The 50968-nt window shown below is 69.8% G+C and carries 43 protein-coding genes and 4 pseudogenes; 16 read left to right on the top strand and 31 right to left on the bottom strand.

The features are described from left to right. Positions 1-174 precede the first annotated feature (174 nt). Positions 175-597 carry a twin-arginine translocase TatA/TatE family subunit gene (locus ABD172_RS04425; RefSeq protein ID WP_344307315.1) on the bottom strand — a complete coding sequence of 141 codons (423 nt, stop codon included), beginning with the start codon at positions 595-597 and terminating at the stop codon, positions 175-177. Between the two features lie 86 nt (positions 598-683). Here ABD172_RS04425 and ABD172_RS04420 point away from each other — a divergent pair, with 86 nt between their 5' ends. Both ABD172_RS04420 and ABD172_RS04415 read left to right on the top strand, forming a co-directional pair. After that, positions 684-1067, top strand: coding sequence for an MGMT family protein (locus tag ABD172_RS04420; RefSeq protein WP_344307313.1), 384 nt, complete (start codon positions 684-686; stop codon positions 1065-1067). After that, positions 1064-1696 (top strand): O-methyltransferase, encoded by a 633-nt coding sequence (locus ABD172_RS04415; protein ID WP_344307311.1) that lies wholly within the window; start codon positions 1064-1066, stop codon positions 1694-1696. The genes ABD172_RS04420 and ABD172_RS04415 overlap by 4 nt, the downstream gene beginning before the upstream one ends. A 298-nt stretch (positions 1697-1994) precedes the next feature. On the opposite strand, the gene ABD172_RS04410 is transcribed toward ABD172_RS04415, so the two are convergent. From ABD172_RS04410 to dapE, 6 genes are all read right to left on the bottom strand, one after another. Next, the gene (locus ABD172_RS04410) at positions 1995-2165 is read right to left on the bottom strand and encodes a DUF3117 domain-containing protein (protein WP_344307309.1); all 171 of its coding nucleotides are present in this window, start codon (positions 2163-2165) and stop codon (positions 1995-1997) included. Positions 2166-2300: 135 nt separating this feature from the next. Beyond that, positions 2301-3536, bottom strand: coding sequence for a hypothetical protein (locus tag ABD172_RS04405; RefSeq protein ID WP_344307307.1), 1236 nt, complete (start codon positions 3534-3536; stop codon positions 2301-2303). After that, positions 3533-3904, bottom strand: coding sequence for a DivIVA domain-containing protein (locus tag ABD172_RS04400; RefSeq protein ID WP_344307305.1), 372 nt, complete (start codon positions 3902-3904; stop codon positions 3533-3535). The genes ABD172_RS04405 and ABD172_RS04400 overlap by 4 nt, the downstream gene beginning before the upstream one ends. Before the next feature lie 64 nt (positions 3905-3968). After that, positions 3969-4844, bottom strand: a complete 876-nt coding sequence (gene folP, locus ABD172_RS04395) for a dihydropteroate synthase (RefSeq protein ID WP_344307303.1) — start codon at positions 4842-4844, stop codon at positions 3969-3971. Next, positions 4841-5692: an LOG family protein gene (locus ABD172_RS04390; RefSeq protein ID WP_344307301.1), complete on the bottom strand. Its 852-nt coding sequence runs from the start codon at positions 5690-5692 to the stop codon at positions 4841-4843. Before ABD172_RS04390 ends, folP begins: the two co-directional genes overlap by 4 nt. Next, positions 5689-6906 (bottom strand): succinyl-diaminopimelate desuccinylase, encoded by a 1218-nt coding sequence (dapE, locus tag ABD172_RS04385; RefSeq protein ID WP_344307299.1) that lies wholly within the window; start codon positions 6904-6906, stop codon positions 5689-5691. Before dapE ends, ABD172_RS04390 begins: the two co-directional genes overlap by 4 nt. A gap of 91 nt (positions 6907-6997) precedes the next feature. Here dapE and dapD point away from each other — a divergent pair, with 91 nt between their 5' ends. Continuing rightward, positions 6998-7942: a 2,3,4,5-tetrahydropyridine-2,6-dicarboxylate N-succinyltransferase gene (dapD, locus tag ABD172_RS04380; RefSeq protein WP_344307297.1), complete on the top strand. Its 945-nt coding sequence runs from the start codon at positions 6998-7000 to the stop codon at positions 7940-7942. A gap of 404 nt (positions 7943-8346) precedes the next feature. Here the strand turns inward: dapD and ABD172_RS04375 are convergent, their stop codons facing one another. The 3 genes from ABD172_RS04375 to fdxA form a co-directional block, all read right to left on the bottom strand. Beyond that, positions 8347-9633 (bottom strand): citrate synthase, encoded by a 1287-nt coding sequence (locus ABD172_RS04375; RefSeq protein ID WP_344307295.1) that lies wholly within the window; start codon positions 9631-9633, stop codon positions 8347-8349. Positions 9634-9821: 188 nt separating this feature from the next. Then, the gene (gene dapC, locus ABD172_RS04370) at positions 9822-10934 is read right to left on the bottom strand and encodes a succinyldiaminopimelate transaminase (protein ID WP_344307293.1); all 1113 of its coding nucleotides are present in this window, start codon (positions 10932-10934) and stop codon (positions 9822-9824) included. 20 nt (positions 10935-10954) lie between these two features. After that, on the bottom strand, positions 10955-11275 hold the full coding sequence (gene fdxA / locus ABD172_RS04365) for a ferredoxin (protein ID WP_344307291.1): 321 nt from the start codon (positions 11273-11275) through the stop codon (positions 10955-10957). A 103-nt stretch (positions 11276-11378) separates the two neighbouring features. Between fdxA and ABD172_RS04360 the strand changes: the two genes are divergently transcribed. Next, positions 11379-12476 (top strand): GNAT family N-acetyltransferase, encoded by a 1098-nt coding sequence (locus ABD172_RS04360; protein WP_344307289.1) that lies wholly within the window; start codon positions 11379-11381, stop codon positions 12474-12476. 36 nt (positions 12477-12512) lie between these two features. Here ABD172_RS04360 and ABD172_RS04355 read toward each other — a convergent pair whose 3' ends face one another. From ABD172_RS04355 to ABD172_RS04325, 7 genes are all read right to left on the bottom strand, one after another. Beyond that, positions 12513-14339: a VanW family protein gene (locus ABD172_RS04355; RefSeq protein ID WP_344307287.1), complete on the bottom strand. Its 1827-nt coding sequence runs from the start codon at positions 14337-14339 to the stop codon at positions 12513-12515. Continuing rightward, on the bottom strand, positions 14314-15876 hold the full coding sequence (locus tag ABD172_RS04350) for a PIG-L family deacetylase (RefSeq protein WP_344307285.1): 1563 nt from the start codon (positions 15874-15876) through the stop codon (positions 14314-14316). The genes ABD172_RS04355 and ABD172_RS04350 overlap by 26 nt, the downstream gene beginning before the upstream one ends. Continuing rightward, positions 15873-17786 carry a translational GTPase TypA gene (gene typA / locus ABD172_RS04345; RefSeq protein WP_344307283.1) on the bottom strand — a complete coding sequence of 638 codons (1914 nt, stop codon included), beginning with the start codon at positions 17784-17786 and terminating at the stop codon, positions 15873-15875. Before typA ends, ABD172_RS04350 begins: the two co-directional genes overlap by 4 nt. A gap of 488 nt (positions 17787-18274) precedes the next feature. Then, positions 18275-20065: an ABC transporter ATP-binding protein gene (locus ABD172_RS04340; protein WP_344307282.1), complete on the bottom strand. Its 1791-nt coding sequence runs from the start codon at positions 20063-20065 to the stop codon at positions 18275-18277. Further along, positions 20062-21123 carry an ABC transporter permease gene (locus ABD172_RS04335; protein ID WP_344307280.1) on the bottom strand — a complete coding sequence of 354 codons (1062 nt, stop codon included), beginning with the start codon at positions 21121-21123 and terminating at the stop codon, positions 20062-20064. Before ABD172_RS04335 ends, ABD172_RS04340 begins: the two co-directional genes overlap by 4 nt. Then, a complete protein-coding gene (locus tag ABD172_RS04330) occupies positions 21123-22670 on the bottom strand; it encodes an ABC transporter permease subunit (RefSeq protein WP_344307278.1) in 1548 nt (515 codons plus the stop codon). The genes ABD172_RS04335 and ABD172_RS04330 overlap by 1 nt, the downstream gene beginning before the upstream one ends. A gap of 160 nt (positions 22671-22830) precedes the next feature. Further along, on the bottom strand, positions 22831-24654 hold the full coding sequence (locus tag ABD172_RS04325; protein ID WP_344307276.1) for an ABC transporter family substrate-binding protein: 1824 nt from the start codon (positions 24652-24654) through the stop codon (positions 22831-22833). Between the two features lie 294 nt (positions 24655-24948). Here ABD172_RS04325 and ABD172_RS04320 point away from each other — a divergent pair, with 294 nt between their 5' ends. Then, the gene (locus ABD172_RS04320; RefSeq protein ID WP_344307273.1) at positions 24949-25683 is read left to right on the top strand and encodes a PH domain-containing protein; all 735 of its coding nucleotides are present in this window, start codon (positions 24949-24951) and stop codon (positions 25681-25683) included. A gap of 52 nt (positions 25684-25735) precedes the next feature. Beyond that, on the top strand, positions 25736-26458 hold the full coding sequence (locus tag ABD172_RS04315; protein WP_344307271.1) for a hypothetical protein: 723 nt from the start codon (positions 25736-25738) through the stop codon (positions 26456-26458). A 10-nt stretch (positions 26459-26468) separates the two neighbouring features. Here the strand turns inward: ABD172_RS04315 and ABD172_RS04310 are convergent, their stop codons facing one another. The 3 genes from ABD172_RS04310 to ABD172_RS04300 all read right to left on the bottom strand — a co-directional run bounded on the left by ABD172_RS04310 (position 26469) and on the right by ABD172_RS04300 (position 29952). Then, positions 26469-27140 carry an MBL fold metallo-hydrolase gene (locus tag ABD172_RS04310; RefSeq protein WP_344307553.1) on the bottom strand — a complete coding sequence of 224 codons (672 nt, stop codon included), beginning with the start codon at positions 27138-27140 and terminating at the stop codon, positions 26469-26471. Positions 27141-27142: 2 nt separating this feature from the next. Then, complete coding sequence (locus ABD172_RS04305; RefSeq protein ID WP_344307269.1) at positions 27143-28222, bottom strand: NADH:flavin oxidoreductase/NADH oxidase; 1080 nt, start codon at positions 28220-28222, stop codon at positions 27143-27145. 74 nt (positions 28223-28296) lie between these two features. Then, entirely contained in the window at positions 28297-29952 is a 1656-nt protein-coding gene (locus ABD172_RS04300) for an SLC13 family permease (protein ID WP_344307267.1), read from the bottom strand. A gap of 259 nt (positions 29953-30211) precedes the next feature. Between ABD172_RS04300 and ABD172_RS04295 the strand changes: the two are divergent. From ABD172_RS04295 to catA, 5 genes and pseudogenes are all read left to right on the top strand, one after another. After that, positions 30212-30703 (top strand): annotated as a pseudogene (locus ABD172_RS04295) (LysR family transcriptional regulator); the annotation flags it as partial. Between the two features lie 121 nt (positions 30704-30824). Then, positions 30825-31184 (top strand): annotated as a pseudogene (locus ABD172_RS04290) (LysR substrate-binding domain-containing protein); the annotation flags it as partial. A 31-nt stretch (positions 31185-31215) separates the two neighbouring features. Continuing rightward, positions 31216-31683, top strand: a pseudogene (locus ABD172_RS04285) (enolase C-terminal domain-like protein); the annotation flags it as partial. Positions 31684-31823: 140 nt separating this feature from the next. After that, positions 31824-32021 (top strand): muconolactone Delta-isomerase family protein, encoded by a 198-nt coding sequence (locus ABD172_RS04280; protein ID WP_344307266.1) that lies wholly within the window; start codon positions 31824-31826, stop codon positions 32019-32021. A 50-nt stretch (positions 32022-32071) separates the two neighbouring features. Then, positions 32072-32914, top strand: a pseudogene (catA, locus tag ABD172_RS04275) (catechol 1,2-dioxygenase); the annotation flags it as partial. Positions 32915-33036: 122 nt separating this feature from the next. On the opposite strand, the gene ABD172_RS04270 reads toward catA, so the two are convergent. From ABD172_RS04270 to pdxS, 4 genes are all read right to left on the bottom strand, one after another. Then, a complete protein-coding gene (locus ABD172_RS04270; protein WP_344307264.1) occupies positions 33037-33816 on the bottom strand; it encodes an alpha/beta fold hydrolase in 780 nt (259 codons plus the stop codon). 133 nt (positions 33817-33949) lie between these two features. Further along, positions 33950-34807, bottom strand: coding sequence for a zinc transporter ZupT (gene zupT / locus ABD172_RS04265; protein WP_344307262.1), 858 nt, complete (start codon positions 34805-34807; stop codon positions 33950-33952). Between the two features lie 83 nt (positions 34808-34890). After that, positions 34891-35532, bottom strand: a complete 642-nt coding sequence (pdxT, locus tag ABD172_RS04260; protein ID WP_344307260.1) for a pyridoxal 5'-phosphate synthase glutaminase subunit PdxT — start codon at positions 35530-35532, stop codon at positions 34891-34893. Between the two features lie 8 nt (positions 35533-35540). Next, complete coding sequence (pdxS, locus tag ABD172_RS04255; protein WP_344307551.1) at positions 35541-36380, bottom strand: pyridoxal 5'-phosphate synthase lyase subunit PdxS; 840 nt, start codon at positions 36378-36380, stop codon at positions 35541-35543. A gap of 251 nt (positions 36381-36631) precedes the next feature. Between pdxS and pdxR the strand changes: the two genes are divergently transcribed. Next, complete coding sequence (gene pdxR / locus ABD172_RS04250; RefSeq protein ID WP_344307258.1) at positions 36632-38011, top strand: MocR-like pyridoxine biosynthesis transcription factor PdxR; 1380 nt, start codon at positions 36632-36634, stop codon at positions 38009-38011. Between the two features lie 28 nt (positions 38012-38039). Here pdxR and ABD172_RS04245 read toward each other — a convergent pair whose 3' ends face one another. The 4 genes from ABD172_RS04245 to ABD172_RS04230 form a co-directional block, all read right to left on the bottom strand. Next, on the bottom strand, positions 38040-38405 hold the full coding sequence (locus tag ABD172_RS04245) for an SdpI family protein (RefSeq protein WP_344307256.1): 366 nt from the start codon (positions 38403-38405) through the stop codon (positions 38040-38042). Continuing rightward, positions 38402-38725, bottom strand: a complete 324-nt coding sequence (locus tag ABD172_RS04240) for a putative quinol monooxygenase (protein ID WP_344307254.1) — start codon at positions 38723-38725, stop codon at positions 38402-38404. Before ABD172_RS04240 ends, ABD172_RS04245 begins: the two co-directional genes overlap by 4 nt. Positions 38726-38762: 37 nt before the next feature. Then, complete coding sequence (locus tag ABD172_RS04235; RefSeq protein WP_344307252.1) at positions 38763-39224, bottom strand: LapA family protein; 462 nt, start codon at positions 39222-39224, stop codon at positions 38763-38765. A 137-nt stretch (positions 39225-39361) separates the two neighbouring features. Continuing rightward, the gene (locus ABD172_RS04230; RefSeq protein ID WP_344307250.1) at positions 39362-41572 is read right to left on the bottom strand and encodes an NADP-dependent isocitrate dehydrogenase; all 2211 of its coding nucleotides are present in this window, start codon (positions 41570-41572) and stop codon (positions 39362-39364) included. 177 nt (positions 41573-41749) lie between these two features. Here ABD172_RS04230 and ABD172_RS04225 point away from each other — a divergent pair, with 177 nt between their 5' ends. From ABD172_RS04225 to ABD172_RS04210, 4 genes are all read left to right on the top strand, one after another. After that, entirely contained in the window at positions 41750-42379 is a 630-nt protein-coding gene (locus ABD172_RS04225; RefSeq protein ID WP_344307248.1) for a thymidine kinase, read from the top strand. A gap of 66 nt (positions 42380-42445) precedes the next feature. Beyond that, complete coding sequence (locus ABD172_RS04220; RefSeq protein WP_344307246.1) at positions 42446-44044, top strand: cation:proton antiporter domain-containing protein; 1599 nt, start codon at positions 42446-42448, stop codon at positions 44042-44044. A gap of 110 nt (positions 44045-44154) precedes the next feature. Next, positions 44155-44634 carry a hypothetical protein gene (locus ABD172_RS04215; RefSeq protein WP_344307245.1) on the top strand — a complete coding sequence of 160 codons (480 nt, stop codon included), beginning with the start codon at positions 44155-44157 and terminating at the stop codon, positions 44632-44634. A gap of 109 nt (positions 44635-44743) precedes the next feature. After that, on the top strand, positions 44744-46345 hold the full coding sequence (locus ABD172_RS04210) for a helicase HerA-like domain-containing protein (RefSeq protein ID WP_344307243.1): 1602 nt from the start codon (positions 44744-44746) through the stop codon (positions 46343-46345). A 76-nt stretch (positions 46346-46421) separates the two neighbouring features. Here ABD172_RS04210 and ABD172_RS04205 read toward each other — a convergent pair whose 3' ends face one another. From ABD172_RS04205 to ABD172_RS04195, 3 genes are read right to left on the bottom strand one after another with little or no spacing between them, the layout of a single operon-like run. Beyond that, the gene (locus ABD172_RS04205) at positions 46422-47588 is read right to left on the bottom strand and encodes an aminoglycoside phosphotransferase family protein (RefSeq protein ID WP_344307241.1); all 1167 of its coding nucleotides are present in this window, start codon (positions 47586-47588) and stop codon (positions 46422-46424) included. A 9-nt stretch (positions 47589-47597) separates the two neighbouring features. After that, entirely contained in the window at positions 47598-48788 is a 1191-nt protein-coding gene (locus ABD172_RS04200) for a phosphotransferase family protein (RefSeq protein WP_344307239.1), read from the bottom strand. After that, on the bottom strand, positions 48785-50854 hold the full coding sequence (locus ABD172_RS04195) for an ABC transporter ATP-binding protein (RefSeq protein WP_344307237.1): 2070 nt from the start codon (positions 50852-50854) through the stop codon (positions 48785-48787). The genes ABD172_RS04200 and ABD172_RS04195 overlap by 4 nt, the downstream gene beginning before the upstream one ends. Between the last annotated feature and the right edge of the window lie 114 nt (positions 50855-50968).

The following is a 50968-nucleotide window of genomic DNA, read 5'->3' as shown; positions in this document are numbered from 1 at the left end:
CTCCTCACCCCCGCGGCGCCTCGGGCGTCGTCGTGACGGGGTTCGTCGTCCCACGCGGCGGACGGGCACGCGCGGCGGGACGGCAGCCGGGCCGTCCACGAGAGGCTGCCGGTGCAGCGGGGCCGGGGGTGCCTCGGCGGTGGGTCCTGAGGTCCGGATCCGGTGTGCCGGGCGTCAGGTCGCCTCGGGGTCGAAGGGGGCCGGAGCCGAGGTGTTGCGCAGCGCGGCCTGGGCCTTGTGGCGCTGGACCGGGGAGATTCGCGTCGCGGTGGCGGTGGCCGCGCCGGAGCCGGTAGCGGCATCGCCGCCGGGCCTGCCGGACGTGGTGCGCGGCCTGACCGAGTCCTCCTCCTGGAGGGCCTCCCGCACGATCCGGCGGGGGTCGTACTGACGGGGATCGAGCTTCTGCCAGTCGACGTCCTTGAAGTCGTCCCCGAAATCGCGTTTGACGTTCTCCCGCGCGTCGTCGGCCTTGCGCTTCATCGCCTTGACGAAGTCCTTGAACTGCTGTGCGTACTCGGGGAGACGCTGCGGACCGATGACGATGAGTGCGACAACGACGAGGATGATCATCTCGCTGCCGTTGATGCCGAACATGAGGTGGATTCTACCAGCGGGCCCCGGCCCGATTCCCGGTTCGCCCCGGGCCGGGGGCCCGCTTCGCGTGTGCCAGAATTCCCCGCATGGACGAATTGCGTGCCGAACTGGTGCTCCGCGCTGCGGAGTCCGTCCCGGCCGGGCGGATCGCCCCGTACGGGATGCTCGGCAGGATCACGGGGACCGGGGCCCGGTTCGTCGGCCGCGTGATGGCCGTCTACGGACGCGAGGTCCCCTGGTGGCGGGTGACGAACGCCAAGGGAGAACTCCCGCCCGAACTCCTCACCCGGGCGCGCGAGAAATGGCACCTCGAGGGAATCCCACTCGACCCTCCCTCGGCGCGGATCCGCCGGTGCCTCGCGGACGAGGACGAGCTGCGCTGCAGGTGGGAACCCCGGATCACCGATATCGTGGGGGCAACGGACCCGGTCGACGCCGGGGACCGCACGACCACCGAAGGAGGACCGTGAGCCGGGACTACGCTTCCGACGCGCACTTCGCCGGGCGCTTCAACGCGTCCGACGCCGTCATGGACGCAGCGCGGACGCTCGCCGCCGAGTACCACACGGCGCCGATCTCCCGCACGAGCGCCGCCGCGCTCACCCTCCTCACCTCCCTCACCTCTCCGGCCGCCGCGATCGAGGTGGGCACCGGGACCGGCACCTCGACCCTCGCGATCATGAAGGGCATGCCCCGCATGGGAGTCCTCACGAGCATCGACACGGACGCCGACCGACAGTCGGTGGCACGGGATCTGCTCGACGTCGCGGAGATCGGGCGGCACCGGGTCCGGATGATCGCCGGGCGTGGGGAGGACGTCCTCGCGCGGCTCGCACTCGGCGGGTACGAGCTCGTCTTCATCGACGCCGACCCGCTCACCTACTCCCGCGTCGTCCCGCTCGCGATCGACCGCCTCGCCGCCGGGGGTCTGCTCGTCGTGAACCGGACGCTTCTCGGGGGTGAGATCGCGAATCCGGCGATGCGCACACCGCGGGCGAACGCGTTGCGCGCGATGTTCTCCTCGCTCGAGGACTCTCCTCTCGAACGGCTCCTGCTGCCGATCGACGACGGGCTCCTCGTCCTCCGCAAACCCCGCTGAGGTTCCGCCCCCAGTCGTCCTGGTCGGCTCGAGGGACCGGGACTGATCCCAGAGACCGGCTCCGGACATGCCGATTCCCGGTGCCTCTGCCGAACGACGGTCTCCCGGCCGAGGACAGGAACCAGCAGGGGGATGTCGGAGGAGGGGTGGTTGCTCGAAACAGGTGACACGCCCGGGCTGTACACACACGTCGGATGGCAACCCGCGGGGTCCGTCGGGCGGACACGGAAACACCGCAGGGCCCGGACGATCGTGATCGTCCGGGCCCTGCGGTGTTTCCGGTGGTGTGGGAGCGGGTTCAGCCCTCGAGTGCTGCTGCGAGGATGTCCCGGAGTTCTCCCGCCTCATCGGGGCTCACCTCGATGACCAGGCGGCCGCCGCCCTCGACGGGAAGTCGGAGGACCATGCCGCGGCCTTCCTTGGTGACTTCCATCGGTCCGTCGCCGGTGCGCGGTTTCTGTGCAGCCATGAAGTTTCCCTTCCGATACGAGGCGTATGCTCCCCTCGATTATCCACTATTTTCGGCCCGGAGTGTAAACCAGGACACACCCGGTCCGAAAGCGGCCCGCGGGATCGACACCGCGCGGACCGGGGCGAACACCGATCACGGCGGGAAATCCGACGGCGGTGTGAAGTGCCAGAGGTACCCGACCCACACGATCTGGAACATCGTGAACGCCGCGAGGACGAACCCCCGATAGGCCCACGACCGGCTGTACGCGAGGGTGAGTGCCACCGGGAACAGCGGCAGGAGCAACCGGAGCGTCGAGGTCTGCGGATTGAAGAAGAGCAGGATGTAGATCCCGTAGGCGAGGCAGAAGTGCTGGAGCGTCCTGCCCATCCGTCCCCCGGCCGGGGAGTACACGAGCGCGAGCATGCCGGCGACGGCGGCGAAGAGAAGGACCGGACCCCACCCGCCCACGAGGTCGTTGCCCCGGGCGAACCACTGCACGAGAATCCGGGAATGGCCACCGCTCCACGCCGCCTCGGTGTCGGTGTAGGCGGTGATCGAACCGGTGCGCAGCGCGGCGAGGGCGGGGTGGACGAGCGCGGCGACGCACGAGAGCACACCGAGGGTCCACGAGGTCACGACCTCCCGCGCCGGGTACGGATCCACCTTCCGCCGCAGGAACCGGTCGATGAGGTGGATGAGCATGAAGAAGGAGAATGCGACCCCGATCGGGCGGGAGAGGTCCATGAGGAACACGACCGGGATCGCCCACAGATAGCGCCGGTCGAGCACGAGCAGGAGCGCGAGTGCCTGCAGCAGCAGGGTGAGGGACTCCGCGTACCCGGTGCTGAGGATGGCCGAGGCCGGGAAGAAGAGGACGACCGCGAGCCCCATGAGTGCCCGCCCGGGGGTCGTCCGGCGCCGGAACAGGACGAGGACCAGGATCGCGGCACCTGCGGTGCACACGAAGGAGAACCACGGCGCGAGCGTGTGGTAGTCGAGACGGAGGACCCATCCGAGGTCCCGCACGAGCCACGGATACAGGGGGTAGAACGCCCACGGGTTCTCGCCGACGGTACCGGCGTCGGTGAGGGGAAGGACGGCCGGATACCCGTCGTGCGCGATCTGCGCATACCACGCGGCGTCCCAGAACATGAGGAAGTCGCCGAGAGTCGTCGTCGTCCCGTCGCTCGTCCACGGTGCCACCGGTTGCTTGCGGAGCACCGCGGCGAAGATCGCGAGACTCACGGTGCGGGAGACGACGAAGACCGCGAGGGCCTGCGCCCAGGCCGGGAGTGCGAGAACGGCGTCGGCTCCACGCCGCAGGAGCGAGGAGTCGAACACCCGGGGAGCGAGCCGGACCGGGGCGTCGTGGTCGGACGCGTTCATGCGTGGGTGGAGTCCGCGCCGGCTGCGGGTGCGCCCGTGCCGTCGGACGGGGCTGCGGCGGAAGAGGAGTCCGTCGCGGAACCGCCGGAATCCTCCCGACGGGCGGCCTCCGCCTCGAGTTCCCGGATCCGTGCGGCGAGGACGCGGAGGACCTCGTCGACCTCGTCCATCCGGTATCCACGGACCGCCGGAGTGAAGCCGAGGCGCTCGACGTCGGAGGCGCCGAAGCCCTCCGGGAGCCGGTGCCCGGGAGCGCGTTCCTCCCCGTCGTCCGGCATCCCGCCGTCGAACAGGCCCCACGCCCCGGCGACGACGATCGCCATGACGAAGACCGCGCCGCACACTCCCAGAATGATCCACATCGGCATGCTCGCCATGATGCCACACGGCCCGTCCGGGAGTCGGCCCGGACCGGCGCCCCGGACCGCTGCCTCAGACCAGTCCGCGCACGCTGCGACGCGGAGGCGCCCAGCCCCGGACCGCCCGCACCATGTCGATCGCCTGGACGGTCGCGGCGACGTCGTGCGCGCGGATGAGCGACACACCCGCGTCGACCGCGAGGGCGGTGGCCGCGATCGTGCCCGGCAGCCGTGCCGCCGGGTCCGCGGTGCCCGTGGCCTCTCCGACGAAGTCCTTCCGGGAGATCGCGAGGAGCACCGGGTGGTCCCCCGCCGTGAGCGTGCCGAGTTCCCGCATGAGAAGGAGAGACTGCCGGGTGTTCTTCCCGAAGTCCGGGGTGGGGTCGACGATGATCCGCTCGTCCGGCACACCCGCGGCGCGCGCTCGGTCGACGAGGACCTGCAACCCCCGCCGGACGTCCGCGAGGACATCCGTCGACACGCTCCCGTAGGAGTTCCGATGCGCGTCGGTCCGCGGGGGCAACCCACCCGTGTGCGAACACACGAGCCCCACCCCGCTGCGTCCCGCGACGGTCGTGAGTGCGGGATCGACCCCGGCCCAAGTGTCGTTGAGGATCCGGGCACCCGCATGGACGACGGCCTCCCCGACCTCGGCCCGCCAGGTGTCGACGCTCACGACGAGCTCCGGCAATCGGGTGTGCAGTGCTTCGACGACGGGGCACACGAGGTCGATCTCCTCGCCGAAGGTGACCTCGGGGCCGCGACCGGCCCGGACTCCCCCGATGTCGACGACCCGGGCGCCCTGCTCCCAGGCACGCACCGCCTCGGCGACGGCGGCGTCCGTGGAGTCGTGGGAGACGTAGAAGGAATCCGTCGAGCGGTTGACGACGGCCATGACGGCCGGGTTCCGGGGAGATGCGGTGAAGGATCCGATGCGCAGGACGCTCACGCGCCGGTCACCTCGCCGATCCCCTTCCGGATGTACGCGACCGCGTCCTCGACGGAGTCGGTGACGTGGAACAGGTCGACGTCGTGCTCGGAGATCGTGCCGGCGGTGAGGAGCGTCGAGGTGATCCACTCGACGAGCCCGCCCCAGAACGCCGTACCGACGAGGACGATGGGGAACCGGGTGATCTTCTTTGTCTGCACCATCGTGAGGGCCTCGAAGAGTTCGTCGAGGGTGCCGAAACCACCGGGCAGGACGACGAATCCCTGGCTGTACTTGAGGAACATCGTCTTCCGGACGAAGAAGTACCGGAAGTTGATGCCGAGGTCGACGTACTCGTTCATCCCCTGTTCGTGCGGGAGCTCGATCCCAAGGCCGACGGAGACCCCGCCGCCCTCGACCGCACCCCGGTTACCGGCCTCCATGATCCCCGGTCCACCACCGGTGATGACACCGTACCCGGCCTCGACGAGCCCGTGGGCGACCTGTCGGGCCTGCTCGAACTCCGGGGTATGGGGTTTCAGACGGGCCGAACCGAAGATCGCGACCGCCGGCCCGAGTTCGGCAAGGGACCCGAACCCCTCGACGAACTCCGCCTGGATCCGCAGCACCCGCCACGGGTCCTCGTGCACCCAGTCGGCGGGGCCGCACTGGTCGAGGAGTCGCTGATCGGTCGTCGTCGTCGGGACGAGGGACCGTCGCAGGGTCACCGGCCCCTTGCGGTAGGACTCGTGCCCGGAGCGGAACTCCTCCTGCTCGGCCGGGTCGACGCCCTGCGGGGTGGCGTCCGCCCCGGTCACGCCGGATGCGGGATCGGGGGTGAGGTCGGGGGTGGACTCGATCTCGGTCATGCCTGGCCCTTCGGCTCGGAGGACGTGGACTGCCCGGGTACGGCGGAGGCGGACGGTTCGAGGAAGGCGAGGAGCGCCTCGGTCGCGGCGACGACCTCGGACCGCCGGACGTGTTCGTCCGCCTTGTGCGCGAACAACGCGTTCCCGGGGCCGAAGTTGACCGCGGGCATCCCGAGTGCGGAGAACCGGGCGACGTCGGTCCACCCGAGCTTGGGCGCCGGGGCCGAGCCGATCGCCCGGACGAACTCCTGCGCCGCCGGGAGGTCGAGACCGGGGCGGGCACCGTCCGCCGCATCCGTGACGTTCAGGTCGTACCCGGCGAAGAACTCCCGGAGCCAGGCCTCGGCGTCGGCGGCGGAGGTGTTCGGGGCGAAGCGGTAGTTCACGACGACGGTGCACTCGTCGGGCACGACATTGCCGGCGACTCCCCCGGAGATCCCGACCGCGGAGAGCGATTCGCGGTAGTCGAGCCCGTCGACGGTGACCGTCGGTGCCTCGAAAGCGGCGAGCTTCACGAGGATGTCGCCGGCGGCGTGGATCGCGTTCTCGCCCATGAAGGCCCGGGCGGAATGTGCACGCACGCCGTGGGTGCGGACCTCGACGCGGATGGTCCCGTTGCACCCGCCCTCGATCCCCGCATTGCTCGGTTCCCCGAGGATCGCGAGATCGGCGTGCAGCCAGTCCGGGTGATTGCGCGACACCCGTCCGAGCCCGTTGAGGTCCGAGTCGACCTCCTCGTGGTCGTAGAAGACCCAGGTGAGATCACGGCGTGGGGAACGCAGTCGGTGGGCGACACTCAACGCCATCGCGACCCCGGCCTTCATGTCGCAGGCGCCGCGGGCCCAGATGACGTCCTCCCCGTCGAGGACCCGGTCCTCGCTCGGCACGTTTCCCTCGATCGGGACGGTGTCGAGGTGCCCGGCGACGAGGATGCGCTCGTCCCGCCCGAGCGACGTCGACGCGACGAGTGTGTCCCCGTCACGGCGGATGTCGAGCGGGGTGCCGTGCGCGGAGATGTGCTCGAGGACGAGGTGGACCGCGTCCGTGAGGAGACGCTCGTCGCCGGAGACCGAGGGGATGTCGCAGAGGCGGGCGGTGAGGGCGGCCGGGTCGTCGAGGACGGCGATGAGACCGGCGGCGAGGTCGGACGCCCCCGCTAGGGGGAAGTCGGACGGGTACGCGGGCGGAGCTGGGTTCAGGGATGCGTCGCTCATGGTCACCAGCCTAACGAGCGTGACGGACACAGCGTCGCCCGGTGACGGTTCGCGCCGACCCGTGTCCGGCCTCCCCGGTAGGCTGGGGACCATGACTCAACGATTCGTCTCCGCCCTCGGTCTGGCCACTCTCCACGGCGACACGACACTGTGCGTCTGGTACCCCGCGCCGGTCCTCGAGGACTCCGCCGAAGCCGCCGCCTCCACCGCTGCGGCCGCATTCGACCGCTCCGCCCTCGAGGCCCTCGTCGCCACCGACGAAGCCCGTGGCACCCGCACCGAGGTCGTCTCCACGACCATCGACCTCGACGCCGCTCCCGCCTCCCCCGCGGACGTCTACCTGCGTCTCCATGCCCTCTCCTACCGGCTCGCGAAGCCGAACGATCTCAACCTCGACGGCATCTTCGCGCACCTGGCGAACGTGGTGTGGACCTCCGCCGGACCGTGCGCCGTCGAGGGCTTCGAGGCGACCCGCGCGAAGCTCATGGCCCGCGGGCAGGTGTCCGTGTTCGGGCTCGACAAGTTCCCCCGCATGACCGACTTCGTCACTCCGAGCGAAGTCCGGATCGGCGACGCCGACCGTGTGCGCCTCGGCGCGTACCTCGCTCCGGGCACCGTCGTCATGCACGAGGGCTTCGTGAACTTCAACGCCGGCACGCTCGGCACCGCGATGGTCGAGGGCCGCATCTCCCAGGGTGTCGTCGTCGGGAACGGTTCGGACATCGGTGGCGGCGCCTCGATCATGGGGACTCTCTCCGGTGGCAACTCGCACCGCATCACGATCGGCACCGGCACCCTCCTCGGTGCGAACTCCGGCGTCGGCATCTCGATCGGCAACGGCTGCATCGTCGAGGCCGGCCTCTACGTCACCGCCGGCACGCCGGTGTCGCTCGTGGACGAGGACGGACGCATCGTCAAGGCCAAGGAACTCGACGGCGCGGACAACGTGCTCTTCCGCCGCAACGGGGCCACCGGCAAGGTCGAGGCCGTCGCGCGCACCGGTGCGGGCATCGCGCTGAACTCCGCGCTCCACTGACACATCGCGCTGCACTGAGCACTACGTCCCACTGACCGCGGCACTCCCCGTCGGTCGGGGCCGGCAGGCCCCACCCCACCACGCCCGAGGCGCGGGTCCGGACTCCCCGGACCCGCGCCTCGGGCGTTCTGGTTGTAGGTGCGGGCACTCCGGCTCCGCGCCGAGGTCGGGAGCACAGTCGCGAAAGTCGGGAGCGCATTCGCGTCGGTGAGAACGCACTGTGGCACGTTTCCGGGCCCGCACACCGTCCCGAACTGCTCTCCTGACACCGGGATCGAGTTGCTGACGGCAGCACCGAATTCCCGACAGCACCGGGATCGTATTCCCGGCAGACGCCGAGGCGCCCCGGAGTCGAGGAATTCTCCTCACCTCCGGGGCGCCTCGGGTGTGCGACGTGGGGCGGCTCAGCGCTCCGCGATCGGCACGTAGGAACGCAGCGATGCGCCGGTGTAGATCTGGCGCGGGCGGCCGATTTTCGTCGCCGGGTCGTTGATCATCTCGCGCCACTGGGCGATCCAGCCGGGCAGACGACCCACCGCGAAGAGCACGGTGAACATGTTCGTCGGGAAGCCCATGGCCTTGTAGATGAGACCGGTGTAGAAGTCGACGTTCGGGTAGAGCTTGCGCTCGACGAAGTAGTCGTCCGCGAGAGCGATCTCCTCGAGGCGACGTGCGAGGTCGAGGCGGGCGTCCGCCTTGCCCATCTTGTCGAGGATCTCGTGGGCGGTCTTCTTGATGATGGCCGCACGCGGGTCGTAGTTCTTGTAGACACGGTGCCCGAAGCCCATGAGGCGGACACCCTTCTCCTTGTTCTTCACCCGCTCCATGAACTGCTCGGGCGTCTGACCGGACTCGAGGAGGTCGTCGAGCATGTCGAGGACGGCCGAGTTCGCACCACCGTGCAGCGGGCCGGACAGTGCGTTCACACCGGCGGCGATCGACTGGTAGATGTTCGCCTGCGAGGAACCGACGAGGCGCACCGTCGAGGTCGAGCAGTTCTGCTCGTGGTCGGCGTGGAGGATGAGGAGCTGGTCCATGGCCTTCACCATGAGCGGATCGAGCTCGTACTCCTCGGCCGGGAAACCGAAGTTGAGGCGGAGGAAGTTCTCGACGAGACCGAGCTTGTTGTCCGGGTACACGACGGGCATTCCGGTGACCTTGCGGTGTGCGAGCGCGGCGAGGGCCGGCATCTTCGCGAGCATGCGGATGCTCGAGAGGTCGATCGCCTCGTCGTCGTCCACCGACAGGCTGTCCTGGTAGAAGGTCGACATCGCGTTGATGGCCGCGGAGATCATCGGCATCGGGTGGGCGTCGTAGGGGAACGCGTCGAAGAAGCGACGCATGTCCTCCTTGAGGATGGTGTGCACGCGGAGGCGGTCCTCGAACGCGGTGAGCTGCTCCGCCGTCGGGAGCTCGCCGTACATGAGGAGGTACGCGACCTCGGTGAAGGTCGACTTCTCGGTGAGTTCCTCGATCGAGTACCCGCGGTACCGGAGAATTCCTTCGTCGCCGTCGATGAAGGTGATGGCCGAGGTCGTGTTCGCGGTGTTCGCGAAGCCCGGGTCGAAGGTCACCTTGCCGGTGTCCTTGAGCAGGGTCTTGATCTCGAGACCCTCGGTCCCCTCGACCGCGGGGACCGGTGCCAGCCGGAGCTCCTGGTCGGCTACGCGCAGAACTGCATCCTCTGCCATGTCTTCTCCTCTGTTTCGTTCCCCAGGTACAAAAAGTCTGAGTGCTGATTGACAGTCGGGTCCGAGGTTACCGGTAGGAAGCCGATGATCCGAAATCGGTCCCGTTCACCGGGATACCCTGCCAGGGCCCCTTTTCGGCCCGCGCACGCCCTCCTCGAGAACGCCCGTGGGCTCGGTTCGACCGCTGCTCAGGCACCCCGCAGGCGGGCTGCGGCCGCGGCGATCCGCTCGTCGCTCGCCGTCAGGGCGATGCGCACATGAGTGCCCGCAGCCGCCCCGTAGAACGCCCCGGGACCGGCGATGATGCCGAGGCCGGCGAGGGCGTCGATCGTGTGCCAACAGTCCTCGTCGCGGGTGCCCCACAGGTACAGGCCCGCACGGGAACCGTCGATCCGCAGACCGAAGGACTCGGCCGCGGGTTTCAGGAGGTCCCGGCGCCGCCGGTAGATCTCCTTCTGGGCCCGCACGTGCGACGTGTCGTTCAGGCCCGCGACCATCGCGGTCTGCACGGGTCCGGGCACGATCATCCCTGCGTGCTTGCGGGAGTTCGTGAGATTCCCGATGAGCGCGGGGTCACCCGCGACGAACGCTGCGCGGTAGCCCGCGAGGTTCGACTGTTTCGACATCGAGTACACCGAGAGCACCCCGTGGTGGTCGTCTCCGACGACGGCGGGATCGAGCACAGACGGGACCGCGTCCTCGCCCTCCCAGTTGAGGAGGGTGTAGCACTCGTCCGAGGCGACGACGGTACCGGCGGCACGCGCCCTCTCGACGACGAGGCGCAGGTCCTCGGTGGAGAGGACCTCTCCGGTCGGGTTGCCCGGGGAGTTGAGCCACAGGAGGCCCACTCCCTCGAGCGAGGCACCGGCGATGACGTCGGCGGCGTCGATCCGGACGCTCTCGACCCCGGCGAGCGTCGCGCCCATCTCGTAGGTCGGGTAGGCGGCGGAGGGGCCGGCGACCTTCGCCCCGGCCTGCCTGAGCCCGAGGAGGGTGGGCAGCCAGGCGACGAGTTCCTTCGATCCGATCGTCGGGAGCACCTGGGTCTCCGGATCGAGTGCGATCCCGTGCCAGGTGCGGTACCACCCGACGATCGCCTCGCGCACCTCGCGTGTTCCGGCGGTCGTCGGATATCCGTGGGAGTCACTGCCTGCGGCGAGGGCCCGGGTGATGACCTCCGGCGTGGGGTCGACGGGAGTGCCGATCGACAGATCGCACACCCCGTCCGGGTGCTCCGCGGCCTTCGCGCGGTAGGGGGCGAGGGTGTCCCAGGGGTAATCGGGGAGTGCGAGTCCGTACATGTGTGTGCGACCGTCCCCGCTCAGTTGTTCTGCGGGGGCAGCCCGGCGATGAACGGGTGGTCCTTGCCGGTGTTGCCGAGCTTCGCGGCTCCACCGGGCGAACCGATCTCGTCGAAGAACTCGACGTTCGCGTTGTAGTACTGGCTCCACTCCTCCGGGAGGTCGTCCTCGTAGTAGATCGCCTCGACCGGGCACGCGGGCTCGCAGGCGCCGCAGTCCACGCACTCGTCCGGGTGGATGTAGAGCGAGCGTTCCCCCTCGTAGATGCAGTCGACCGGGCATTCGTCGATGCACGCCTTGTCCTTGAGGTCCACACAGGGCTGGGCGATGACGTAGGTCACGTGGGGTTCTCCTCGTATCCGTGGAACGTGTGCTGTGGCAGCCCCTCCAGCCTACTCCTCATAGAGTAGAGGTCGAGTTCCGCCCCCACGTCGAAGAGGTCACATGTCCGTTCCCACTCCCGGTCAGCGCGTCGTCATCCGGTATTCGGAGGCCGGGCAGCTCTCGGACGCACTCGGCACCGTCGTCGAGGCCTCGCCCGAGGCGGTCGTCGTCACGACGAAACGCGGCCCGGTGACGATCCCGGTGGCGGCGATCGAACTCGTCCACGAGATGCCCCCGGCACCCACCCGCGCCGGGAAGCTCCACGAGATCGTGAGTGCGGAGGACCTCCGGCGGATCTCCGCGAACGTGTGGTTGCCGGCGGACACGACGTGGTTCCACGCGGACAACCTCCGGGGCGATCTGCAGGAGGACCACACGCTCGTCCAGACCGGGTGGTTGCTCCGGGCGAACGGCGGCACGACCCAACGGGCGAACTCCGCGATGCCCCTGTCGTCCCCGGGTGTACCGGTGGCAGAGGCCCTCGAACTCGTCGAGCGGTGGTTCGCCGATCGCGAACAGCAGGCCGGGTTCCTCATCTACTCGGCCGGCGCCTCGAACACACTCGCCGCGCCCTGCACCGAGCTCGCGGCCGTGTTCCGGTCCCACGGTTATGCACCGGGTGCACCGAATCTCGCACTCACCGCGGCGACCCGGGAGGTGGCGGGGAATGCCTCGCGTCCGAGCGAGGCCGCGCTGCCGGGGCTCGAGATCGTCGAGCACGAGGAACCGCACGCGCTCCACTGGGCCGCCTGGGGGTACCCGGAGGACCACCCCGAACACGCGGCGTTCGCCCGGCTCGTCACGGGCGCGGACGTCCGTCGGTTCTTCTCCGCGATCGCCGTCCACCCCGACGGTTCGCGGTCGCTCGTCGGCTGTGTGCGCCTCGCCGTGTCCCAGAAGTGGGCGGTGATCTCGAACCTCGTCGTCTCCCCCGCCCTCCGCCGCCGGGGCGCCGGTACCGCTCTCGTGCGGGCCGCCGCCGCTGCGGCCGCCTCCCGGGGATTCCGGTCGGTCCTCGTCGAGGTCGACAGCCGCAACGAGGCCTCCCTCGCTCTCATGCGCAGTCTGGGCTTCACCGAACACCATCGCTACTGGCACGTCCGGAAATCGGCCGAGGTGCCGCAGGGTGTCGCCACTGCGTCACCCGCGCAGGCCTAGCGCCGGCACCGGCCTCTGTCCCGGCCCGGCCCGGGCCTAGTCCTCGCAGATCACCTCGTCGACGGGCCGGTACGTCGTCGTGAAGTCGTCCCGTGAGAGCTCCCGGCCCGTCGCGGCATCGCGGATCGTGCGGTACACCGTCACCGACCAGCCCTCCTTCGGCGACTGCGGTGCGCATTCGGACCCGGACTCACGAATGGTTCCGGGGCTCGTGAAAGCGAACCGGTCGGAGAGACCGGCCTCGACCTCGACCGTCTTCTCGCCCATGATCCGGGCGTGCACCTGCCCGCCGGACAGGTACATGTGGAGCACGACGGGCGTGTCCTGGGTGTTCGTGAACTTGAGGTCGATCGACGTCCAGTCGAGCGTCGTCTCCCGGCCCTCCGGGTAGCGCGAGATCCACCGGGAGTGTGCGCGGTGTTCGTCGAGGTCGAACCCGGCGAAGAACGCGGCATTGAAGAGAGTCGTCGACACCTGGGAGACCCCGCCGCCGTAGTCCTCCTTCATCTGCCCCTCGGAGATCACTCCGGCCGGCCGGTATCCGGCGGCCGCGGTGCGCTGCCCGAGGGTCTCGTTGAGGCTGAAGGTCTCCCCCGGCATGACGACGGTGCCGGACACCTGCTCCGAGGCGACCCGGAGGTTCGTGTCGCGGTTCGGTTCCGAGTGGTAGTCCGTCGCGAAGGCGGACACGGTCTGCCTGAGGTCGACCGCCTCGGCCTCCTCCGTCGTGAGTTCGGGTTCGGCGGCGACGAGCGGGAGGGAACCGGTGCGTTCCTCACCGCTCCGCGTCATCGCCTCGGTGACGACGGAGGCGAGGGTCTTCGAATCGATCGTCGTCCCGTTCCGGGCGGGAACGACCTGTGGTGCGTCCCCGGACAGGTCGAACCGCGCATTCTCCGGTTCGGAGACGGCATCCGGATTATCGCCGAGGACCGCGGTCTTGAGATCGAGGGCGTCGAACACGGGCCGGAGGGTGCCGTCGACCGCCTCGAACCGGAGCGTGTCGGCGATCGCCGCGGGACTCACGGTGATGTCGGCGTCGTCCTCCCCGATGTCGCCCCCGGTCGCGGTCACGCCGATATCGCCCGACAGAGCGGGCTCGGCGACACCACTGAGCGCTTCCTGCGCCTCGGCGGTCGTGATCGCGGGCTCGGTGACCTCCGCTTCGACGGACAGCGGATCGGTGGGGAGCAGCCAGTTCTCCTGCACCGTGGTGACGACGGCCTCCGGGTCCACGGTCTGTCCGTCGACGCCCTCGGTGAAGGCGGGTTCCCCCTCCTCGATGGCGAGGGCCGCGTCCTCGGGCGTGGCGGAGAGCGCCTCGGCCGCGGGACCGGCGGCGTTCTCGAGCGCGGAGTCGTCGACGGTGGTCACGGGTGCGAAGGAGTGGTCCCCCACGACGTGGAGCCACAGGGCACGGGGGTCGAGCGTGAATCCGACCATGTCCGCGGCCGTGGCGTCGACGTCGAGGGCCAGCCCCGCCTCGGCCGGGTCGAGTTCGGCGGTCCGCTCCCCCGCCGTGAGCGCGACCGGTGCGTCGGCTCGCGGGGCCAGTTCGCGCGAGAGGGTCTCCCGAAGCTCGGTCTCGGTGAGTCCGCCGACGTCGATCCCGGCGACGGTGGCGTCCGCCGGGGTCGAGCTGCCGACCGCCGCGGCTGCCCAGAGGTAGCCGCCGGCGAGGAGCACACCGGCACCGACACCGATGCCGATCCCGACGTTCCGGCGGCGCTTCTTCTCCGCACGGGCCCTGTCCGCCCGGGACACCCGGGAGGTGCGCTGCTGCGCCTTCGCCTGCGGCGCGGCAGCCGTCCGGGCTGTGCCGGAACGGGAACCGGAACTACGGCCGGTCGGCTTTCGGGTCATCGGTGGTCTCTCGGTGGGGTGGTTTGAGGGAGGGAAGGGTGAAGGCGAAGACGCCTGCCAGGACCATGGGTCCGAACAACCAGACGATACTCCGCAGCCCCCCGGTCACCACAAGGTCGTGCCCCGGCAGCAGCGAGGGCTGACCGAGGACGAAGGAGAGGATCGAGACGAGCGCGCCGACGCCGACGACGAGGACCGTCGAACGGTAGAGGGTCGCCACGTGCCACAGTGCGAGGCCCGCGAGCAGCAGCGAGATCCCCAGGCCCCACGGCAGGACGACCGGAGTTCCGCCCGGGTGCACGACGGTCGCCCCGAGGTGCTGGAGCGAGCCGAGAACGGCGATGAGCACCGACACGATCACGGCGTGCAGCCACGCGGCGGGTCCCACCTTCGGCAGGGGCTCCGTCGTGGATGCGGAATCCGTCCGCGCGCCGCGCACGGCGGCAGGAAGGTCGGTTCCCGGGGCGACCGCGCGTGCGGTGGTCGTCGGCGCCTCGGTGCCGGCCGCCGCAGGCGCTGCCGCTCCGGCCGCGATCGCAGGGCCGGCAGTGGCGGGCCGCTCCCGCTCCACCTCGATCGCCACCGGGTCGATCGCCGCGAGCACGGAGTCGACGGGCGCCCAGGGGGCGGGTGCGGGTCCGGGGTGGTCGGCATCGGTGAAGTACTCGGTGTCGAGGATCTTCTGGCCGATCCCGTTCGAGAGCGCGAAGAAGTGCCCGGAGACGGAGATCTGGGTGGCGTGCGCGGCCATCGCGAGGGCCTTGCGGCCGAGCACCGGGTCGACGTCCTGCGCGACGGCGAGGGGTGCCTCGGCGGGGATCGTCGGGATGTCGGTGACGGCGTCGAAGCCGGTGAGGTCGAACCCGGGTGCCTGCGGGTCGAAGGCGTCGCGGGCGACCTCGGCGGGGGTGTCGACGAAGAGGAGTCGTGCGTGCGCGGCGGCCGGGCCCTTCGCGCGGTGGACGCGGAACGCCTCGACCGTCGCCTCGTGGACGCGCCGGTGGTCGGGGTGGCCGTAGCCACCACCGGAGGCGTAGGTGATGACGAGGTGGGGCCGGACCTCGTCCATGACCGCGCGGATGTAGGCGGCGACCTCGGTCACGGTGGCGGCGCACAGGGCGTCTGCGGACATGTCGTCCGGGGCGTGGGCGTGACCGTCCTCGCCCCACACCATGCCGGAGTCCTCGAACCGGCGGGACGGGCGCCCGTCCCCGGCACCTCCGGCCGGGCCGTCGCCGAGGAACCGGTGGTCGGTGACGCCGAGGACGCGCATCGCGGCTGCGAGTTCGGTCTCCCGGTGCGCCGCGAGCGCGGGGCGGTCGCCGAAGAGGTGGGCGAGGTCCTCACCGATGACCTCACCGCCCTCACCACGGGTGGCGGTGAGGAGGACGACCTCGGCCCCGGCATCGACGAGGGTCGCGAGGGTGCCGCCGGTGGTGATCGTCTCGTCGTCCGGGTGGGCGTGCACGAAGAGCACCCGTGGCACCGGCGCATAGCCGGTGCCGGGGGTGCCCTGCGAGGTGACGGCGTCCGTCATCCGTTCTGACGGCGCTTGGCGTTGGACGACTTCGCCCGTTCCTTCTGATCGAGGATGAGCTTGCGGATGCGCACGGTCGACGGGGTCACCTCGACGCACTCGTCCTCGTTCGCGAACTCCATGCTCTCCTCGAGGGTGAGCTTGCGCGGCGGGGTGAGATTCTCGAAGCTGTCGGCGGACGCGGACCGCATGTTCGTGAGCTTCTTCTCCTTCGTGATGTTCACGTCCATGTCGTCGGCGCGGGAGTTCTCGCCGACGACCTGGCCCTCGTACACCTCGGAGGTGGGTTCGACGAAGAACGAGCCGCGTTCCTGGAGGTTGATCATCGCGTAGGGGGTGACGACTCCTGCGCGGTCGGCCACCATCGAACCGTTGGTGCGGAACTCGATCTCACCGGCCCACGGGGTGTAGCCGGCGGCGAGGGAGTTCGCGATACCGGTGCCACGGGTCTCCGTGAGGAACTTCGTGCGGAATCCGATGAGGCCACGCGACGGCACGGTGAACTCCATGCGGACCCAGCCGGTGCCGTGGTTCGACATGGTCGTCATCTGGCCCTTGCGGGCGGCCATGAGCTGCGTGACGGCGCCGAGGAACTCCTCGGGGACGTCGATCGTCATGTGTTCGAGCGGTTCGTGGAGCTTGCCGTCGATCATCTTGGTGACGACCTGCGGTTTGCCCACGGTGAGCTCGAAGCCCTCACGGCGCATCTGCTCGACGAGGATCGCGAGGGCGAGTTCGCCTCGGCCCTGCACCTCCCAGGCGTCGGGGCGTTCGGTCGGGAGGACCTTGAGCGAGACGTTGCCGACGAGCTCCTGGTCGAGGCGGTCCTTCACCATGCGGGCGGTGACCTTCGTACCCTTCTCGCGGCCGGCGAGCGGCGAGGTGTTGATACCGAGGGTCATCGAGATCGCGGGGTCGTCGATGGTGATGGCCGGCAGCGGGCGCGGGTCGTCGGGGTCGGTGATGGTGTCGCCGATCATGATGTCGGGGATCCCGGCGATCGCGACGATGTCACCTGCGGAGGCGCTCTCGGCGGGGACTCGCTTGAGGCCCTGGGTCTCGAGGAGTTCGGTGATCTTGAGGGTCTTGGGTTCGCCGCCCTGGGAGATCCACGCGACCTGCTGACCCTTGTTGAGGGTGCCGCCGAAGATGCGCAGGAGCGCGAGGCGCCCGAGGAACGGCGAGGAGTCGAGGTTGGTGACGTGGGCCTGGAGGACACCGTCGGCGATGATCTCGGGGGCCGGGATGGTCTCGAGGATCGTCTTGAAGAGGGGCTCGAGGTCCTCGTTGTCCGGGATGTCGCCGTCGGCGGGCTGTTCGAGGGAGGCACGGCCGACCTTGGCGGCGGCGTACACGGTGGGCACGTCGAGGACGGCGTCGACGTCGAGGTCGGGCACTTCCTCGGACAGGTCGGAGGCGAGCCCGAGGAGGAGGTCCTGGGTCTCCTCGACGACTCCGTCGATGCGGGCGTCGGGGCGGTCGGTCTTGTTGACGACGACGATGACCGGGAGCTTCGCGGCGAGGGCCTTGCGGAGCACGAAGCGGGTCTGCGGGAGGGGTCCCTCGGAGGCGTCGACGAGGAGGACGACACCGTCGACCATGGAGAGGCCGCGCTCGACCTCGCCGGAGAAGTCGGCGTGTCCGGGGGTGTCGATGACGTTGATGGTGATGGGCGAACCGTTCGCGGAGGGTCCGTTGTAGAGCACGGAGGTGTTCTTCGCGAGGATCGTGATGCCCTTCTCGCGTTCGAGGTCGCCGGAGTCCATGACGCGGTCCTGCACCTCGCCGTGCTCACCGAACACGCCCGTCTGCTTGAGCATGGCGTCGACCAGGGTGGTCTTGCCGTGGTCGACGTGCGCGACGATCGCGACGTTCCGGCGATCGGCACGGCGCTGCGTTGTTTCAGTCATCGAGTCCCTTAATAAGAGCGAAAGAAGTGGTCGGGCGAGCGAAGCACACAGCGCCCCGACGTCCCAGTATAGATCCCCACCCCAATCACCCCGTCCCCCGCATCGCACGAGCCGAAAGCAACCACCCCATCCCGCACCGCCCGAGGGTGAGCCCGGCCTCCCCTCCCCCGCATCGCGCGAAGGCAGGCCCGACCGCCCCCGCCCCCAGCAGAAAGAAAGGTGAGTGCCCCCGACGGCGGCACGACCTCCCAGCCCCGGGTCGCCCACGTGAGCCGAAGGCGACACGGTAGGACGAGGTGGGGTCGGCGGCGGCGCCCGATGGGAGTGGCTTCGGGCGCACACGACGAGGGGCTTCCGGCGAATGCCGGAAGCCCCTCGTCGTGTGGGCGGGAGGGCGCCGCCGCCGATCCCACCGGACCCACCCCGATCGGACCAGCACGACACCTCGGCGATCAGCCGAACGCCCTACCGCACTGATTCAGAAGCACTCACACATGAATGTCCTCGGAGGTCGCCGCCAGCAACGAATCGCGCGCTTCGCGGCGCTTCTGCTGCTCCCCCGGGTCCGGCACGGGCACGGCGGCGAGGAGCCGCCGGGTGTACGGGTGCACGGGTTTCCGCACGACGTCGGACGAGGGTCCGACCTCGACGAGGTAGCCGTGTCGCATGACGGCGATGCGGCTCGAGAGCATCTCGACGACGGCGAGGTCGTGGGAGATGAAGAGGCATGCGAACCCGAGTTCCTGCTGGAGCTGCTGGAAGAGTTCGAGGACGCGGGCCTGCACGGACACATCGAGTGCGGACGTGGGTTCGTCGGCGATGAGGAGTTTGGGCTTGAGCGCGAGGGCCCGGGCGATCCCGATGCGTTGGCGCTGACCGCCGGAGAGTTCGTGCGGGTACCGGTTGCGCATGGCGCGCGGCAGTTCGACGTCGTCGAGGAGCTGTTCGACCCGGGTGGAGAGCGCTGCGCCCTTGAGTCCTTCGTGGAGCACGAGCGGTTCGGCGATGGATTCGCCGACCGGGAAGCGCGGATTGAGGGACGAACCGGGGTCCTGGAAGACGATGCCGACCTGTTTGCGGTGTTCGCGCAGTTGTTTGCGGTTCATCTTCGAGATGTCGTGTCCGACGATCTCCATGCTGCCCTCGACGACGGGGAGGAGTCCGATGGCGGCGCGACCGATGGTGGTCTTGCCGGAGCCGGATTCGCCGACGAGTCCGACGACTTCGCCCTCGCCGATGGTGAGGTCGATGTGGTGGGCGGCGCGGAACGGCTTTTTGGTGCCCTGGCCGGGGTACTCGATCGCGGCGTCCGTGAGGCGGAGCGCGACGGGGGTGCCGGCCTCGGGTTCGCTTCCGGGGTGCACGATGGTGTCGGTCGAGTCGAGGGACACGGCCTGCGCGCCCTCTCCTCCGGTGACCGCGGAGGTGGCCTCGTCGAGGTCGACGCCGGAGAGTGCTCCGCCCTCGATGTCGGCGCCGAGGTGCGGCACTGCGTTGAGGAGAGCCTTCGTGTACTCGTGCTGGGGCCGGTGGAAGATCTCCTCGGCGGTGCCGGTCTCGACGACCTGGCCCTTGCGCATGACGATGATGTAGTCGGCCATGTCGGCGACGACACCCATGTCGTGGGTGATGAGGATGATGCCGGTCCGCGTGTTCTCCTGCAGGCTGCGCATGAGCTTGAGGATCTCCGCCTGCACCGTGACGTCGAGCGCGGTGGTGGGCTCGTCGGCGATGAGCAGGCTGGGGTTGCAGGCGACTGCCTGGGCGATCATGATGCGCTGTCGCTGTCCACCGGAGAGTTGGTGCGGGAAGGAGTCGAAGCGGACCTCGGGTTCGGGGATCTCGACGATCCGCATGAGCTCGAGGGCCTTCTCCTTCGCCTCGTTCGGCCCCATGTCGAAGTGTGTGCGGAGGGTCTCGACGATCTGGAAGCCGACGGTGTAGACCGGGTTGAGGGCGGTCATCGGTTCCTGGAAGATCACGGAGATGTCGCCACCGCGGATCGCCATGAGGTCGGCCTGTGAGGCACCGATGAGTTCCTTGCCGCGGATCTTCGCGGAGCCGGTCGCCCGGCCGTTGCGCGGGAGCAGACCCATGAGGGACATGGAGGACTGCGACTTCCCGGACCCGGATTCGCCGACGATCGCGAGGGTCTGCCCGGGGTACACGGTGTAGTTCAGGTGTTCGGCGGCGGTGAACCACTCGCCGTTGACCCAGAACGAGACTCCGAGGTCATTCACCTCGAGGAGCGGTTCGGTGGTGGTGGTCGTGGTGGTCACTTCCGACCCTCCTTCGTGGTGGTGCTGGTCGTGCCGAGTGCGGCCTTCTTCGCGGCGCGTTCCATCTGGCGCGTGCTCGGGATCTTCTTCTGGCGGGGGTCGAACGCGTCGCGCAGGCCGTCGCCGATGAAGTTCACGCACAGGGCGATGACGATGATGAAGAGACCGGGCCACCAGAACAGCCACGGACGGGTCGAGAAGGAGCTCTGGTACTCGCTGATGAGCGAGCCGAGGGACACGTCCGGCGGGGTGATGCCGAACCCGAGGAACGACAGCGCGGTCTCGAGGACGATCGCCTGGCTCATGAGGAGCGTCGTGTTGACGATGATGACGCCGACCGCGTTCGGGACCATGTGCTTGAACATGATGCGGAAGTCCGAGGAGCCGGCCACGCGGGCGGCGTCGACGAACTCGCGCTCGCGGAGGGCGAGGAACTCACCGCGGACGAGGCGGGCGAGACCGGTCCAGAGGATCGCACCGAGCGCGACGCCGAGGACGAGTCCACCGACGCCGCCGACCAGCTTGCCGAGGATCGCACCGACGACGATGGTCGGGAGGATGATGAATCCGTCCGTCACGCGCATGAGGATCGTGTCGAGCCAGCCCCGGTAGTAGCCGGCGAGGGCACCGACGAGCGTGCCGATGACGAGGGACACGGCGCCGATCACCACCATGATCATGAGGGAGATCTGGACACCCTTCATCACGCGGGCGAAGTTGTCACGTCCGATGTCGTCCTGGCCGAACGGGTGGGTGCCCGGGCTGAACGGCTCTGCGAGGGTCCACGTCGGAGCACCCCCGTTGAGGACCTCGCCCGAGGCACGATAGTCGTGGAGCCACCAGCCGGGGATGGGTCCGATGCCCTGAGAAGTCAGGGCGAGCAGCGCGATGAGTGCGAGGACTCCGAGGCCGCCCATGGCTCCGGCATGGCGGATGAACTTCCGCCACACGATCTTCGCCTGGGACAGACCCTCGACGTCCTTGTTCTCGATCGTGCCTTCGGTCTCCGCATCGTGGATCCCGTGGGGATCTGCGGGGGGATTCAGTGGAAGAGTCATCAGTCGGTCACCCGGATTCGCGGATCGAGGACGGCGTACAGGAAGTCGGCGACGAGGTTCGCCAGGATGGCGAGGATGCCGGTGATCATGATGTACGCCATGACGGGGTCGAGTTCGTTCTGGCTCATCGCGTCGATGAACATCTTGCCCATGCCGTTCCAGCCGAAGATCGTCTCCGTGATCACGGCGCCACCGATCATCGTGATGATGTCGACGGGAATGATCGAGGCGAGCGGCAACAGGGCATTGCGCAGTGCGTGACGCATGATCACCGTGCGCTCATTCAGGCCCTTGGCCCGAGCGGTGCGAATGTAGTCCGCATTCATCACCTCGAGCATCGAACCGCGGGTGTACCGCGTGTACGAGGCGAAGGAGATGAGGATGAGCGCGATCGACGGCAGCAGCAGGTGCGTGAAGGTGTCGAGGTTGAGGAACCAGAAGTTCCCCTCGATGTTCGGCAACGAGGCGCCGATCGTCGCGATCGGACGGCCGTTGATGCCGGGGTAGTTCTCGTAGTTCGTCCATTCCTGGAACACCCGGTCGACGAAGACCATGAAGCCGGAGACGACGGCGACGATCGCGGCGGTCCGGGCGGACGTCCACTTGTCGGGGCCGCCGAAGGCGAGCCCGATGCCTATGCCCATCGCAATCGCTACGACGAGGAAGAGCAGGATCCACGCGAAGTTCATGAGGTTCTGCATGTACCAGAACACCCACTGCATGACGAACCACATGACGATGCCGAGGACGGCGGTCGTGATCGCCGAGTACAGAGCCCGGCGGTTCTTCAGGCCGGTCGAGAGGTACGTGACGACGACGGCGGCCGCGAGGCTCACGATCGCGACACCGGCGATCCCCACACGCGGGGTCTCGATCCACCCGGTGGCGAGCACGTAGTAGATGACCGCGAAGGTGACGACGAAGGCGGTTCCGAAGGTGATGCCCATCTTCTTCCAGCCGCCACCGAAGGCGAGCATCCAGAAGACGGCGCTGATGATCGTCACCGCGAAGATCGCACCCCACCCGACCGTCGGGTCGGCGAGGAAGTTGTTGAACTCGATCGCGCCGTACTGCTTGAGGAGCACGGCCACCCAGAAGACGGGCAGCGAGTACATGAGGAACGAGAAGAAGGTGATGACGTAGTCGAATCCGCTGTACTGGCGGATCGCGGACACCATGCCGACGGCGATACCGAGGATGATCGCGACGATCGTGGCGGCGGTGACGAGCTTGACGGTGTTCGCGATGCGTCCGGGGATCATCGCGGTCACTTCTTCACCGCTCACCCAGGCCGTGCCGAGGTCGCACTGCCCGATGAGGCAGCCGGCTGTCCCTCCGAGCCACCCGAAGTACCGGAGAATGACCGGTGTGTCCAGGTTCAGGAGCTTGATGCGGGCCTCGTAGAGCGCCTCGATGTTCGGTGACGTCGAGGATCGCAGGTCGTAGAAGTAATCCATCGCGTTGTCGAGCAGCAGATAGATGACGAACGACACGACGAGGAGAACGAGGGCCGACGACAACAGCCGTCGGAGGAGGAATCTGATCATCGGATATCCAGACTTCTCGTAGAGGGATGGCGACATGCCGAGGCGGGGTGCCCGCGTGGGACACCCCGCCGTTGGCGTGTCAGGAATGGGGATGGGTCACTCGATTATGGACCCGCCACCCGCAAGGGCCGTCATCGGCCCGCGGGAAGCGGATTCAGGATCAGGAGACCGTCCACTCCCAGTAGTTCCAGAACATGGTCGGCGACACCGAGGTGGAGGACTCACCGTCGACGCGCTCGCGCGAGATGAGGACCTCGGGGTGCTGGTAGATCGGGAGGCTGAAGGCCTCGTCGATGAGGATCTTCTCGATCTCGATCTCGAGCTTCTCCTGCTCTGCGACCTCGGTCGTGTTCATGAGCTGGTTGAGCAGCTCGTCGACCTGCGGGTTGTTGAGACCGCCGTAGTTGTTCTGGCCGGTGGAGCGCCAGTTCGCGTCCGAACCGGTGACGCCGGTGGACTCGGACTGCCAACCGAACAGCGAGGCGTCGTAGGTGCCGGTGCCGAGGATCGTGCCCCAGTTGTCGTCACCCTGCTCGACGAACTCGAAGCCGGCCTCGGTCGCAGCCTCGTTCACGAGGGCCGCGGTCTGGGCGCGGCGCTGGTTCGAGGCACCGTAGAGGAAGCGGACAGGCTTGATCTCGTGACCGGCGGCCTTGACCTCCTCGAGGAGGGCCTTCGCACCCTCGATGTCCTGCTCACCGTAGCCGCCCGTACCCTCGACGATCGGCTGGTACGACGGCGAGGTCGGCACCTGGTAGAGCGAGTCGCGGACGACGGCCTCGGGGTTGATCGGCTTGATGATCGTGTCGACGATCTGCGTACGCGGGACGACCATGAAGAAGGCCTGGCGGACCTTCTTCGCGGCCTCGGCGTCGCCGCCGTAGGAGGCCGGGTCGAAGGGGCCGTTGTTGTCGAAGGTGAGGTCGATGTGCTCGTAGGTCGCACCGTCACCGGTGGAGACCTCGACACCCGCGATCGCCTCGGCGGCCTCGCGGACGTCCGCGGTCGCCTGCGGCTGCGTGATGTCGACCTCGCCGTTCTCGACGGCCTGGACCATCGCCATCGGGTCCTCGTTGTACCGGAACGTGACGTTCTGGACGGAGGGCTCGGTGGGGCCGGTGTAGTTCTCGTCGAGGGTGAGGGTGAGGTCCTGACCCTCGTTGAACGAGGTCATCGCGTAGGGACCGTTGTGGACGAGGACGTCCGGGTCGTCCGGGAACGAGGTGAAGTCGAAGCCGGTGTTGTACACGTTCGAGAGCTTGGACAACGCAGCGGTGTCCTTGTTCTGGATCGCATCGACGATCGCCTGCTTCGCCTCCTCCGCGTCCTCGGTACCGAGAGCCTTCTTCGCGACGATGTGCGCCGGCACGCCCACACCGTCGGCACCGAAGCCGAAGGCGTCGCGCCAGTCGGCGAAGGGCTCGGAGTAGGTGAAGGTGAGTTCCTTGCGGTCCTCGGAGATCTCCGGGAAGTCCTTGATGAGCGAGCCACCGAGGTTCGAGGAGTCGAAGTACACGGTCGACTCGTCGTTCTCCTTCACCGTGCCGTCGTCATTGGTGTTCGACTCGACGGTGTTGAAGTTCTGCGAGGTCGAGGCCCACTGGAACAGGAGGTCTACGGCATCGACCGGGGTGCCGTCCGACCAGGTCGCGGTGTCCGCGAAGGTGTACTTCACCTGGAGCGGGTCCTCGGAGACGAGCTCGACCGTGCCGAGGTTGCCCTCCTGAATCTCGAGGTTCTCGTCGTAGTACCCGAAGTTGTCGTTCATCAGGTACGTGATGTTCGAGTTCGCGACGGCGTTGCCGTTCGCGGTCTGGGTGTTCATCGACCGGAACGGTTCGTTCCAGCCGGCGAAGATGGTCGAGGTCTCGCCGCCGCCCTCACCCGCGTCGCCGGAGTCACCGGAGCCGGGGGGAGTGCACGCGGACAGGACCAGCGCAGCAGCGGCGATTCCCGCGCCCGCGGCCAGATAGGTCTTCTTCACAGTGTCTCCTGTTGTGTCGTTCGGCCCGCCCCGATAAGGGGAAGGGCGGATCCGAATCCGTTCGCTTCCGCTTCACCCGGAATCCGTCCCCGACGTGTGTCAGGTCACCTCCGGCCGAAGGGAATGACGAAACTTTACGCGTCAAAATGTGGTGGTCATCTCGTCCAGTGGACTGTGCCACAGCATTGTTACGTTTTCGATACAAGACCCAGACCCTCTGCGAGCCGGGCCACTCCGGGTCCGCGAGTGCCCGACGACCGCCGGAAATCCACGGTAGGTCCCTAGAATGGTGGGATGACGCACAGCGAACACCCAGGTCAAGCCTCCCACTCCCCCACGGGCGAGGCAATGGGTTCCCATGAGGGAGATCACACCCGGGGTGAGCCGCTCCCGTCATCGAGCGACACGAATGCCCCGTTCCAGGACCCGGATCCGGCCCCGATCCAGGCCGGGGCATCGGAGGTCCGGACCGGGCTGCGTGCCGGGGGCTCGCGGATCATCGGCGGCGCTGTGGTTCTCGCCTGCCTCGTCGGGGTCGGCAGCCTCCTCGTCGAGGGCACCGTGTCCACCGCTCTCGCATGGTCCGGCCTGCTTCTCGCGATCGCCGCATGCGCGTGGGTCCTCTACCTCCACCCGCGGGTGGACCTGCTGCCCGGCGGCATCCGCCTCGTGAATCCGCTGCGCACCCTCGTGCTCCCATGGAGCGCGGTCACGGCACTCGACATGCGCCTCGGCGTCACCCTCGTCGACACCGACGGCGGGAAGGCCACCGCGTGGGCACTGCCGTCCTCGGGTCGGCGCACGCGCCGCACCTCGGCGACGACGGGGAAGGTCACTCCGGAACACCCCGAGGCGGTCAGCGCGGTCCTCGAGGCGTTCCGCGCCTCCCGCAGCGCCGGTGCGCCCGGGGACACCCCCGAGGCGCCCCGCGCCGAGGGCCCCTCACGCACCTCTGCCTGGAACGTCCGGGAGGTCGCGCTCCTCGCGCTCACCGTCCTCTGGGCGGTCCTCGGCTTCGTGCTCCGCTGACGGCGGCCGCGTCTCATCCTCGTCTCACCGAACGGGCATAAGGTCCACCCCCATGAACGTTCGCTTCCTCCGCCGCCGTCTCCGCGCGCTCCCCCGCGGGTGGTTCCTCATGGCGTGGCTCTCCCTGCTCGCCGTCGCCGTCGTGGGAGTCGTCGATATGGGGAACCACCTGAACGGGACCCGCGGGTGGTTCCCGGCACTCGCCTCCCCGATCTTCGACGGAGGCCGCGACCGGGGCGTCGGGGCGGTCGTCGGCTATGTGTTCCTCCTCGTCGCGGCCGGCGCCCTCACGTGGATCGCGGCCGCCCGCCGAGGGACGGCGACGCACGTGGTCCTCGCCTGCGGCCTGCTCGTCCTCGTCGCCGACGACAGCCTCGGAATCCACGAGTACCTCGGAGGCCGGCTCGCGGAGGCACTCGGACTGCAGTCCGCGCTCGCCCTGCGCGGGCAGGATTTCGGGGAGCTCCTCGTCTGGGCGCTCCTCGGAATTCCCCTCGCCGTCGGCTACCTCCTCGCCCTGCCGCACACCACGAGGGCCTCCCGGCGGGAAGCCCTCGTGGTGTGCGGCGTCGTGGCCGTCATGGCGGTCGTCACCGCCGGCCTCGACATGCTCGGCCCTGCGGGTGGTTATTTCGGGTGGCCCGAACGGCTCCGCTCCCTCGTCTCCCTTGCGGAAACGGTCGGCAAACTCGCCACGATGGCACTCATCATGCTCACCGCCCTCGCGTTCGCTGCGCGCGCCGCCCGCCGCGCGGGCGGTCCGGTCGAGGAGTAAGTAGGAGACCTCACCACCCGCGGGCCAGCCACTCGGGGATCTGCGGGCGCTCGGTCCCGATCGTCGTCGCGCTCCCGTGACCGGGGAACACATGGACGTCGTCCTCGAGAACTCCGAACACGCGCTCCTGGAGGTCGTCCATGAGCGAGGCGAACTCCTCCGGGGAGTTCGTCTTCCCCGGCCCGCCGGGGAACAGGCTGTCGCCGGAGAAGAGCACGGTCGTCCCGTCCGGATCCGTGTACACGTATCCGATGGAACCCGGGGTGTGCCCGCGCAGTTCGATGCAGCGCAATGCGATACCGCCCTGCGAGAGGACGTCCTGGTGGGAGACCGTGAGCTCGATCGGTGCGCCACCGGGCTGCTCGGCGATCGCCTCGGCGTCGTTCACCCCGGCAACGGTCGTCGCCCCGTAGCGTTCGGCGATCTCCCCGAGCGCACGCACGTGGTCCCAGTGCCGGTGCGTCGTGAGGACGGTGACGACGCTCGGCTCCTCCCCCGGTCCGTCGGCGACGCCGGATTCGACGAGTTCCGCGATCGCCGCGGGATCGTCCGCCGCGTCGATGAGCACCTGGTGCCCGGTCTCCTTCGAGGTGAGGAGGTAGACGTTGTTCTCCATCTCCGAGACGGAGATGGACCGGATGACGACGTCCTGCAGATGGAGGGTGTCGACGACCTGGTGCATGTTCACCACTTCCCGCGTGTGTACTGCGGCGGGTACGGCACGTCCCGCCACTCGAGGCCGAGTTCGTGGGCGGCCCGCTGCGGCCACGAGGGCTCGCGCAGGGCCACACGTGCCAAGAGGACCACATCCGCGTCCCCGGACACAAGGATGCTCTCGGCCTGTGCGGGCTCCGTGATGAGTCCGACCGCACCGGTGGTGACGCCGGCGCCGGCGATCTCCGCGGCGAGCGGCACCTGGTAGGACGGTCCCACCGGGATGTCCGCGAGGACGTTGCCGCCGGAGGACACGTCGATGAGGTCCGCACCGAGTTCCTGGAGCTTCGCGGACACCTCGGTGGCCTCGTCGATGTCGAAACCTCCCTCGGTCCACTCGCTCGCGGACAGGCGGACGAGCACCGGCTTGTCCTCGGGGAAGTTCGCACGGACGGCCTCGTACACCTCGAAGAGGAGGCGGGAGCGGCCCTCGAGGTCACCGCCGTACTCGTCGGTGCGCACGTTCGAGAGCGGGGAGAGGAATTCGTGGATGAGGTAGCCGTGGGCGCCGTGGATCTCGACGGTGTCGAATCCGACCTCGGCGGCCCGCCGGGCGGCGGCACCGAAGGCCTCGACGACCTGTGCGATGTCGTCCTGCGTCATCTCGGTGGGGACGGCGAGGCCGGGGAACGCCTTCGGGGAGGGACCGAGGGGCTGCCAGCCGCCGTGTTCGGGACCGGCGACACCGGTCGGTTCGCCCTCGAAGGGGCGGTGGGTGCTCGCCTTGCGACCGGCGTGGGCGAGCTGCGGGCCGATCGCGGCGCCCTGGGAGTGGACGAAGTCGACGATCGGTTTCCAGGCCGCGGCCTGTTCGTCGTTCCAGAGCCCGACGTCCTGCGGGGAGATGCGTCCCTCCGGCAGCACCGCGGCCGCCTCGGTGATGATGAGACCGAATCCGCCCTGCGCACGGGCGCCGAGGTGCACCATGTGCCACGGGGTCGGCACGCCGTCCTGCGCCTCACACGAGTACTGGCACATCGCCGCGAGCCAGGCCCGGTTGCGGACCGTGAGCGAACGCAGGGTGATGGGTTCGAAGAGCTTCGGGGTCACGAGGTTCTCTCCTGGGGTCGGGGATCGGTCCGACCGTCCGGCCGGACCGATCCCAGCCTAGTGCCCCGTCCGGATCAGAGCTGGATGCCGAGGACCCACACCCCGAGCGTGAGCGTCACGAGCGTGATGAGCACGACCCCGATGATGTTGAGCCACAGACCGCCGCGGATCATCTGCCCGATCGTCACGTATCCGGTGCCGTACGCCACTGCGTTCGGCGGGGTCGCGACCGGGAGCATGAACGCGCACGTCGCGGCGATCGCCACCGGCACCGTGAGCAGCAGTGGGTCCGCCCCGATGCCCATCGCGACGCCGCCGATCACCGGGAGGAAGGTCGCCGCGGTCGCGGTGTTCGAGGTGATCTCGGTGAGGAAGATGATGCCGGCGGTGACGATGACGACGAGGAGGACGACGGGGAGGGCCCCGAGGCCCTGCGACACCTCGCCGATCCAGTCGGTGAGCCCGGACTTCGTGAACATCGACGAGAGCGCGAGGCCACCACCGAAGAGGAGGAGCACGCCCCAGGGCAGGCGGACCGCGGACTCCCAGTCGAGGAGGCGCACACCGCGGGCGGCGCCGGCAGGCAGGAGGAAGAGGAGGAGACCGGCGACGAGGCCGATCCCGGCATCGGAGATCGGCGGTTCCTCGAACACGGTGGGGACGATGACCCACGCGAGTGCCGCGAGGACGAAGACCGCGAGCACGAGGCGCTCACCCGTGGACACCGGGCCGAGAGCGGCGAGTTCCTTCCGGATGAGGTCACGCCCACCGGGGACGTGCGTGACCTCCGGCTTGAAGAGCACCTTCACGAGGAGGAACCACGTGATCACGAGCATGACCGCCGCGAGCGGCACGCCCACGAGCATCCACTGGCCGAAGCCGATGGTGATGTCGTGCGTCTCCTGGAGGTAGCCGACGAGGAGGGTGTTCGGCGGGGTGCCGATGATGGTGCCGAGCGAACCGACGGACGCCGCGTACGCGATGCCAAGCATGAGTGCGGTGCCGAAACGGGACTTGAGAACCGCTGCTTTCACGTCCTCCGCCGAAGCGGACCCGGTGGTCCCGGCCGCGGCCGCTCCGTCCGTCCCGGCCTTCTCCATCGCCTCGTTCACGAGGAGGAGGACGGAGAGGCCGATCGGGAGCATGAGGACGGCGGTGGCGGTGTTCGACACCCACATCGAGAGGAAACCGGTCGCGAGCATGAAGCCCGCGATCATGAAGTCGGTGCGGTCACCCATGAGCGAGAGCACGACGAGGGCGATCCGACGGTGGAGGTTCCAGCGCTGCATCGCGAGTGCGATGAGGAAGCCGCCCATGAAGAGGAAGATCGTGTCCTGCCCGTACGAGGCCCCGATCGAGGTCACCGTGACCTCGACGTCCTCCTCCTCACCGGGGATGAGCGGCACGAGGACGGGGAAGGCGACGAGCGGGACGAGCGCGGTTGCCGGGATCGGCACCGCCTCGGTCATCCACCACACGGCCATGAGTCCGGCGACGGCCGCGGTGACCCGGGCCGCCTGCGGGACCTCGGCGGGCATGACGAGGTAGAGCAGGGCCGCGAGCACGAGACCGGCGGCGAAACCGGTCCAGCGGATCCGCACGGCACGGGCGGGGAACGCCGGTTCGCTCTCACCGGGCGAACGCCCGCCGACCTCTCCGGGCTCCGGAGGGACCGGGCGACCCGCCTCCGGTTCGGGAGTGGGTGCGGTCGTGGGGTCATTCAGGGACACGTCATTGTTCCTCTCGGTCTCGTGGCGTCCCGCGGACCGCCGGGCTGCACGGCATGTGCTGCCCGCGTGCGCGACGACGCGCACGGACTCACGGGGCGGAACGGAATCCCGGGAATCGTAACAACGGCCCCGGGTCGTGGCGGACACCGCCCCTGGCCGACGGCGATTCATAGGCTGCACATATCGGTTCCGCGAGAATCCGTATTTCCACCCATCCTCGCGCACCTCTAGCGTGTGGGGAAGAAGGAGCGTGAGAGCGATGGAGCTACGTCATCTGCGGTACTTCGTCGCCGTGGCGGAGGAACGCCACTTCAGTCGCGCCGCCGCCCGTCTGCACATGGCGCAACCTCCCCTGTCGCAGCAGATCAAGCAGCTCGAGGACGAACTCGACACCCAGCTGCTCGCGCGCACCACCCGCCGGGTCGATCTCACCGAGGCCGGCCGCCTCTTCCTCGACCGGGCCCGGGCCATCCTCGCCGAGGTGGACCGCCTCGAGGACGACACCCGCCTCGTCGGTCGCGGGGCCCGCGGTGTCCTCCGGCTCGGCGTCGTCGGTTCGGCCACGTACGGACTCGTGCCCGCGTTGCTGCGCGCCGCCCGCACCGCGCTGCCGGGAGTCCGTCTCCACGTCACGGGCGAGCTCCTCACCCGCTCCGCCACGCGACTCCTCGCCGAGGGGCGCCTCGACGCCGCGCTGCTGCGTCCACCCGCCGGCGGGTTGCCTCCGGAGGAACCGCCCGGCCGAGGCGCCCTCGCCACCCGGCTCGTCTCCCGCGACCCCCTGCGCGTGGCGTTGCCGGCCGACCACCCTCGCCGCCCGTGCGCGGCTCACCCTCGCGGACCTCGCAGCCGAGGACTTCGTCTCCTACCCGGCGGAGTCCGTCGTCCGGGACATCACCGCCGAGGCCGCCCGCCGGGCCGGCTTCACCCCGCACGTCGCGCAGGAGGCCCGGGAGACCGCCACCCTCCTCGCCCTCGTCGCCGCAGGACTGGGCATCGCACTCGTCCCGATCGCGGAGAAGGAGTTCTCCCTCCAGGGGGTCGTGTTCCGCCCGGTCGAGGACGCTCCGGACATCGACCTCGTCCTCGCTCATCGCACCGGTGACGGGCCGACCCCGCTCCTCGACGCGTTCCTCACCGAGGTCGCAGGGCCGCTCGCAGGACTCCGTACCGCTCCGCTGCGCACCGCAGCCCCCGACGCACCCATCGTTCCCCGACCGGAGGAAGCATGACGATCACCCGGATCGACGCGATCCCCTATGCGGCCTCACCCTCCTCGAGGAGCCGTGCGATGCGAAGGAGGCGATGAGCCGCCGGCGTCTCGTCGAGCGCTCCCCCATCCCCGTCGTCGGCGACGAATCGGTCCCGACCGCCCGGGACGCCTCCCGCGAACTGCTGAGCGGCGGCTGCACCGCGATCTGCATCAAGACCGCCCGCAGCGGCTTCACGGAGGCCACCGAGATCCTCGGCCTGTGCACGGGCCTCGGCGTCGACGTCACCATGGGCAATCAGATCGACACCCAGGTCGGCTCGCTCGCGACCGTCACCTTCGGCGCCGCCCAGGAGGCCACGAGCCGGAGGGCGGGCGAACTTTCGAACTTCCTCGACATGGCCGACGACCTCCTCGAGGATCCTCTCGTCATCTCCGAGGGACGGATCCCGGTGCGCGCCGTCCCCGGCGTCGGTGCCGAGATCGACGAGGAGAAACTCGCGCGGTACCGACAGGACTGATCCGCGCCCCTTACGGCTCTCCACACGGACACAGCCGCGCAAACGGAAAGGAAAGACCGTGCTCTTCATGACCCGCATGCAGGTCGAGTTCCCGCCCCACCTCTCGCCCGAGCAGGTCGCCGATCTCCAGGCCAGGGAGAATGGAGTACTCCGGGAACCTCCAGCGGCAGAACACGATCCTCGGGATCTGGCGGATCGTCGGCCAGTACGCGAACCATGCGCTGTTCGACGTCCCCGACAACGACACCCTCCACGAGGTGCTGAGCGGCTTCCCCATGTACCCGTACATGTCGATCACCGTGACGCCACTCGCGAAGCACCCCAACTCGATCCGCTGATCCGTACCGACCCTGTCCACCACCCGCACAACCGCAACGAAGGAGTTCCCGTGACACCCCCGGATCCCACCGCAGCCGCTTCCGGCGCCGCCGGCACCGACCGCTTCCGCACCTCCGGCAAGCTCCACGGCGGCGAGGTCGACCACGAGCGCGTCAACCGCCTCGCGACCCGCGCGGTCACCGCGATCAACGACATCGCCCGCGAGGAACGGATCAGCTACGACGAGTACAACGCGTTCAAGGCGTGGCTCATCAAGGTCGGCGAGGCCGGCGAGTGGCCGCTCTTCCTCGACGTCTGGCTCGAGCACACCGTCGAGGACGTCAACACCGACCACCGCCAGGGCAGCAAGGGTTCGATCGAGGGACCGTACCACGTGCCGGACGCCCCGGCGCAGGACTCCCCCGCGACGATCTCGATGCGGCAGGACGAGAAGGGCACCCCGCTCCTCTTCACAGGCACCATCACCGCGGTCGACGGCACCCCGCTGCCGGACGCGAAGGTCGAGCTCTGGCACGCGGACGAGGACGGACTGTACTCCCAGTTCGCCCCGGACATCCCGGAGTGGAACCTCCGCGGTACGTTCACCGCGGCCGCCGACGGCACCTACGAGATCCACACGATGCGCCCGGCCCCGTACATGATCCCGACCGACGGTGCCTGCGGCCAGCTCATCGCCGCCGCCGGCTCGCACGCCTGGCGTCCGGCGCACCTCCACGTGAAGGTGTCCGCCCCCGGATACCAGCTCCTCACCGCCCAGCTCTACTTCCCCGGCGACGAACACAACGACGACGACGTCGCGACCGCGGTGAAGCCCGAGCTCGTGCTCGACATCCAGCCGGCCGAGAGCGGCACCGGCGAGCAGACGGTGTACGACTTCGTCCTCGACCCGGCCCGAGGCCCTTCGCCCACGGCCGGCCGGGCCGGTGGCCCGCCGGCACCGGAGGCCCGTCCACAACTGCCGAGGCGCCACGGAGTTCGCGACTCCGTGGCGCCTCGGCGCGTCTGCGGCGGAGCTCAGTACTCCTCGGAGGTGCGGGCGAGGAACGAGGCGAGGTGGTCGGTGACGATCTCGGGATGCTCGGCCATCGGGATGTGCGCGGCGTCGGGGACGACGACGAACTCGGAGTTCTCGATCCGCTCGTGGAGTTCCTCCATCGACTCCGGGGTGTTCCCCGGGTCCTGCGCACCGGCCATGAGGAGGGTGGGCACGGTGATCCGGGAGACGGAGTCCCGCAGATCGTAGGACGCGAGGCCCTTGCAGCACTCGATGTACCCGGCGTCGTCGACGTTCCCGAGCATCTCGAGCACGATCGGGCCGGCGGCGTTGTCCTCGTCGATGAACCCGGCGGCGAACCACCGATCGACGGTGTCGGGGATGAGCCCGCGGGTGCCGTACTTCCGGACCTCCTCGATCCGCTGGTCCCAGCGTTCGGCACCGCCGAAGAAGTCGCCGCACGCGACCGCGGTGACGCTGTGGAGACGCTCGGGGGCGATCGTCGCGAGGGTGAGCGCGGTCGCGCCGGAGATCGAGACACCGGCGTAGTGGAACCGCTCGGCACCGAGCTCGTCGGCGATCTCGAGGACACCGCGGGCGATGGACTCGAGGGTCACGTCCGTGAGGAGCGGGGAGGCGCCGTGGCCGGGGAGATCGTAGGTGACGACGCGGTAGTCGTCCGCGAGGCGATACGCCACACCGGCCCACAGGCCCTGGACGGTGCCGAGGGAATTGCCGAGGATCAGGACGGGTGCGGTCGGGTCGGCATCGTTGATGACGGTGTACGCGAGAGTCGACATGCGCTCACTCTAACGGCGTGGACCCGCACTCCGCGTGCACCCGGCGTGACGAACGGGTGAAGAGAGGCTGCGGCCGGGCACCGCACCGGACGGACCGCCGGGTCGCGACCGGGAACATGTCCGGGTCGAAGGCTCATGCGAGCAGCACGAGGCTCACGGCCATGACCGCCATCCCCGCGAGCAGTCCGTACATCGACCAGCGGTGTGTACTCATCCGCTGCGCGGTCGGCAGGAGCTGGTCGAACGAGAGGAACACCATGACTCCGGCGACCGCCGCGAGCACCATCCCGAGACTCGTCGGGGTGATGAACGGCGCGAGGAGCAGATAGCCGATGACCGCACCCGCCGGTTCGGCGAGGCCGGAGAGGAACGACAGCCCGAGCGCCTTGCGCTTCGAACCGGTCGCGTGGTGGATGGGGACCGCGACCGCGATCCCCTCCGGGATGTTGTGCACCGCGATCGCGACGACGATGGGGATCGCGACCGCCGCGTCCTGGAGACTCGTGAGGAAGGTGGCGAAACCCTCGGGGAAATTGTGGAGGGCGAGCGCGAATGCGGTGAACATGCCGGTGCGCAGGAGCGCCCGGCGGTGCGGATCGTGCCCGGAGTGCGGGGAGGGTGCCGGGGTGCGGGGCGCCTCGGCGGCGGCATCCGGGGCCCGTCCCCCGGCCATCTGCGGGTGCGGGTCCATCCGGGCCGGGACGAGCCGGTCGATGACGGCGGTCGCGAGGATACCCGCGAAGAACGCGGCGACGGCGAGAGCGGTCGCGGTGCGCGGCCCGTGGGTCTCGCCGATCGTGACGATGCCCTGCGGCAGGATCTCGACGAAGGACACGTAGACCATGACGCCGGCGGAGAAGCCGAGGGCGGTGCCGAGGAAGACTCCGGAGCGGCGGCGTTCGGCGGGAACGAGGACCGCCGCGAGCCCGCCGAGGCCGGTGGCGAGCCCCGCACCCAGGGTGAGGAGGAAGGCCACGGCGAGGGAGTTCATGGAAGTAGTTCTCCCACACCCGTGTGTCCCGGACAAGTCCACATGTGCGCACGTGCGCAACTGTGGAAGTGCTGGTGAAGGGCTCAGTCCGCGGCCCGTACCCGTGCGAGGAAGAGCGCGTGCACCGCGGTGTCGCCGGTGATCTCGGGATGGAAGGTCGCGGCGAGGACGTCCCCCTGTCGCACGAGAACGGGCCGCCCGGCGTGCCGCGCGAGGATCTCGACGCCGTCACCGACCCGCACGATCTGCGGCGCCCGGATGAACGCGGACCGGACGGTGCGTCGCCCGGCCCCACCCGCGGCAGCACCGTCCGGGTCGGCGGCGTCCTCGAGGGCGAGGTCCGCGAGGAACGACTCCCGCTGCGCCCCGTAGGCGTTGCGCCGGGCCGTGATGTCGAGCGCCGGCGCGCGGGTGAACCCGGCGAGCGCCTCGGCCTCCTCGGTGTCCTCGACCTCGTTCGCGAGCAGGATGAGGCCCGCGCAGGTGCCGAGGAGCGGGAGGGTCCCCGAGGCGTGCCGGGCGGCGATCGCCTCGAACATCCCGACGCCGGCGCCGAGGCGCGCCATGGCCGTGCTCTCCCCGCCTGGCATGACGAGTCCTGCGAGGCCCTCGAGGTGTGCGGGCCGGGTGACGGTGCGGGTGCGCGCGCCGAGCGTCGCGAGCACCGCGGCGTGCTCGGAGACCGCACCCTGGAGGGCGAGGACACCGATGAGCGGTGGCGTCACGGCGTGGCTCACCACCCGCGGTCGGCGAGGCGGTGGGGTGCGGGCAGATCCGCGACGTTGATCCCGACCATCGCCTCCCCGAGCCCGCGGGACACCCGGGCGATGAGAGCCGCGTCCGTGAAGTGGGTCGTCGACTCGACGATCGCCTTCGCCCGCTGCTCGGGGTTCCCCGACTTGAAGATGCCGGAGCCCACGAACACGCCGTCGGCGCCGAGCTGCATCATCATCGCGGCGTCCGCCGGGGTCGCGATGCCACCGGCGACGAAGAGGACGACCGGCAACCGCCCCTCCCGCGCCACCTGCTTCACGAGCGCGTACGGGGCCTGCAACTCCTTCGCGGCGACGAAGAGCTCGTCGTCGGACTTCGCACCGAGTGCCCGGATCTCCCCCGTGATCGTCCGCAGGTGCTTCATCGCCTCGGACACGTCACCGGTGCCGGCCTCGCCCTTCGAACGGATCATCGACGCGCCCTCGGTGATGCGCCGCAGGGCTTCACCGAGGTTCGTCGCCCCGCACACGAACGGCACCTCGAACCCGGTCTTGTCGATGTGGTTCACGTAGTCCGCCGGTGACAGCACCTCGGACTCGTCGATGTAGTCGACGCCGAGTGCCTCGAGCACCTGCGCCTCGACGAAGTGCCCGATCCGCGCCTTCGCCATGACGGGGATCGACACGGCCTCGATGATCCCGTCGATGAGGTCCGGGTCGCTCATCCGGGCGACCCCGCCCTGGGCACGGATGTCGGCCGGCACGCGTTCGAGTGCCATGACGGCGACGGCGCCCGCGGCCTCCGCGATGCGCGCCTGCTCCGCATCGACGACGTCCATGATGACGCCGCCCTTGAGCATGCGGGCGAGGCCGGCGCCGAGGAGCGCACGCTCGTCCCGGGTGGGGCCGGACGGGGATGCGGTGGTGGGTGCGGTGGGGTCCGCGGGAGTGGTCATGGTGGCTCCGGGTTCTTCGGTCGGGATGTCGTGGGAGTTCGTCCTACGGGGAAGTACCCCGCGAGCGGATGCGTTTCAGACTACGAAGCGATGTGGCCCTGCGCGAGGACCAGAAGGTGACGACTTCAGTGGGCCAGATGTGATGGAATGCCCTCATGTCCCTCCGCGACCTCCACCTCGACCTCGACCGTGACGCAGTCCTTCCCCTCCCGGCCCAGATCGCCGCGGCCGTCCGCGCCGCGGTCCGTGCCGGTACCCTCGTCCCCGGGGACCGACTGCCGGGCAGCCGTACGCTCGCCGACCACCTCGGCCTCGCCCGCGGTACCGTCGAGACCGCGTACGAGCAGCTCCGCACCGAGGGGTACCTCGTGTCCCGCCCGCGCGGTGGCACCTACCTCGACCCCGACCTCCCGGCCTCGGCCCTTCGCGCACTCCCGGATCCCGGACACGTCGCCCCCGCACGCACCGGGCCTCCCGTCCGCATCGACCTCCGCCCCGGTGCCGGCAGCCGGCCCATCACCGCCGAATCCCGGTTCCGGGCAGCGTGGCGCGCCGCCCTCGACCTGCCGAGCGACACCGCCGACCCGAACGGGATTCCGCGCCTGCGCTGGGCGATCTCGGAACATCTCCGCCTCATGCGGGGCATCACCGTCGACCCCGACCACATCCTCGTGACCGGGGGTTCCCGCGACGGCCTCGCGCTCGCGCTCCGGGCTCTCGCCTCCCCCGCACAGACCCTCACCGTCGCCGTCGAGGACCCCGGGTTCCCCGGCCTGCGCCGGACTCTCGACGAGGTCACGGTCCTCCCGGTCCCCGTCGACGAGCACGGCATGTCCGTGGAGGCCCTCGACGCCCTCGCAGCGGCCGGCGAGAGGATCTCCGCGCTTCTCCTCACCCCCAATCACCAGTTCCCGCACGGCACCACGATGCCGGCGGGCCGACGGGCGGCACTCCTCGCGTGGGCCCGGACGCACGGAACCGTCGTCCTCGAGGACGACTACGACAGCGAGGCCCGCTACGCCGGACCCCTCGTGCCCCCGATGTGGGAGAGCGCCCCCGACACCGTCGTCCACATCGGCACCTTCTCGACGGTCCTCACCCGGGAGGTGTCGACCGGGTACGTCGTGGCCACGGGGCACCTCGGTGCCCGGATGCGCCGACTGCGGGCCGCCTCGGGTGCGGCCACTCCCCTGCTCGTGCAGAAGGCCGTCGCCGAGTACCTCGCGAGCGGGGGCCTGCGGGCCCGGATCGCCCGTGGCAGGAGGCGGATGCGCGCGGCGGAACGGGTCGCCGCGGGGTTCCGGGACCTGCCGGGACTCGTCGAGGCGGGCCGGTCCCTCGTCGTCGAGATGCCGGCCGAACGCGCGCGTGCCGTCCGTGCCGCGCTCGCGGAATCCGGGGTGCGGGTCGGGGACCTCTCCGAGGGATGGTCCGGGCGCGCCCGACGCCACGGCATCGTCATCGCCCACCCCGCGGCCGAGCCGGCGGAACTGCGTACGGTGCTCGAACGACTCCGCGCCCTCCTCACGGGGTGAGGAGGGCGCGGAGGAGAAGCGGGACCCGTCAGCGGGTACGGCGGGCGACGGCCTCGGCACGCCAGGCCCACATCACGAGGACGACGGTCTCGAGGAGCAGGAGCGTCACGCCCGCGGTGACGGTGAAGTCCTGCGGCGCGACGAGCGCGAGCGCCGGGATGCCGAGGGTCGCCGGGATCCCGAACCACCCGAGGCCGATGAGGGCCGGGGCGATGGCCGCGTGCCCGGCCTTCCACGCGGTGTCCGAGTGCATGAGAGCGCTCAGGCGCATCCCGAACCACCGATTGCGTTCGAGGGTGCCCGCCCGTGCCCGGTAGCCCATGATCAGGCACGTGAGTGCGATGAGGATCTGTGCACCCGCGAGCACGAGGATCGCCGAGAGGGTCGACGTCACGGGACGGAGATCTCTCCCATGTCGTCCCAGGAGTCGCCCTCGACCTTGCGGGAGACGATCTTCGGTGTCGCGAGCAGGTACTGCGGGAAGTCACCCTGCATCTGCTTGAAGTGGTCCGAGTTCACATGCGCGCCGGCGGCCTCGTCGTCGGCGAAGCCCTCGACGAGCACGTACTCGTTCGGGTCCTCGAGGCTCTTCGACCAGTCGAACCAGAGGTTGCCCGGCTCGGCCCGGGTCGCCTCGGTGAAGGGGCGGGCGAGCTCGGGCCACTGGGAGACGAATTCGTCCTTGACACGGAATTTCACGACGATGAAGTACATGGCTCAACCGTAACCGAATCGGGAGTGCGCGGGCGTGTCAGAACGACCCGGTCATCCGGTCGATCTCCGTGAGCCGCTTGTTCGCCTTCCTGAGCCGGCGCGAGAGCAGGAAGATCCGGACGCTGCCGGCGATCCCGGCGATGAGGAGGCCGCCGATCGCGGCGATGAGCATCGCGACGCCGAGCGGCAACTGGAAGTGCCACCCGAAGTAGTGGAACGTCGCCGGGACGTTGTTCTGGATGATGAAGACGAGGAGTGCGACGAGCACGAGCGCACCGACGATGAGGGACACCCAGACGCCGGCGGAGACGCCGCCGTTGTCCTTCACCGGTCCCGAGTCCCCGGTGCGGGAGCTGCGGTCGACCGCCGACCGCTCGGTCGTCGCCGGCGCCACGTCACCCGCGGTCTGCCCGCCGGCCTCGGGGGCGATGAGCTCGGGCGGGAGATCGGCCGAGGTGAGGGGATTCTGGTCCGGGGAACCGTGCTGCGGAGTCGCCATAGGCCCATAGTGGCACGTGTCGGGGCACATGGGGAGGGCCCAAAAGGGAAAACCCCGATTCCACGAACGGAATCGGGGTTTCCACCTCGAGAACGCACCCCACGGTCACGGGATCGGACCGCAGGTGCGCACCGGGATCACTTCACGAGCGTGTCGATGATCCCGTTGAAGGTCGCCGAGGGGCGCATGACGGCGGTGGTCTTCGCCTCGTCGGGGTTGTAGTACCCACCGAGGTCGACGGGGGAACCCTGGACGGCCGCGAGCTCCTCGACGATCGTCGCCTCGTTCTCCCGCAGGGCAGCGGCAACCGGCGCGAACGCAGCGGCGAGTTCAGCGTCCGCGGTCTGCTTCGCGAGCTCCTCGGCCCAGAAGAGCGTGAGGTAGAAGTGCGAACCGCGGTTGTCGATCTCCCCGACCTTGCGCGAGGGGGACTTGTTCTCGGTGAGGAAGGTCTCCGTCGCGTCGTCGAGGGTGTCCGCGAGGACACCGGCGCGGGCGTTGTCCTCCGCGTTGAGGAAGTGGCGGAAGGACTCGGCGATCGCGAAGAACTCACCCAGCGAGTCCCAGCGGAGGTGGTTCTCCTCGACGAGCTGCTGCACGTGCTTGGGAGCGGAACCGCCTGCACCGGTCTCGAAGAGGCCACCGCCGGCGATGAGCGGGACGACGGAGAGCATCTTCGCGGAGGTACCGAGCTCGAGGATCGGGAACAGGTCCGTGTTGTAGTCACGGAGCACGTTGCCGGTCACGGAGATCGTGTCGAGACCCTCGCGGGCGCGCGCGAGCGAGAACGAGGTCGCCTCGGACGGGTTCATCACGTGGATGTCGAGGCCCTCGGTGTCGTGGTCGGCGAGGTACTTCTCCACCTTCGCGATGAGGTTGCGGTCGTGCGCACGGGTCTCGTCGAGCCAGAACACGGCCGGGGTCTCCGAGAGACGGGCCCGGGTGACGGCGAGCTTCACCCAGTCCTGGACCGGGATGTCCTTCGTCTGGCAGGCACGCCAGATGTCGCCGGCCTCGACCTCGTGGGACATGAGGACCTCACCGGCGCCGCCCACGACCTCGACGGTGCCGGCCTCGGGGATCTCGAAGGTCTTGTCGTGGGAGCCGTACTCCTCGGCCTTCTGCGCCATGAGGCCGACGTTCGGCACGGTGCCCATGGTGGTCGGGTCGAGTGCGCCGTTCTTCTTGCAGTCGTCGATCGCGGCCTGGTACACACCCGCGTACGAGGAGTCGGGGATGACGGCGAGCGTGTCCGCCTCCTGCCCGTCCGGGCCCCACATCTTGCCGCCGATGCGGATCATCGCCGGCATCGAGGCGTCGACGATGACGTCGGAGGGCACGTGGAGGTTCGTGATGCCCTTGTCGGAGTTCACCATCGCGAGGGCCGGGCCCTCGGCGAGCGCGGCGTCGAACGCCGCCTTGATCTCGTCACCGTTCGGCAGTTCCGACAGGCCGGCGAGGATGCCGCCGAGGCCGTCGTTCGCGGACAGGCCGGCCGCGGCGAGGTCGTCGCCGTACTTCGCGAAGACGTCCGCGAAGTACGCCTTGACGACGTGGCCGAAGATGATCGGGTCGGAGACCTTCATCATCGTGGCCTTGAGGTGGACCGAGAAGAGGACGCCCTGCTTCTTCGCCTCGGCGACCTGCGCGGCGAGGAACTCGTCGAGCTTCTTCGCCGAGAGGAAGGTGCCGTCGAGGATCTCACCGGCGAGGACGGGCACCTGCTTGAGCTCGGTGGTGCCGCCCGCGGTGACGAGGCGGATGGTGGCGACGTCGTCCTGCTCGAACACGACGGACTGCTCGTTCGAGCGGAAGTCGTTCTCGCCCATCGTGGCGACGTTCGTCTTCGAATCGGCGGACCACTCGCCCATCGAGTGCGGGTGCGCCTTCGCGTAGTTCTTCACGGCCTTCGGCGCGCGGCGGTCGGAGTTGCCCTCGCGCAGCACGGGGTTCACGGCCGAACCCTTGACCTTGTCGTAGCGGGCGCGGACGTCCTTCTCCTCGTCCGTCTGCGGATCCTCCGGGTAGTCGGGGAGCGCGTAGCCCTGCGACTGCAGCTCGGCGATCGCGGCCTTGAGCTGCGGCACGGATGCGGAGATGTTCGGGAGCTTGATGATGTTCGCCTCGGGCGTCTTCGCGAGGTCACCGAGCTCGGAGAGGGCGTCGGCGATGCGCTGCTCCTCGGTGAGATGCTCGGGGAACAGGGCGATGATGCGGCCTGCGAGCGAGATATCGCGGGTCTCGACCTCGACACCGGCGGTCGTCGCGAAGGCCTCGATGACGGGCTTGAGCGAATAGGTCGCCAGAAGAGGCGCTTCGTCGGTGCGGGTGTAGATGATCTTTGCCATGCGGGGGACATCTCCAGATCGGTTCGGGGGTCTTTCCGTGGGCCAGTCTAACCAGCGGCACCCCGGCGCAGGCATCCGACGGGCGCCTCCGTCCCACCGACAACTCCGTCCGGCGGGCGGGGACCTAGGATGGTCCTTCGGTCGAGGGATGGAACCGGAGCGAAAGGGCGTGGGTCGGTGGCGAAACTGTACTTCCGGTACGGGGCGATGAATTCGGGGAAGTCGACCGCACTCCTCCAGGCGGGCTTCAACTACGAGGAACGCGGTCAACGCGTGCTCCTCGCCAAGCCGCGGATCGACCTCAAAGGTGACGACGAGATCGTCTCCCGCCTCGGGATGACCCGCCGGGCCGACGTCCTCATCGATCCCGACGACGACGTCGAGGCGCTCTTCGCGGACGCGGCCGCCCGCATCGACCACGACTCCCTCCTCGAGGACCTCCACCTGCCGGTCCCGCCCGTCGCGTGCCTCCTCGTCGACGAGGCCCAGTTCCTCACCCGCACGCAGGTCGACGGCCTCATGCGGATCGCCGTCACGACGAACGTCCCCGTCATGGCCTACGGGATCCGCACGGACTTCCGGACCGCCGCGTTCCCCGGCTCGGCCCGCCTCCTCGAGATCGCCCACTCCCTCGAGGAACTCAAGACGATCTGCCGGTGCGGCCGGAAGGCGATGTTCAACGGCCGGAAGGTCGGCCGCGAGTTCGTCTTCACCGGCGACCAGGTCGCGATCGACGGGATGGCGGTCTCGTACGAGTCCCTGTGCCCGACCTGCTATCTCGAGGAGTCCGGCGGCCGCCTCGGCTGACCGGATCCCCACCACCGCATCCACCACCGCTGCCACCCGCCACGACTCATCCGTGGAGACTTCCGCATGACCGCACTCGTCCTCGTGCTCGCCGGCGCCACCGCCGCGGGACTGCTCAGCCGCCTCCTGCGGGTGCCCCCGCTCGCCGGATATCTCGCCGCCGGGTTCTGCCTCGGATTCGCGGGGATCGAGGGGTTCCCCGGACTCGACACCGTCGCGGACATCGGGGTGACACTCCTCCTCTTCACGATCGGCCTCAAGTTCGACGCCCGCACGCTCCTGCGCCCGCAGACCTGGGGCACAGCGACCGCGCACATGGTCGTCCTCACCGCAGTCGGTACCGGCTTCATGGGCCTCCTCGCCGGCATCGGGCTCGTCACCGCCGGTGACGGGCTCACCTCCTTCGCTCTCGTCGCGTTCGCCCTGTCGTTCTCCTCCACGGTGCTCGTCGTCAAGATCCTCGAGGGTCGCTCGGACGACGGTGCCTATTACGGCCAGACGGCGATCGGCATCCTCGTCGTGCAGGACCTCGCCGCGGTCGTGGTCATCTCCGCCTCCCGCGGAGAGCCCCCGAGCCCCTGGGCCCTCGCACTCGTCGGTCTCGTCCCGGCGGCCTGGCTGCTGCGCCGGATCCTCGCCCGCATCGACCAGACCGAGCTCCTCGTCCTCCTCGGAGTGACGCTCGCTCTCGGCCCCGGGTACTGGCTGTTCGACCTCGTGGGGCTCAAGGGCGACCTCGGTGCGCTCGTCCTCGGCCTCCTCCTCGCCGGGGCGGAGGGCTCGAACCGCCTCGGGAAGGCGATGTTCGGCCTCAAAGAACTGTTCCTCGTCGCCTTCTTCCTCTCGATCGGGATCGAGGTCCTGCCGTCCGGCGGGGACGTTCTCACCGCCGTCGCCCTCGTCGTCGTTCTCGTCCCGGTGAACATCGCGGTGTTCGTCGCACTCGGGCGCGCGTTCGGGCTGCGGAACCGGACCGCGGTGCTCTCGGGACTCGCCCTCGGCAACTTCTCGGAGTTCTCGATCATCGTCGTCGCCGTCGGTGTCGAGGCCGGCCTCCTCGGCGAGCGCTGGCTCGTCGTCGTCGCGGTCGCCGTCGCACTGTCGATGGTCGTCTCCTCGCTCGTCAACGGCCGCGGGCTGCCGCTCACGCAGTGGATCGCGGGACGCCTGCCCGAACGCGACCGTGACCGCATCACCCCCGAGGACCGTCCGGTCGACACCGGCGACGCCGAGGTGCTCGTCCTCGGGATGGGACGCATGGGGCACGCCGCCTACGACCGGTTCCGCGACACCCACGGGATGCGGGTGATGGGTATCGACAACGACATGGCCGTCACCCGGCGCCTCGCCGCGGACGGGTACCGGATCCTCGAGGGGGACGCGACGGAGCTCGAGTTCTGGCACCGCATCACGACCGCGCGGACGGTGCACACCGTGGTGCTCGCGATGGCGCAGCACGACTCGAACGTCTACGCGCTCGAGCGGCTGCGCGATTCCGGGTTCTCCGGCCGGCTCGCCGTCGTCGTCCGCACGGGCGAGCAGGAGCGCCATTTCCGGCGGGTCGGCGTCCACGCGGTGTACAACCTCTACGAGGGTGCAGGCATCACGCTCGCGGACGCCGCGGTCGGCGAGGACGGGGACCCCACGTTCTCACCGCATGACTGATCCCGCACCATGCCGCCCACGCGGGGATGCCGGGTGCGAGGCGCCTGCACACACCGAACTCGCGTGATGCTGCTCACATATTTCACCGCCTGCTCTGCAACAATGGGTGCATGGACGCGGACATCGGGGTTTCCGGTCACATCAGCGGTCTGTGGCAGGCACTGGGCTGTCGCACGGACGACACCGCGCTGCTCTCGGCGATGCTCGCGGTCGGAGAACCCCCGGTCGACGACACGACCGGTCGCAGCGACTGGATGTTCGTGAACTCGGGTATCTCCTTCGACCTCACGGGCGGGATCCTCCACGCGGTCGACATCCACCTCGTCTACGACCGGACGAGCGGATTCAACGGCGTCACGGTCCCCTCCTGGCTCGTCGACGACTGGCACGAACGCCCCGACCGGGACACCGTCCGGCAGACCTTCGCCCGGATCTGCGGCTCCCGCCCCTCGAGCCTCGATCTCGCCGGCCCGCGCGTCTCCCCCACCGGGTCCACCGGCGACGTCTTCGAATCCGACACCGTCGCCGTCTCCGTCGTCTACGACCGGCGCGGCCGGGCGATGTCGATCCTCCTCGGCCACCTCGGCTGAGGCCCCATCCCCTGCTCGCCGAGGCGCCCCGAGCCCGGGTGCCCCGCGGCGCCTCGGCAGGCCCTCCCGCCGTCCGTGACGTCCCTCACAGCTGTGCGAGACTTTCCCCATGAGCGAAGCACTCGAAGCCATCAGGACCGGTTATTCCTTCCCCGCGGGCACGGCGATCGTCCTCGGTTCCGCGATCGAGGCGGACGCGCCCGTCCCCGAGGTCCCCGTCGCACTGCCACTCGCCATGCTCAACCGGCACGGCCTCGTCGCCGGGGCCACGGGTACCGGCAAGACCGTCACTCTCCAGGTGCTCGCCCAGGCGCTCTCGAACGCGGGGGTCCCCGTGTTCGCCGCGGACATGAAGGGCGATCTGTCCGGGATGGCGACGGCCGGTGAGCCCTCGGAGAAACTCCTTGCACGGACGGAGGCGAACGGTCAGGCCTGGGAGGCGAAGGCGAGCCCCGTCGAGTTCTACGCGCTCGGCGGCGAGGGCACCGGCATCCCGCTGCGCGCCACCGTCACCTCGTTCGGCCCGCTCCTCCTGTCGAAGGTCCTCGATCTCAACGAGACCCAGGAATCGGTCCTCGGGCTGCTCTTCCACTACGCGGACTCCGCGGGCCTCGCGCTCCTCGACCTCGCGGATCTCAGGGCCGTGCTCACCTTCCTCGACTCGGACGAGGGCAAGGAGGACCTCCGGGCGATCGGTGGGGTGAGCAGCGCCTCGGTCGGCGTCATCCTCCGGAAGATCGCGAACCTCGAGGCGCAGGGAGCGGACGTCTTCTTCGGCGAACCCGAGTTCGACATCGCGGACCTCCTGCGGACCGCCGAGGACGGGCGCGGCATCGTCTCGATGCTCGAACTGCCCGCCGTCCAGGACCGTCCGGCGCTCTTCTCGACCTTCCTCATGTGGCTGCTCGCGGAGCTCTTCGAGAACCTCCCCGAGGTCGGGGACCCTGAGAAACCGAAGCTCGTCTTCTTCTTCGACGAGGCCCACCTGCTGTTCGACGGCGCTTCGAAGGCGTTCCTCGACTCCGTCGCGCAGACCGTCCGGCTCATCCGGTCGAAGGGCGTCGGGATCTTCTTCGTCACCCAGTCCCCCTCCGACGTGCCCGACGAGGTCCTCGCCCAGCTCGGCGCCCGCATCCAGCACCAGTTGCGGGCCCACACCCCGAAGGACGCGAAGGCTCTCAGGGCCACGGTCCAGACCTTCCCGACCTCGCCGTACGACCTCGAGGAACTCATCTCCACCCTCGGCACGGGTGAGGCGATCGTCACCGTCATCGATCCCGACGGTTCCCCCACCCCGGTTGCGCCGACGCGGGTGTACGCCCCCACCTCGACGATGGGACCGACGGACGCCGCGGCGATGGAGGCCGCGGTGAAGGAGTCCGATCGCTGGGCCGTCTACGGCGAACCGATCGACCGCGAGTCCGCCCGGGAGATCCTCACCGCCCGCCTCGAGAGGGCGAGCGAGGACGCGGCCGCTTCCGCGGAGACCGAGAACGCCGAGGCGCCGGCGGACTCCGCGAACCGCGTGCCGCTCCCCGAGTCCGCCGGGCGGTCCGAGGCGCCCACCGGTTCACGGGGCAGGAGCCGGGGCCGGAAGGAGAGGAGCGTCATCGAACAGGTCGTGACGAGTTCCGCGTTCAAGCAGTTCACGCGGACTGCGGCCCGGGAGATCGCCCGTGGCATCTTCGGCACCGGCCGCAGGCGTCGCTGAGCACCGCCTCTCGCCCGAGGGACCGGCTCCGGGCGTGCCGAAAGGCGGTCTCCCGGCCCGGTGCCGGTCCGTGATCTCACCGGTGGGCGGCGAGTGACTCGAGCGTGCGCCGGGCGAGGTCCGTGTCCGCGGGCCGGAACGCGTGGACGCACGCGAGCCGCAGACGGGTCGCGGCGCGGTAGGCGGACAGCCGCGCGGCGTCGAGGTGCAGGTCACCGATCACGCCGAGCACCGCGGTGATCGCACCCTCAGCCGCGGCCGCGTCCCACAGACCCTGACCGACCCGGAAACGCAGGTGCTCGACGAGGTTCGCGACGTCGAGCTCGGGTTCCGCGAGGGCGGCGGTGTCGAAGTCGAGGATGCCGACCGTGAGCGGTCCGGTGCCGCCCTCCGTGTGACATTCCGTGCCGCCGTCGACGAGGATCTGTCCGTCGTGGAGGTCGCGATGGGCGAGGACGAGCGCACCATCCGCGCTCCGTGTTCCCTGTCCCCGGCCTCCCCGTGGGGTGCCGAGTCCGCGGATCACGCGGTCGCGCGCCGCGCGGATCTCCGCGGCGTACTCCCCCACCCAGGCCGCGGGGGCGAAGTCGAGGAGGTGCCGGGTCCAGGTGTCGACGACCCGGATCTCGTCTTCGGGTCCGTGCACCGGAACACCCCGGAGTGCGCACGACGCCACATCACCGGTGACGAGGCCCGGCCAGCGCCGGGCCCACTCCTCGAACGCCGGGACGAGCGTGCCGTGCATCCGCGCGAAGGCCTCGGGAGAGTGCCCGGCGAGCGGTGCGAAGGTGACGGTCTCCGGGGTGTGGTCGAGCACCTCGGGGGCGGCGAAACCGGCGGCACGGGCACGGGTCGCCATCCGGGCCGACACCTCGGCGACCTCGATACCCCTGCCTGCGCGCAGGTGTTTGACGAAACCCGCGGAGGTCCGGACGACGGCGCGGCGCCCCGCCCGGTGGACGAGGACCTCGTCCCCGGACTCCACGTGGAAGGTCGGGAGTTTCGGGTCGATGCCCGGTTCGAGCCACACGGCGTCCGCCGGGCCGACGGGACCGGTGCGCGGCCGCGGCAGGTCCTCGGTGTCCATGGGTGTCGCTGCCGCGGCGACGACGGCCGGGGTCCGCTCGACGGCCGGAGTCCGGGCGGGAGCCGGTACGACGCCCGCCCGCACCCGGCCCGCGTCGTCGATGCCCTCGAGCACGCGGGTGCCCTTCTTCCCGGGCCAGGAACGTCGGATTCTCATGAGCACTCCTCAATGAACACGGAGACGGGTCGGGGTGAGAGCCAGGGCATCGGCGAGGTGGAGGCGGTCGAGGATCCGCGCCTCGAATGCGGGATCGAGGTCGCGGAAGGGTTCGAGCGCGCGGAGGAGGACGTGGAACGCCGCCCATGCGCGGACCTTCCCGGGGGTGGGCCCGTCGTACGCCTCGGCGAGCGCACCGGCACGGGCGCTTCCGCGTCCGGCGAGGAGCTCGACCGCGAGGAAGCACCCGAGGTCGTAGCCGGCCGGGCCGAGGCGCAGACGGTCGAAGTCGATGAGGGTCGGGTCGTCCGGAGCTCCGAGAACCTGATCGGCGGAGAAGTCGCCGTGGAGCACCACCGGGGCGCGGGCCGGTCCGTCCCCGTCGGTGAAGTCCGGAGCCACGGATCCGAGGACCCGACCGACGACCGCGTCGAAGTCGTCGACGAGCCGGGGCGCCGCGGACCCGAGCGTCCGCCGCACCGCTTCGAGTGCACGGCTCGCGTCCTCACCGGAGTACGTGGGCAGGGTGAACTCGCGGAGATCGGCGCGGTGCAGGCCCGTGAGTGCCTCCGCGACGGGTGTGGCGTCCGCGGAGCGGTCAGCGAGTGCGCCGTGCTCCGCGGCGAACCTCTCCGCGAGGTCGCCGCCGGGCACGTGGACGACCGCCATCGTGTGGTCGTCGACGGTCCTCGGGGCCGGAGTCGGGACACCGGCGGCGCGCAGGGCGAGGAGCATCGGGACCGTCACCGGCGGCGGGGTCACCCAGGTGCGGTGCACCTCCGGGGCACCGTCCGCGGTTCTCACCGCACGGACGAGCCGCCGCAGCGGGTTGTAGTTGAGCACCGTGACGGTCGCCGTGGCGTTCCGGTCGGCGCCGCCCGCCGCTCCGCGGAGGACGGGCCCGAGGCGCGGGTCGGCAACGATCGGTCCTGTCACGAGCGAACCCCGACCGAATGCAGCGGGCACGGGCGCCCGTCCGAGGTCGTGTCCGGCCGCGCGCCGCAGCAGGTTCCTCTCCTTGACCGCGAGCTCCGGGGTGTACGAGGCGACCCACCGCGGTGCCTCACCGGGCACCGTGAGTCGGCCGACGAGGGACTGGCCGGGTTTGAAACGTACGTGGTCGACGCGTGCGCCGGAGCCGAAGGCCTCCTCGGCGAATCCGGGGGTGAGCAGGGCGCGCAGGGCGGGGATCCAGGTCATCGGGTACCTCCCGGGGTCGAGGACGTGGTCGCGTCGGAGCGTGCGGCGCCGGCGCGCGGGAGTGCGATCGGTTGCGTGGGCAGGTCCTTCGGCATCGCCACGGGGCCTGCGACACCGGCCGCACGGACGGCACCTCCCGACACTGCTGCACCTCCCGACACGACGGCACCGCCCGACACAGGAGTGCCTGTGTCCGGCGACCCGGTGTCCTGCGATCCACCCTCCTGGGCGCCGACCCACCGGGCGAACGCGGAATCCGGATCACGGAGCAGCGCTTCGGGGGTCCCGTCGAGCTGCACCCGGCCGTGCTCGATCCACACGACCCGGTCGGCGGCGAGCGCCGTGGCGGCGTCGTGCGTGATCGCGAGGGTCGTGCGGCCCGTCGTGAGGTGGTCGATCGCCTCGAGGACGGAGGCAGCAGAGTCGGGATCGAGGCCCGTCGTCGCCTCGTCGAGGAGGACGACCGCGGAGTTCCGCAGGAGTGCCCGGGCCACCGCGATGCGCTGGCGCTGTCCGCCCGAGAGAGTACCGCCGCGTTCCCCGACGAGGGTCTCGTACCCCCCGGGCAGTTCGCTCACGAAATCGTGGGCGCACGCCCGGCGGGCGGCGTCCTCGACCTCGGTGTCCGTGGCGTCGAGGCGCCCGTACCGGATGTTCTCGCGGATCGAACCGCTGAACAGGACGGTGTCCTGCGGGACGACCGCGACGTGGCGCCGCAACGAGTCGAGCGTGACGTTCCGGACGTCGAGGCCGTCGAGTTCGACGTTCCCCTCGATGGGATCGAGCAGCCGGGGCACGAGCTGCCCGAGCGTGGACTTGCCCGCTCCCGAGGGTCCGACGATCGCGAGTTTCTGGCCGGCCGGGACGTCGAGGTCGAGGTTGCGCAGCACGGGGACGACGGGGCCGCCGTCCTCGGTCCGGTATCCGGCGGTGACGCCACGGAAGGAGAGTGCGCCCCGCGACCACGTGAGGTCACGGGCCAGCGGGTAGTCGGCGATCTCGACGGGCACCTCGAGGAGGTCCGCAACCCGTTCCCCGCTCGCGAGGGCGCGGGCGATCCGCCCGGTGTACTTCGCGAGGTCCCGCAGGGGCTTCATCGTCGTCTTGAGATAGGTGAGGAAGAGGACGAGATCACCGGGGGTCATCGCTCCCTCGAGCACCCGCCAGCCTCCGCCGACGAGCACGAGAGCGGTGGCGACGCCGACGATGACGTCGGTGCGCCGTTCGAGCGCGGCGGCGAGGCGTTTCGAGCGCACACCGTCGCGCAGTGTCGTCGCATTGGCCCCGCCGAACCGCTCGGCGACGACCGGCTCGAGCGCATAGGTGTGGACGACGTGGATGGCACCGAGCGCCTCGTGCGCGGTGTTCGCGAGTCTCCCCTCACCAGCGCGGGTCTTCCGGGAGGCCTGGGTGATGCGGTCGGTCGTGCCCCGCGAGGACAACCAGTACACGGCGCATGCGAGGTACACGACACACGCGAGCAACGGGTCGATCACCACCATGACGATCGCCATGACGAACAGCGTGAGGAGATTCGCGAGGAGCGGCAGTCCGGCGGTGGTCGCGACCTCCTGGAGCTTGTTCACATCGCTCACGAGGCGCTGGACGACATCGCCCTTGCGGCTGCGGGCGTGGAAACCGTCCGAGAGCGCCTGGACGTGCTCGAACACGTGTGTCCGCAGTCGTGTGGCGATCCGGGAACCGGCGAGCGAGAAGAGGACCGTCGCGGTGAAGTTCGCGAGCGCCCGCAGGCCGACGATCGCGACGAGCGCGGCACCGGCGACGACGAGGAGCGTGAGTGTCGGGGCGAACGCGCCCGGGACGTGGGCGCCGAGCGAGGCGGTCACCGCGTCGACGACGAACTTCGTCGGCCAGGGTTCGAGGACGCGGAAGGCGACCTCGAGGAGGAGGACGAGCGCCCCTCCGCCCATGAGCGGCCAGTCCCGGCCGATGTGCGGCCGGAGGATGCCGAGCGTGCGGCGGACCGGTCCGGGCTGCCGAGGCGCCGGCTGTGCGGTCCCGGGTGCCGCGGTGTCCGTCACCGTGGTGTCGGGCGTCGTGGTCATGCGTCCTCCCCTTCCAGGATGCGGTCGGTGGCGCGGGCCCAGGAGTGCCGCGCCTCGGCGAGGTCACGGGCGGCCCGGGCCATCGCGACCCGGCGCTGCGGGTCCGCCTCGAGG

Source organism: Brevibacterium samyangense, from assembly GCF_039529845.1.
GTDB lineage: Bacteria > Actinomycetota > Actinomycetes > Actinomycetales > Brevibacteriaceae > Brevibacterium > Brevibacterium samyangense.
Note: the sequence above shows the minus strand (reverse complement) of the source record. Positions and strands in the feature narration are given on the sequence as shown.

Bases quoted from the DNA above. Each gene is read 5' to 3' on its own strand.
- ABD172_RS04425 (WP_344307315.1), bottom strand. From the start codon at position 597: ATGTTCGGCATCAACGGCAGCGAGATGATCATCCTCGTCGTTGTCGCA.
- ABD172_RS04420 (WP_344307313.1), top strand. From the start codon at position 684: ATGGACGAATTGCGTGCCGAACTGGTGCTCCGCGCTGCGGAGTCCGTC.
- ABD172_RS04410 (WP_344307309.1), bottom strand. From the start codon at position 2,165: ATGGCTGCACAGAAACCGCGCACCGGCGACGGACCGATGGAAGTCACC.
- ABD172_RS04405 (WP_344307307.1), bottom strand. From the start codon at position 3,536: ATGAACGCGTCCGACCACGACGCCCCGGTCCGGCTCGCTCCCCGGGTG.
- ABD172_RS04400 (WP_344307305.1), bottom strand. From the start codon at position 3,904: ATGCCGATGTGGATCATTCTGGGAGTGTGCGGCGCGGTCTTCGTCATG.
- ABD172_RS04390 (WP_344307301.1), bottom strand. From the start codon at position 5,692: ATGACCGAGATCGAGTCCACCCCCGACCTCACCCCCGATCCCGCATCC.
- dapE (WP_344307299.1), bottom strand. From the start codon at position 6,906: ATGAGCGACGCATCCCTGAACCCAGCTCCGCCCGCGTACCCGTCCGAC.
- dapD (WP_344307297.1), top strand. From the start codon at position 6,998: ATGACTCAACGATTCGTCTCCGCCCTCGGTCTGGCCACTCTCCACGGC.
- ABD172_RS04375 (WP_344307295.1), bottom strand. From the start codon at position 9,633: ATGGCAGAGGATGCAGTTCTGCGCGTAGCCGACCAGGAGCTCCGGCTG.
- dapC (WP_344307293.1), bottom strand. From the start codon at position 10,934: ATGTACGGACTCGCACTCCCCGATTACCCCTGGGACACCCTCGCCCCC.
- ABD172_RS04360 (WP_344307289.1), top strand. From the start codon at position 11,379: ATGTCCGTTCCCACTCCCGGTCAGCGCGTCGTCATCCGGTATTCGGAG.
- ABD172_RS04355 (WP_344307287.1), bottom strand. From the start codon at position 14,339: ATGACCCGAAAGCCGACCGGCCGTAGTTCCGGTTCCCGTTCCGGCACA.
- ABD172_RS04350 (WP_344307285.1), bottom strand. From the start codon at position 15,876: ATGACGGACGCCGTCACCTCGCAGGGCACCCCCGGCACCGGCTATGCG.
- typA (WP_344307283.1), bottom strand. From the start codon at position 17,786: ATGACTGAAACAACGCAGCGCCGTGCCGATCGCCGGAACGTCGCGATC.
- ABD172_RS04335 (WP_344307280.1), bottom strand. From the start codon at position 21,123: ATGACTCTTCCACTGAATCCCCCCGCAGATCCCCACGGGATCCACGAT.
- ABD172_RS04330 (WP_344307278.1), bottom strand. From the start codon at position 22,670: ATGATCAGATTCCTCCTCCGACGGCTGTTGTCGTCGGCCCTCGTTCTC.
- ABD172_RS04320 (WP_344307273.1), top strand. From the start codon at position 24,949: ATGACGCACAGCGAACACCCAGGTCAAGCCTCCCACTCCCCCACGGGC.
- ABD172_RS04315 (WP_344307271.1), top strand. From the start codon at position 25,736: ATGAACGTTCGCTTCCTCCGCCGCCGTCTCCGCGCGCTCCCCCGCGGG.
- ABD172_RS04310 (WP_344307553.1), bottom strand. From the start codon at position 27,140: ATGCACCAGGTCGTCGACACCCTCCATCTGCAGGACGTCGTCATCCGG.
- ABD172_RS04280 (WP_344307266.1), top strand. From the start codon at position 31,824: ATGGAGTACTCCGGGAACCTCCAGCGGCAGAACACGATCCTCGGGATC.
- ABD172_RS04270 (WP_344307264.1), bottom strand. From the start codon at position 33,816: ATGTCGACTCTCGCGTACACCGTCATCAACGATGCCGACCCGACCGCA.
- zupT (WP_344307262.1), bottom strand. From the start codon at position 34,807: ATGAACTCCCTCGCCGTGGCCTTCCTCCTCACCCTGGGTGCGGGGCTC.
- pdxS (WP_344307551.1), bottom strand. From the start codon at position 36,380: ATGCTCAAGGGCGGCGTCATCATGGACGTCGTCGATGCGGAGCAGGCG.
- pdxR (WP_344307258.1), top strand. From the start codon at position 36,632: ATGTCCCTCCGCGACCTCCACCTCGACCTCGACCGTGACGCAGTCCTT.
- ABD172_RS04240 (WP_344307254.1), bottom strand. From the start codon at position 38,725: ATGTACTTCATCGTCGTGAAATTCCGTGTCAAGGACGAATTCGTCTCC.
- ABD172_RS04235 (WP_344307252.1), bottom strand. From the start codon at position 39,224: ATGGCGACTCCGCAGCACGGTTCCCCGGACCAGAATCCCCTCACCTCG.
- ABD172_RS04230 (WP_344307250.1), bottom strand. From the start codon at position 41,572: ATGGCAAAGATCATCTACACCCGCACCGACGAAGCGCCTCTTCTGGCG.
- ABD172_RS04220 (WP_344307246.1), top strand. From the start codon at position 42,446: ATGACCGCACTCGTCCTCGTGCTCGCCGGCGCCACCGCCGCGGGACTG.
- ABD172_RS04215 (WP_344307245.1), top strand. From the start codon at position 44,155: ATGGACGCGGACATCGGGGTTTCCGGTCACATCAGCGGTCTGTGGCAG.
- ABD172_RS04210 (WP_344307243.1), top strand. From the start codon at position 44,744: ATGAGCGAAGCACTCGAAGCCATCAGGACCGGTTATTCCTTCCCCGCG.
- ABD172_RS04205 (WP_344307241.1), bottom strand. From the start codon at position 47,588: ATGAGAATCCGACGTTCCTGGCCCGGGAAGAAGGGCACCCGCGTGCTC.
- ABD172_RS04200 (WP_344307239.1), bottom strand. From the start codon at position 48,788: ATGACCTGGATCCCCGCCCTGCGCGCCCTGCTCACCCCCGGATTCGCC.
- ABD172_RS04195 (WP_344307237.1), bottom strand. From the start codon at position 50,854: ATGACCACGACGCCCGACACCACGGTGACGGACACCGCGGCACCCGGG.